Source organism: Glaciecola siphonariae, assembly GCF_042652645.1.
Lineage (GTDB): Bacteria > Pseudomonadota > Gammaproteobacteria > Enterobacterales > Alteromonadaceae > Glaciecola > Glaciecola siphonariae.
On sequence record NZ_JBHSGU010000002.1, the window covers coordinates 1 to 57671 of the forward strand.

The window sequence follows — 57671 nt, forward strand, 5'->3', positions numbered from 1 at the left end:
CTTCTGAATCTACGCTCGAATTTGGAAGGGTAATGCCGCCTTCAGGGGCTAAGGCTCCTAAGGACATTGCATTTCCACCTACATTTTCACCAGCAACATCAACTGTAAAATCAAACTCTGGAAGCGATGCAGATTTCACAGCAGTATTTACCGTACCCCCTAACTCTAACAGCTCTGTCTCTATACTTGTTAAATAGTTTGTCGCGCCATTGTCACTACTCTCTTTAGTCTGTGTAGCGTCGCTTGACCCTGAAGAAGTTCCCTGAACTTCAAAGCTTCTTGTTTGACAATATCCTGTAAGGTCGCCGTCGCATATTGAACCATCGTTATTTAGTGCCGAATACCCCGTCGGATCAGTAAAACTAAGCGGATTATTGAGTACATAGGAATAAGGATTGATGCCCTGACTGCCAGTACCTTGAATGAAGGGATCAACGCTTAAAAACCGGCCAATGTTATAATCGTAGATGCGCCCATTCATATGAATGGCTTACTGCTGTCTACTGTCTGATATCTTCGCGACTTAGGTTCAAAATCTGCTTCCTATTGCTTGATTTAATAGTAAGCGAATAGGAGCAAAAATGAATCAATTAAATAAAATTAGCGTCGATGTAGGTGCAGGGTCAAATATACGCGTTCTTGTATCATGCGTAGATTATAATCATGAAGTACTTTCCCTGTCTGATTTTCAAGACCAAGTTGTCGAGCAAGTTCTCGACTATTACCATGCTCGGCTTTTGAATAACACATCAGCGTTGCAAACCTTGTTATCTGATGGAATAAATAAAGCCGTTATAAAACAGCATCGCATTGGCCTCTGCGACAGGACTTTAAATCTGCATATTGCCAACGCACGAACTTACAATGGCGCTTGTGTACGCGGAATATTAGAAGTGCATGGCCTTATTAGGCCGAGTGGACATGAAACGCTACGAGGTTGCGTGATTGTGCCCTTAACCAATGAAAAAGGCATGGTATCAGGAATATTTGCAAAGCGAATGGCGCAGTATGTTCAACAAAGCAGTAAACGTTTTACGCTTTGGTTTGCGACGCAAAATGCAATTAATACGGCTATATTCCCGGATATCGTTGAGGTGCTGCGTCGTGCAAAATGAAACAAGCAGCTCTCAATTTCAAGCGTGTATCGAATATTACCTCAATGTTTTGATTATTAACGATTACAGTGTAAATACTATTACCCTTAAAAGGGAACACCTTACAGCTTTCGCAACGTGGTTAAACGGCCAGTGCATCGATGATTTCGCTGATGTGACTCTTGATGTTTTTGAGCAATATATGGGGTATCTGCGTTTTAAAAAATCTGAGAATCATCCCGATAAGTATCTTAGCGTTAGCACTGTGAGGTGTCGGCTAACTTCGGTTAGAGTATTTCTGCGTTTTCTTACTAAACGCTCATTTATATTGCATCGAGAGGTTGAAAAGTATGAGTTGCCTAGTGTTGGTCTTGTATTGCCGAAGCCAATATTGAGTTATAGAGATGTTTTACGGGTAATTAAGCAGATTCCTATTAATACAATCAAAGGCCTACGAGATAGAGCCATGCTGGAGTGTTTTTATGCAACGGGTATGCGAAGAGGTGAATTAGTTAATTTAGATATTGCGGACGTCGATTTTTCTCAATCTCAATTACGTATCATCCACGGCAAAGGAAAAAAAGATAGGTATGTCCCTTTTGGTAACATGGCAAACATATGGCTTATAAAATATTTAAGCGAAGCAAGACCAGTATTAGCCAGAACGCATACAGTTAATGCATTTTTTCTAGACTCAAACGGGCAAAGATGCAAACCACCTCAGTTGTCGAGTTTAATGTCTAAATACATAAAAAAAGCAAACATAAACAAAACAGGGGCCTGTCATCAATACAGGCACGCTGCCGCAACACACATGCTCGACAATGACGCGGATATTAGGCATGTTCAAGAGTTGTTGGGGCATGCCAGTATTTCCACTACTCAACTATATTTGCATGTTAGTAAAGCTAAATTGCGTGCCGTCTATGCGAAAACACATCCAAGAGCATAATAAGTGCCTTTTCCAATTTATGCCCCTACGCACGGCTCGTAAATTTAGCTTCTGCGGTGTTGACTTTAATGGTTTCACCGCTCGAAATGTACTCGGGCACTTGCACTGTTAAACCTGTGGAAAGTAAGGCCGGTTTGGTGCGGGCGGTGGCCGATGAGCCTTTAATCGATGGGTCGGTTTCAGTTATCACCAAATCTACGGAGGCAGGTAATTCAATGCCTACGGGCTTGTCGTCTACAATCAATACCTGTAGGCCGGTAGTTTGCTCGGTAATAAATAAAAGTTCGTCACTAATGGTTTCTTTGTCGAGCGAGTAGGGGGTGTAGTCTTCATTATCCATAAACACATATTCGGTGCCGTCTACATACGAGAACGTGACTTTTTTCTTACCAAACTCAGCAGTGTTAATCATTTCGTCGGCTTTAAAGCTTTCATCGGCTTTGGCGCCGGTGGCTACCTCGTACAATCGCATGCGATAGAGGCTGGCGCCGGCTCTTCCGCTGGGCGTTAGCTTGGCAATGTCTTTTACTAAATACACTTTGCCGTTGTGCTCAATGGCAGCATTCTTTTTTATTTCACTGGCTTTTGGCATGACGCCTCCGTTGTATATAAAAATAAATAGGTGTTTACGTGTTATTCGCGTGGGAGTCGCCGTTAAAAATATACAAAATTTAAAAGCGTGAGTACCACACTGCCATACAATATAGAAACGGGAATACCCATTTTCACAAAATCGGTAAACTTATACTCAGATGCACTAAACACCAGAAGATTTGTTTGATAACCGTATGGCGAAATAAAACTCGCGCTAGCAGCAAAGGCAACCGCAAGGGCAAATGGCATAATCGGCAGGTTCATCGATACGACCAAACCATAGGCAAAGGGAAACATGAGCGCAGCAGCAGCGTTGTTGGTCACAAACTCAGTCAACAGTACGGTCATTACGTATATGCATATCAGAGCGTATATGGGGGCCATGTTTTCAAGCACAGGGCCTGTATATCCGGTAATGGTGTTAATCACACCAGACGTTTCAAGCGATGTGGCAAGCGACAGTGCGCCAACAATAACAATTATTAAATTAAGCGGTAAATTGCGCTTAATATCAGACATTGACGATACTTTAGCCAGCACTAATGCGGCTGCAAAAAACAGTAAGCCAATAGCTAGGGGGACAATAGATAAGGCTGCCAGCGCGATAGTGCCCACAAAGCCCGCTAGCGTGAAATACTCCTGCCAAGGAAGGAGTTTGCGCGGCATTTTTTGTTCAGACACCATAAAAAAGTTTTTACTTATATTGTCGCGTCGATGAAAGTCATTACCTGTTGCCAAGAGCAAAAAATCACCGGCCTGCAGCTTAAGCTCGCCCATTTTGCCAGATATCGACTCGCCATCACGCCGAATGGCCACTACAGCGGCATCAAATAGCGCACGAAAGCCAACTTGCTTTAAGGTTTTATTGATAATGGGTGCACGGTTTGAAATGATCACTTCTGTGAGGTTTTCACTTAATAGTCCGTCGGCCTCTGCAAACATTGTTAAGCCTTTAATATGCTCGATATTCTCAAGTTTCTGTACATTGCCGGTAAAAATTAGTTTATCGTTTTCTTGAATCACAAAGTCGGGTGAAACCGGCGATATCACTCGATTGCGCCTAACTACTTCAATTAAAAATAGCTCCGGTAGATTACGCAAATGATTTTGTTCAACCGACTTGCCTATCAGCTCAGAATTGGCCGCTACATCAGCCTCCAATAAATAGCTATTAAACTGCGCACTGGCCGCTTTCACTTCTGGTAAAAGCGGTGTCATCAAAAACAGTAGCAAACCGCACATCAGGCCTGCGCTTAAACCAAAAAGAGTAAAGTCGAAAAAGGCAAAGCCAGGATGCCCGTGGTCTCTTAGAAAACTGTCAACAATAAGATTGGTAGATGTGCCTACTAAGGTAACCGTTCCGCCGAGTATCGCTGCATAAGAAAGCGGTATTAACAGCTTAGAGGGCGCATGCATCGTGTTTTGTTTAATTGGCCCGAGCAAACTTGCTACTACCGCCGTATTGTTCAGCAGTGCTGATGAGCCAAAGGTCACGGCAAACATTTTTGTAAAGCTGCGCTTATACGATTTACTCACAATAGCGCGGCCCAAGCGTTTAATAAAAGCGGTTTTGTCTATTGAATGACTTACTATCAGCAGTAGTACAAGGGTGATAAGACCGGTGTTTGTGGCATTGTCTAAGACTTTGTCAAAGCTAATTTGTTTAAATAAGATGAGTGCAAGGGTACAGCCGGCAAAAATACCAGAGGGCCGCGCATTCGTAAAAATTAACGATGCAATGGTCACCAAAAATATAGCAATAACGAGCAGTTGGTCTGATGGCATGTGGGGCGTTTTTTATTATTTGTAGCTAAGACTAAGACCTAATCAAACAATAGTCTAGCGTAAGCGTGACATTATTGGCTATGAGATAGAACAAAAGCGCAGGTGAGATGCAATCTCAATCTGCGCTTTTAGGTTTAATAAGCAGTGTTAATTAATGCTGCTTTCAGTTTGCTGTTAAAGTTGCGTGATATCAGCAGCACCCCAATGCGGGAAATGCTTTCTCACCAGCGCATTAAACTCTAGTTCAAACTCAGAGTACTGACCTGCCGAGGCGACTTGTTTATTTTCGCTAATAATCATGCCCGCCCCTACCGTTCCATTGGTTAAACGGTCGATTACGATAAACGCACCGGTGGCACGGTTTTCAGTGTAAGCATCGCATGCCACGGCCTGAGTTAAGCGAATATCCACCGTACCTATCTCATTTAAATTCAAATGCAGCGCCTTGCTTTCTTCAAGGGTGTTTACATCAATTTTATTGTGAATGTTGGCAACGCTGCCGCTCACCGACTTTGTGGCAAATTTAAAGCTGTATTGCTTATTAGGTATCATGGCTTCTTCGGCCATCCATACCATGTGGGTTTTATACTGATTGCCATGCAGCGGCAAACTGCCCGCCTTCACAATCATGTCGCCCCTAGAAATATCAATTTCATCTTCTAAAGTAAGGGTAACTGCGTTCGGTGCTGCGCTCGTTTCAAGATCGCCGTCAAAGGTCGTAATTGATTTTACTTTAGAGGTCTTGCCAGAGGGCAGTACCGTTATTTCCTCGCCCTTAGCGATAGAGCCCGATACGATAGTGCCGGCAAACCCTCTGAAATTCAGATTTGGGCGATTTACGTACTGAACTGGAAATCTAAAGTCTTCGTTGCTCTGCGGCGTAATAACGATATTTTCCAGTAGCTCCATCAATAGCTCGCCTTCAAACCACGGCGTATTCGCGCTGCGATTAACCACATTATCGCCCTCAAGGGCCGAAATAGGGACAAAACGAATGTCAGGAATGGTAAGTTGTTCAGAAAATGCTAAATAGTCTTTTTTGATTTGTTCGTAAACGTCTTCGCGATACTCCATGAGATCCATTTTGTTCACGGCAACAATCACATTCTTAATGCCTAACAACGAAACTAAAAACGAGTGACGTTTAGTTTGTGTTTTCACGCCGGCACGAGCATCGATTAATATAATCGCAAGATCGCACGTAGAAGCGCCTGTTACCATGTTGCGTGTGTACTGCTCATGTCCGGGGGTATCGGCAATAATAAACTTGCGTTTTTCAGTGCTAAAATATCGATATGCAACATCGATAGTAATACCCTGTTCACGCTCAGACTGAAGACCGTCAACGAGCAAGGCTAGGTCTACCTTTTCGCCGGTGGTACCTACTTTTTTACTGTCTTTGGTGATGGCAGCAAGTTGATCTTCATAAATCATTTTAGAGTCGTGCAGTAAACGTCCAATAAGGGTGCTTTTACCATCGTCAACGCTTCCGCATGTTAAAAACCTCATGAGGTCCTTTTTCTCGTGCTGCTCCAAGTATTCTAAAATGTCGGTTTTTAATAGTTCGTTCTCGTTGTTCATATCAACTAATTACCATAAAAAAGGGATTTAAAACGGATTCTTTTTGGTTATAGCGCAAAGGGCTTGCGTCTGGGTCTAGCGGCTTGTCTACGTTTAGCACCGTTACTTTTCCACCCGCTGCCAATACCACGGCATGCGCCGCTGCGGTGTCCCATTCGCTTGTGGGGCCTACTCGGGGGTAAACGTGGGCAGTGCCGTCGGCAACGCAGCAGAGCTTGAGCGAACTACCCATGGCGATGAGCTTATTTTCGCCGCCAAGCGCGCTTAATACCTTGTTAATTTCAGGGCTTTGATGGGAGCGGCTACCAACTACTTGCCATACATCTGAAGATTGATGCGGTTTAGTCGATATTGTCTCACGTGAACCTTTATGTAGTTTGTACGCTTCAACGCCTACCCAACCTACATAGGTCGTTTCCAATACAGGTGCATGAACTACGCCTAAAGTGGGCTCGCCATACTCAATTAAGGCGATATTCACGGTAAATTCGCCGTTCTTCTTAATAAATTCTTTTGTGCCATCTAGCGGGTCAACCAACCAGTAGCGATTCCAAGACTTGCGTGTTTCCCATGAAATATCCGACGACTCCTCAGACAGAACCGGAATATCAGAGATTCTGTTTAAGCTCTCTAGAATATGCAAATGGGCCGCTAAATCGGCTTCTGTTAATGGAGATGCGTCGTTTTTCTCGTATATATCAAAGTCTTTTGCGTAGATTTCCATGATGCGGTCGCCCGCTTCTTGGCTAATTTTTACAACGCTGTCAACGAGTGTTTGCGTAATTTCAAAACTGCTCATGACACATATCCTTTTTGCTTTAAAATTTCGTACAAGCGCTCAGCGGTCTGCTCGGGAGCTTCATCTTTATACTCCAAATGCACCTCAGGGGCTTCTGGCACTTCGTAGGCCGAATCAATACCGGTAAAGTGCTTGATGTCGCCTTGGCGCGCTTTTTTATAAAGCCCTTTAGGGTCTCGCGCTTCGCATACTTCAATTGGCGTATCTACGAATACTTCTATAAATTCTCCGTCGGCTAATAATGAGCGACAAAACCTGCGGTCGTCTTTAAACGGAGAGATGAACGCAGTTATTACAATTAAGCCCGAATCTACAAAGAGTTTAGCGACTTCACTGATACGGCGGATATTTTCAACACGCGCTTTATCGTCAAAGCCTAAATCGCCGCATAAACCATGGCGCACATTGTCACCGTCTAACAGGTAAGTGTGGTGAGACTTTTCGTAAAGTTTGCGCTCTAAAAGGTTTGCAAGGGTCGATTTTCCTGAGCCCGAAAGCCCCGTGAGCCATATAACACTTGGTTTTTGTGCAAGTGACTTAGCGCGCTCGCTCTTATCTATAGTGTGTTGATGCCATACAATATTTTGTGTCATTAAAAATAGCCCTCCATTTTCTTCTTCTCCATAGAGCCAGAAGAGTCATGATCAATTACTCGGCCTTGTCGTTCAGACGTTTTTGTTAACAGCATCTCTTGAATGACTTCAGGCAAGGTGCTGGCGGTAGATTCAACCGCGCCGGTGAGCGGATAGCAACCTAATGTACGAAAGCGTACCGACTTCATTTCTGGCTTTTCGCCTTCTTTAAGCGGCATGCGCTCGTCGTCTACCATTATCAACACGCCATCTCTGTCGACGACTGGACGTGGTTTAGACAAATACAATGAAGGAATTTCAATATTTTCGAGGTAAATGTACTGCCAAATATCGAGTTCAGTCCAATTAGACATTGGGAAAACGCGAATGCTCTCGCCTTTATTAATTTGCGAGTTATATATATTCCAAAGCTCTGGGCGCTGGTTTTTTGGGTCCCAGCGGTGATTCTCATCTCTAAACGAATATACTCTCTCTTTTGCTCTGGACTTTTCTTCGTCTCGGCGAGCGCCGCCAAAGGCTGCATCAAATTTATAGTGATTAAGTGCCTGTTTTAGCGCAGCGGTTTTCATGATGTCGGTATGCTTAGCACTGCCCACCGAAAAAGGATTGATCCCTTGCTCTACACCTTCTTGATTGGTGTGAACGAGTAGATTCAAATTATGTTTTTTGGCCATGCGATCACGAAATTCAATCATCTCGCGAAACTTCCACGTGGTATCAACATGCAGGAGAGGGAAGGGGATGGTGCCTGGCGCAAAAGCCTTACGTGCTAAATGTAGCAAAACAGATGAATCTTTCCCCACTGAATATAGCATTACTGGGTTGTCAAACTCAGCGGCAACCTCACGAAAAATATGAATGCTCTCAGCCTCTAACTGCTTAAGATGAGAAATAGTGTCTGGCGCAACGTTCATTTGGAAGGGGTTCCTTTTGATATATTAAAACTCTATATGAATAGAACATTAACATATTTAGCGCTGCGAATTTATGACAAATCGTTCTGGTTAATTACTAATTAATAACTAAATATATTGTTTTGTTATAAGCTTGTAAACGACAAGGGCAATATGCCCCAAAAGCCGTATACTTGAACTTTGTTTTGCTACGTCGCGTACTCGGTACTATTGAGTCGATACATGTCACCAAATACGTCACGACATGCTTCACACCATACTTCACAACTTAAGAATAAATACATTAAATAAGGATTGTACCACTATGATTAAACCTCTTATTCTCGGCGCAGCAAGTGCGCTGTTTTTATTTGGCGCTGGCGCCGCACATTCACATAACCATGGCTCAAAAGAGGATATGTCTGCCAAGGCAGCTATTGAAGCGGCGGTAAATAACACTGCAATCCGCTCTGAGTTAGATAGAGAGCGCGACCAATATCGCAATCCAGTTGAGACCTTAAGCTTTTTCGGTCTTACGCCAGATATGACGGTTGCGGAACTAGGCCCATCAAGTGGATGGTATACCCGCATTCTTGCGCCTGTAACTGCAGAAAAAGGTAAATATATTGCGCTCAACGGCAGTCCTAACCCTGAGTCAGAGCGTTACGAGCGACAAATGCAGTGGCGCGAGACATTTATTGACCGCGGCAATGCTATGTTTGGACCTCGCGCAACCGCTCGCTACATCGGTCAGACGGTGCCTTTTGCCGCCCCAAATAGCGTCGATATGGTGCTTATTTTCCGTGGTATGCATGGTCAAATTGGCAGAGGCGATGTAAACGGTTTACTTGCAGAAGTGCTCAGTGCGTTAAAGCCAGGTGGCGTACTTGGCATTGTTCAGCACAGAGAGCGTGAGGATTTTGATACCGACCCGGTGACTACAATGCGCGGTTACGTTAAACAAAGTTATATTATCGACTTGGTAAAAGCCGCTGGTTTTGAGCTTGCAGCGACCAGTGAAATTAACGCAAACCCGAAAGATACCGCAGATTGGGAGCGTGGAGTTTGGACCTTACAGGCGGGTAGGCCACTTGCTGAAAAAGACCCAAAGTTTCGTGAAATTGGTGAGTCAGACAGAATGACTTTAAAATTTGTGAAGCCTGCTCAGTAGAGGCAGTTACGTCTGCTTAAAGGCGAAGAGGGTCGTCATGAGCGGCCCTTTTTTATGCCGATTATTGGAGCATTGCTAAGCGTTTTTCAGACCATGCTATGGCCTCGTTGTATGCCTCTAGCATGCTTTCATAATCAACATCGTACATTGCACAGCCCTCTAACATGCCTTGCCAATCGGCCTGTTCAAACTGTTTACAAAGCTTAATGCAGTCAGCCAGCCAGCCTTGATGGCGCACTAGCGCAACCTTTATATCTGAAGACAATGGAAGTTGGCTAATAACGGTTGCCAGATTCGCATCGAGCATGGCGTCGAGCAAAGATAGCATCCCAACCAAAAAAGCCGATGAGAGCTTACTTTTAAACGTTGTGCGCTCGGCAAACACTTCGCAGAATTTGGCCCGCTGAAGTGATAGCCTGATCAGCTCATCAGGTTTGGCCTCGCCAAATGTGGCAGCAAACAACAGCGAAACGAAACGCTCCAATTCACTTTTACCTAGCATGATCACCGCTTGACGAATACTTTCGATTTTCTTTCTGCGCTGAAAGAAAGGCGATTGCGCGTATCGCAGAAGTTTGAATGACAAACCTGGGTCTAACTCAAACATATTAACGACTTCGTTTAAATTAGGCTCGAGCTTTGATATTTCGCTCAATAAACTGCTGAGCAAGGTTTGAGATGAATTTAAAGAAACGCTTTTTATGACTTCAGGTTTGCTGAAAAAATATCCTTGGAACAAACTAAAGCCGAGCGCTTTGTATTGTTCAAACACCTCAGTGTTTTCGACTTTTTCGGCGAGCAGTTTGAGATGGGGATGACGCGCCGCTACCGCGACGATATCGGCTAATTGCCTCTCGTCAATATTAAGGCAATCTATCTTAATGACCTGACAAAGAGGGTAAAAACGTTCCCAGTCTGGATTATGAATAAAGTCATCAAGCGCGAGTATGAAGCCTTTTGCATGAAGGCTTTTCAGGCGCGAATATACTTTATCACTAGGCTGGACGCTTTCTAATACTTCAATCACAACCTTATTCGCAGGCAACAAGCTCGGATGACCTTCCATGATTGAGCTTTTGGTAAAATTGATGAAGGCAAGCTTGTCGTCAGCAATGCGGTCTAAACCTAAATTTAGGTAAAGACCTTCAATCATTTTGGAGGTAGCTTTTTCTTCATCAACATTTGGAAAGGCATTTTCCATGCTGTTTCGAAACAATAGCTCATAGCCAAACAATGATTTGTTTGCATCTAAGATTGGCTGCCTAGCAGCAAAAAACGCCATTTACGTAGTTACTCGTTCCCAAAGTTCTTGTTGTTTAACTGTAGTTTATACTCATCGTACAGCTTGGATATTTCTTCGCTTTTCGGCGGAAAAATCGAACCTAATACGTATATAACGGCAGAAGAGGCTAAAAACCCAGGAATTATTGCATATAGCGTTTTAAAAATACTGTTTGGGTCGTCACTCAGCGGTGCATATATCCACACCAACACAACCGCTGCGCCAGATATAATACCGCCGATGGCAGCACATTGGGTCATGTTTCTCCAAAACAGTGTAAACAGGACAAGCGGACCAAAAGCGGCCCCAAAACCTGCCCATGCGTGACTTACCAATTCTAAGATTGTTTGATTTTCGCCAAATGCCAGCGTAATTGCGGCTATTGCCACCACTAAGACCGACGCACGGCCAACTAACACCTGTGTCTTTTCAGAGGCATCTTTATGCAAAAAACTCACGTAAATATCGCGGGTTAGTGAGCTTGAGGTAACCAACAGCTGTGATGAAATTGTACTCATAATTGCGGCAAGAATGGCTGCTAATAAAAAGCCACCAATAAGGGGGTGAAACAAAATTTGCGAGAGCACAATAAATATTGTTTCGCTGTCGTCAATCGATGCTGTGGTCTCGCTCATGTAGGCTAAACCAAACAGGCCGGTCATAGCAGCGCCAAACAAAGACACTATCATCCACGACATACCAATGCGTCTTGCGACGGGGATTTGCTTTAATGAGCCGATGGCCATAAAACGCACGATAATATGCGGTTGTCCAAAATACCCTAAGCCCCATGACATCAGCGATATTATTGCTAGAAAGCCTAGGCTTTGTCCGGTGCTTGCGTCGGTAAACATTTTGAGTAAATTAGGGTCGATATCACTTAATGCTGTGAGCGTTGCGTTTATGCCGCCAAGTTCTAGCATGACAACGGTAGGCACCAAAATCAAGGCAATAAACATAATGCAGCCTTGAATAAAGTCGGTTAACGACACCGCCATAAACCCACCCACAAGAGTGTAAGCCACAACAACACCGGCGGTAATTAATACGCCCCAGTGATAGGCTAAACCAAATGAAGACTCAAACAATTTGCCACCGGCCACCACACCCGATGAGGTATAAACGGTGAAAAATATAATGATCACCACCGACGCAACAATACGCAGAACGTGGGTATTGTCGAAAAAGCGATTTTCAAAAAAGTCGGGAAGTGTAATGGAGTCGTTAGCCACCTCTGTAAATACACGCAAACGCGGCGCTACTAGCATGTAATTAAGCCATGCTCCAAAGCACAGGCCAAATACTATCCAAAGAGAAGAAGCGCCAGATAAATACATTGCACCGGGTACACCCATTAGCATCCAACCACTCATATCTGATGCGCCAGCCGATAACGCCGTTACCGGGGCAGAGAGTTTGCGTCCTCCGAGTAAATATCCAGATGCGCTCTCTTCATTTGTGCGATAAGCGTATAACCCTATGCCCAGCATTGCGATAAAGTAAATTGCCAGTGAAATGTATGTACCAAATTCCATGTAGACCTCTTGTTTGCTTTTTGCATATGGTAACAGCTTGAGGATAAATCGAAAGGGAAGTGCTTGAATTGGGTCGCTTTGCCATACTCACAAAGCAATTATCGGCAAAGAACACATGTTTAAAAAATAGGCATAAAAAAACGCCCTGAGTGGGCGTTTTTTAGCGAAAGGTTTTTGTACTAAAATTTACGCGTATTAAATAGAAAACGACAATAACTGCTTAGCTTTCGATGTTAGCTCGTTAACCTGCGAGGTGTTTTCGCCCACCACAATCACTTTTGCTGATTCAAGCAAAAACGACGCGCCGCTATACTCATCATTACTAAAGGATTCGTCAACGCCTTTGCTGGCTTGTGAAGGAAGAACAAACACAGACGCCAAACCGTTTTCACCTTTAATAATCATATGCAGACTCTTTATGGAATCTAAATAGCAATAGTTTGCTGAGATTATCTCTCCAATGCCATCGCTGATTTGTCCGTTATAAGCAGCTAGTTTGTCGTTTACCATGGCAAGGTCAACATTTCCGCCTTTGTTCAATTCATATTCCATATGACTCATGTGAGCGAACACATCGGCCGCTAAATTCCCAGAAGGTTGGGTCATAATGCCTACCGTCAATACACTTGCTAAAACGACAGAAGCGGCAAGTGCCATATACCAAGGGCGTCGTTGTTTTGTTTGCTTATAGTCGCTTAGCGACTGTCTGAGAATAAGCTTGTCGGCTAAATCTTCAGGTACAGGAATATCCATTGCCTCTTGCAAAGCTGACTCCATGCTTCGAATTTCTTCCCAAAAAGCGTGTTTTTTAGGATCAGCTTTTGCCGCTTCAATGACTTCTGGGTCTTGGGTGAAGGGGTCGCTGTAAATGGTTCGTCTAAAGGTAATATCATCCATTTAACTGTACTCCAAAATCGTTGTCTTTCGTCATAATCTCTTTAATTTGGCTTCTAGCTCTAAATAAACGGGTCATTACCGTGTTTTTGTTCAAATTTAGTTGTTCGGCTATTTCGTCGCCGCTAAATCCCATAATGACTTGCATCACTAAAGGCTCTCTGTATTCGTCACTCAAGGAGGCGATTGCACGGCGTAAGTCTCGATTTTCAACGTTGCCATCGCTCGAAGCGACAGGGTCAGCCACCGAAACATCGTCTATATCTACCAAATCAAATTGTTTTCGTTCAAAGCGCCTTGCGTTTTCACGGCGCAATATTGTAATAAGCCATGATTTTGCTGCTCCTTCGTCTTGTAGTGAGTCTAATGATTTCCATGCGCGAAGGAAGGTTTCTTGAACCACATCTTCGGCAATGGACCGGTCTTTAATAAGCCATACAGCATAGCGAAACACATCAGCATGCAATGCTTTCACTAAGGCTTCATATCTTCGTTGTTTTGTCATCATATCTGTAGAGACCGAGGACACCGTATTTTTATTTCCTAACATTAATAAATAAACTCACTTTTAAACAATTTACGCTCATCCTTTGATGATTGACTCAACTAGGAACCCTCCACATATGAGAGCTCTGCAGCAAAGAACCACATTTACTCACTTTTACTCTGCAGTTATACAAACCCTGCAGCCACTCACACCCTACAGTATAGAACTTGCTGTTAAAAGTGCACTGCCATGTACATGTAAACATGCGACACTGATTTATCATGCTGCAAATTTGCCCATAAAGAGCAAGTTTTCAGTGCAATGTAAATAGAATTGCTTCACGAAATACTGTAACAAGGCCACAGATAAAGTTGTCGATAGTTGCCCAAAAGTAGAAAAAACCTGTGATTTAGCTTGAATGAGCGCTACTAAAAATATGAATGGCCTAGATTGTTTTAATAAACAAGCGCCGAAATAATTATATATTTCTCCGAATATTTTATAGCCAGCTCAAGCGGTAAAGCCTACAATTTTTTAACATTTATTTTACGAATGCTGTTTTACCTAGTTTAGGGTTGTAACGAAGGATAAATGCTGCCAAGACATGCTGAATTGCTCTTAAGCACAAAGCGTGACTATTGAGATAGCACTACATGGAAAATCTATGATTACTCTAGCAAATATTTTCAAAAAAAGTTTGATGCTGCTTTTACTTGCCTGCGTATGCATGCAGGTCTCAGCTTCTAATCGTGGTCCCGTAGTTTGGGATGAAGAACTTAAACAAGTGTACACCGACAATAATGAGGCCTTTGTTGGGGTCGATTTTTACATCGACATATACGATATCGCCCACATGCGAGCGAATGAAGCTGAGTATGAAGGGTATTTAAAGAAGCTAATTAGCGATAATAACGCGAATGTTGTGCGCATTGCACCATGGGTTGGCTACTGGGAAGACATCACGCCTGATTCATACTGGTATCAGGCGCATCTAGACGATTTGACCTACGCCATCGATAAGGCTGTGCAGTGGGCAGATGAGGCAAATGCATATGCGCTTATTTCATATGGTCCAACCGCCGACTACACCCGCACAAATGCGTTTTTTGATGCAATAGGCGCTGTGTATAAAGATGATGCGCACGTGATGTTTCAGGTTACCTCCGACCCAACAGTCAGTTTTTTACGCTTGAAGCTCGACGAAGTAAACGCGCACCTAGCATCGATTGCGCCCAATACTCATCGGATTTTTGAACCTACCAAACTATGGGAGCGCCGCCGAGGAGCCCAAGAGTTCACGCAATACGGAAACATTAGCTTTCCTGTTCGAGTGGAAACGGCACCTGCGGTTGAAGACTTCATTATTGATAGTCAGCCCAAGGTTGACTACGTAATTAAAACCACCTTACCTGCAACTACCAGCAACCGCTGGGAAAGTGTCTCGGGCATGAGCTTTGCAGAGACGGTAGACGCTTCAGCATTTACCCAGATTTCGTTTGAAATCAAAGCTAAATATGCTCAAAGCTACTGGGTATACTTACGTGATGCGTCAAACAATGATTTAGGTGCCTATTACAACACCTATACAGGTGATGAATGGAATACCGTTACGCTTACCTCAAGCGACTTCGGCTCTATCGCAGCAGGCAGCATCGCCAGTGTTCAGTTTTTCATTGGAAACGATGCTAACTACGACTCAAATTCTGGTAATGATTTTTATTTTGATAACGTAGTGGTTAGTGACGCACAGCGCGATTATAACGTTGCTCGCGGCAGTGTAGACGAGCAGGGTACTGGCTGGACAAGTGTAGGATACAATCAAACGTCGGTAAGTATTACGCGAGAAGAGGCAGACACGCCAGTGATTGCGGGCTATGCGATGAAGTTAGAGCTTTCGGTAGATAATCCGCAAAACCGCTGGGATAGCGTAGCCGGCATGGTACTTGAAAATAGCTTTAGCATCAGTGATTTTGATAACTTGAGCTTTGATGTGAGAGCTGATGTAGGGCAAAGCTTCTGGGTGTATTTGCGAGATGCAGACGGCCAAGATATCGGTGCTCATTACAATACATATGCGCCACAAGAGTGGACAACGGTCACTCTGCGTCCTTCTGACTTCACTAACGCAAGCGTTAATGATGTTGTATCGGTTCAGTTTTTCATTGGCTACGACGCTAACTATGATAGTTCATCTACCAATGCTTTCTATTTTGATAACTTAGTGGTCAACAGTACAAATGGTCCTCAACAAGGTGCTAGGGGTAAGACAGATGCAAACGGCACCGGCTGGTACGATGTAGGCTATGGCATCATTCGTTCGGTAGTAGACCGTATAGAAGAAGGGGAAGTTACTCCGCCGCCAAGTGAAGTTGCTTATAATATTGCCTATGCGCGCACCGGCGGAACTGATTACTATGTATCGCCTGAGGGAGATGATAGCAACGACGGTTTGAGCCAAGCGACTGCTGTTAAAACGCCTCAAGTTGGCGCTGACAAATTAGGTCCAGGCGACCGCCTAATAGTGATGCCTGGTGACTATGACACTCCTGGTTACGGCACCATGATTGACCTATCGACTTCTGGCACCGCGGATAACTGGATAAGCATAGAAGCTTATGAAACAGGTACTGCTAACTTTAAAGTGAGAGGTCAATACGGTGTGGTCTTTAGAGGGGCGTCTTACGTTCAGGTAAAAGGACTCAATATCAGCGGGCTTGCCGATACGCTGACACCAGAAGAAGCAGAAGCGAAACGCTTGCTTAACTGGTATAGCGAAGGCTTAGTGGGCGTAGGTATTGGTACAGAGCCGCTTAAAATTGGTGAAGATTACACATACCCACACCACGTGATAATAGAAGATAACCACGTTTACAATATGTCTGCAGGCGGCATCGCCATGAAGCGCGCTGACTATATGCTGATTAAAAATAACCTTGTGCATAACAACGCGTACTACAATGTCTGGGCGCCAAGCGGTATTTCAGTGTGGGAAAGCTTTAACCACGACGACAATACCGAGACTTATCGCACTGTTATTACCGGCAATACATCTTACGGTAACTACAACTACTTTAAGTTTTTTGCTAGCAGCAACCCAGACATCGCTAATCAGTTCACCGACGGTAATGGGATTATCATCGACGCTCTCGCGATTGATCAAGGCTACACCAGCGACGGTCTAGACGGGATTTATTCGGGTCGTACTCTGATTGAAAACAACATCACTTATAACAACGGTGGTAAAGGCATAAACCTTTATGCCAGTGATAATATCGATGTTATTCATAATGTTAGCTACAACAACGGTACTCATCCTGAGATTGATGGTGAAATCGCGCTTGGTAACGTAAAGAACGTGCGCATGTACAACAACATCATTCAGGTTGCCGCAGGCGAAGCTGCATTTATTGAATATCAAAGCCAAAACCTTGATATTAGCCACAACATTATTGTGAAAGATGGTGCATTTGTCGAAAAAGATAACTTGAACCTAACTACGAACAGCATTTATGAAGTGCCGCAGTTTGTAGATAAGCTTAACTTTGACTTTAATGTTATGCCATCTTCCCCGGCTATTGATGCAGGTACCGACAAGCTCAAATCGTTTGTTGATATTACCGGAGGTGCAAGACCTCAGGGCGGTGCAGTTGATATTGGTGCTTACGAGTACTAAGCGCTCGATATAAAGTAAGAAATAAAAAAAGGACTTAATGTGAATTAAGTCCTTTTTTGTTTGTAACGCTTTTTTGTCTGCGTTTTTTGTATATGTATTTTTTGCAGGTAAAGAGCAAGTATAAAGCGCTTTTAGCTTGAGTTATTGCGCCAATGTCGCCTCTATATATTGGTTAATTTTTTCTTCAAGTATGTTTAGCGGAATGGGGCCATACATTAAGACCTGATCATGGAAATCAGCATAGCTGAATTTGTCTCCAAGTCTCTCTTTTGCATTTGCCCTAAGCTCCATGATTTTCAGTTTGCCAATCATATAGGCTGTGGCCTGACCGGGCAGTGCGATGTATCGTTCAATGGCTTTAACAGCATCATTTGCTGGGTTTGGCGTATTCTCAATTAAATAATCGATGGCGTCTTGACGAGACCATTTCATTGTATGAATGCCGGTGTCTACCACTAAGCGGCACGCACGCCAAAGCTCCATTGCTAAACGCCCAAAGTCTGAATAGGGGTCTTCATAAAAACCCATGTCTTTGGCCAGTTCTTCAGTGTACAAGCCCCAACCTTCGGTATAGGCGGTAAACGATACGTACTTTTGAAACTCTGGAATGCCATCGAGCTCTTGCGCAATTGAGCGTTGCATGTGGTGACCGGGTATGCCCTCATGGTAAGCCAGTGCTTCCATCTGATATGTTGGCATGCTTCGCATATCATAAAGGTTTGCGTAATAGGTACCTGGTCGAGAGCCATCTTTTGAAGGTGATTGGTAAAACGCTTTGCCGGCAGATTGTTCTCGAAAAGCTTCCACGCGTTTGACTATCATGTCGGCTTTAGGTACTAAACCAAAATACTCCGGAATTTTAGCCTCCATCACATCGATGTATTGTTTTGCTTCACTTAAATAACGAGCGCGACCCTCTTCACTGTCTTCGTAATAAAACTGCTCATCATCCCTCATAAAGTTGAAAAACGCGTTTAAGTCGCCCTCAAAATTGACCTTTTTCATAATGGCCTTCATCTCATTATGAATGCGTTCAACGTTGTCCAAACCTATCTGATGAACTTCTTCAGCAGTGAGGTCGGTGGTGGTAAACCAAGCGAGGCGATTTTCATACCATTTTTGTCCATCAGGTAAGCGCCACACGCCGTCGCCTTCAGGGCTATAGGCCAGCTGCTTTGTTAGCTCTGAAATAAGCGCTGAATAAGCTGGGCGCACCGATTCTTGCAAGGCTTGCTCTGCATCTGCAATCAAACCCGCTTTTTCAGCATTGCTTATTCCGAGGGCGTCAAGTTTGCTTATGAAATCTGTGTATAGTGTAGAGTCCTCGCTGCTTTCTCTAAATGGATTACCTTGAATCACGTTTGATGAGGCTTGAATCATTTGCTCATACGCCCATTGCGGAGGAAATACGCCTGCTTCTTGGCGCAGTTGCAGCTGCGTGATTAATTGGTCGAACAAGGGTTTTACACCGCGCAAACGCTCTATGTAGGCTTGTGCATCTTCAATTGAAGAGATGCGATGGATGTTAATAAGAAAGCTAGGTACATTGGTGTGCCAAGCGCTAAATTGATTCATGATGTATGAATTGAGCCTAAATTCGTCGTTGGCAATTTGGCGGCTCAAATTAGTGCGATACAGTTGTAAGCTTAAACGCTCTTGTTCGGTCAATTGAGCTTCATCAAATTGTTGTGCCGCGACCAATCTAGACTCCATAAGCTCTCGTCTTTCTTGATCAGCCGCTGGCGATATGTCGTCCCATTTTCCGTAGTCCCATTTGTATCCTAAGCGGCTTTGCATCGTGGGCGAACGCTTTAAGTCTTGCTCAAATGAATCCGCAAAAAAACGTGATAAGCGCTCAGACTCAGTTAAATTCTCTTCACTGACTGTTTGTGCTGACTCTGCTTGTTTTGCGGCTGATTGTGCGTCTTGCGCGGCTTGCGGGCTTTGAGCGTTTTCTGGCGCTGGGCTACATGCAGCAAGGCTCAATGCTGCGCAAATTGCTGAGAGAGCAAAAAGCGGTCGTTTGTTCATGCTAGTGTCCTTTTATTTTTTATTTTTAATGTATATTTAGAGCGTATTTTCTGCGTAAAACGTGCACAATTGTACGTGTATACGGCGTTAGCTGTATGAACGATAACCACTAAACTAAAATTTCTCAAATATAACTTTGTAAAGAGAAGCGCCTACACAATCGGATACATATTTGTCGCGCTGCCACCATTGTATTTATTTTGCTCTCTCGCCCTTAATGCTACTAAAGGTTGTTTAAGGGCTTGAGCGTCGTAGGCCGAAGAGGTATCGGCATACTGACTTTGCAAGGCTTGATTGAACGCCTCGGCAGCATCTTTTGCATCCAGCTTGAGAAGCGCATTGTTAACCGACTGTATCGTAGTGCCGGTTAGCACGCCGAGCCAATGTCGAAGGTTGCTTTGAATAGCGCGAACATTATTCGCCGTTATACTGTTGACAAGCGCATCCCACGCATCGGCCTCGTTGCTGGCAAAACCCGAGGGCTCTGAGGCTTGAGTATACTCGCTACCGTTCGCTAAAAGCGCATTCAGGCGCGAGACTTTGGCCCTTAATACAAAGGTGATGACTGCGAAAACTAACACTGCTCCGGCCAAAACAAAATGCAGTAGGTCAAGGCCCCATACAACTAAAGGGAAGGGGCTGGACGGTAATGACAATAACTCGTCATTGTTTGCAAGGTCTGTGCGGTCATCAGAGGATTGCACCTTGTTTTGTGTTGTTTCGCTATTTGCTTGGCCTTGATCCAGACCTTGATTTTGACCTTGCGCTTGCGCAGGCGCAACAACCTCGACGGTTTTAGCGGGTAGCACGGCAAAGCGCGTTTCGCCTGTGGTAACGTCAAACCATGGCACTTGAATTTCTGGCAAAACAAACCGTCCTGTTTCGCCCGGAATTATCGCAGTGCGCTGGACTAATTGCGCAATCAGGCGCTCATTTTGCTGAACCGTTGCCCTTTCGGCCTGCTCAGGATAGGTTTTAAAGCTAGGATGATAATTTGCCTCAATTAGAGGCAGTTGCTCTTCAATTAAACCGAGTGCTGTTAACGTCACGGTGCGCGTAATCGGTTCACCCTGCACGAATGAAGCGGCATCATCATTTGACCACTGTTCGTCGAGCTGTACGCGCTCACTGGGTAGCCATGTATATTGATAGTCTTGCGGGATTGGCAGCACATTAATGGTTTTTTGGGGTGCCATTCTGCTAATTGTTTTACTCCGGTTGAAGTATGCAAAGCTCTGCCTAGTACTGGTTAGTACTTCTGCTTGAAATACAGGACCGTCTATAGTGAAGCTGCCGCTTGCCTGAGGCAATACCGCAAAGTTACGCTCAATCACTCGATAACGCACGCCATTTACCAGCTCTTGATACTCTTTGTCTTCACCTAGCTGTTCGATTACCGCCCCATCAAGTACAGGCTCCGACAAACTGCCTCGCTGTATATCGCCTGCCAAGTAAATCTTTACCGTGTATCTTACCTGCTGCTGCAGGTAAACAGTGTCATTACTCACCTCGGCGGTCACATAAAAGTCGCGGGGTTGTGCGCGTGTGCCTTGGCCTGCCGGGAGGACAGTTAACGTAATCGGGTCGCTGCTTTTTCCGTCAATGGTAAAACTAGGGATGGTAATCTGGCCGGTTTTTTTGGGGAGTAGCTGCAAAGTCCAAGTGGTACTCGTCGTGCGATCAAAGTTTATAATCTGCGTCGATTGACTCACCGACGGTTGACTCACCCGAAAGTCTTTTGTTAACACGAGAAAGTCGATGGCATCGCTATCTGCGCCGCCTATGGCAGTAACCTGCAGCGTAACCGATTCATCTATCAGCATTGGATTTTTATCAATCGTAGCGCTTAACTGGCTTACATCTGCGTTTGCCGGCATGCTTATACTTGCCATCATCAATACATGCAGAGCACAAAAGGCCCAATAAAACACTTTCATTACCACTCCTGCTCGTTTTTGGTCGGCGGCGCAAATTGTTTGCGGCGCTGGGCTTCAATCAACATTTTTCGCTGTAATAAATATGCAGGGTCGTCGGGCACCTTATTCATAAGCGTCTGAAGTCGCTGCATCTGCTCACGCTCTTCTGGCGTAAGCTCACTTTGGTCGATAGCCTGAACGCTGCCTACGTTTTCTTGTTCATCAACATTCTCTTGTTCCTGTGGAAGGGCTGATGATTGTTCGGTACCGTTGTATTGCTGTTCGCCTTGTGCATCACGCATCTCATCTAGCGGGCCTTGCTCAGATTCACCGCTCCCTTGAGAGTCTTGCTGGCTTTGCTCAGACTGACCTGAGTTCTCCGGACTTTGCTCCTCATCGGGTTTATTTTCGCCCTCACTTTGCTCACCGTCGCTGTTTTGCTCTTCGCCGCCTTCTCCTTGTGTATCGCCCTGTTGGCCGCTATTGCTTTGTTGACTATTATCTTGCCCGTTTTGTGAATCAGCTTGATCAGATGACTCGGAGTTATCTCCCTGGTCACCTTGTTGCTGGTCTTGTTGCTGCTGCTGTTGTTGCTCAAGAAGTTCCTCAAGCACGGTTTTATTTTTTGCGGCTTCTTTGTGTTCAGGGTCAAGTTTTAACACTCTAGCGTAAGTATCAATAGCCTCTTCTAACTGACCTAATTGAGCAAGCGCATTAGCGCTATTGTAAATGCTGTTTAAGCCATCTGACTGTTGATACAAAGACAGGGCGGTTTCATAATCACCCGCCTTATAGGCGGCGGCCGCACGCCAATTTATGTCCTTAAATAACTCTGCCGCGTCTTGATAATTTTCATTATTAAATGCCTCGGCGCCTTTTTGATTGCTGTTTAAAAACCAACACTTAGCACGCTCTGTGAGGGAAGTATTCTTCGACTCGTCTTGTACCGGTTTGTTTGTGGGTTGTTGCGCATAGGCCGTGTCTGGCCAAAGTGGTGTAAAAGCGGTAAGCACGAGGCAAAATAGCACGCCTTTTCTGAACATAAACAGTGCAATGGGTAAAATCAGCAGAACAAGATAAGCGCCCATGTCGCGCCAAGCATCTCCTGTGTTTTGTTCATTATTCTCTTGTTTTACAGCGTCTAACTGACGACTTGTCAAGAGCATCGATTTGATATCGGTATCGTCAATCGACATGCGCGTCTGCCGGCCGTTACTGGGGCTAAGTGCGTCGTCTAGAAAAGCAGAGTTAACTTTGGGGATCACTATGGCACCGCTGTAATCTTTCAATAAACTACCATCATTCATGCTAATAGGTGCGCCCTCATCTGTGCCAATTGTCAGTGCAGAAAATTGATACTGCGTATCGTTTAGCAAATCACGAATAGGTTTAACGTCCTCATACTCAATACCATCGGTGATCCAATAAATGTGACCGGTTTGGTAGCCGGCATTGTCTAAAAGCTCAATTGCTTGTAATAAGCCTGCGCTGGGGTTGCTGCCAGAGTTAGGCATAATTTCTGGGCTTAGGCTTGGAATCAAGTTTTCAAGATTGCTGATGTCGTCGGTTAAGGGGCTAATAATAAAGGCATCGCCTGCGTAGGCCACAAGCCCTACCTCACCATCATTTATTTCGTTGACTAAATCAATGGCTTTAAATTTTGCTCGAGCAAGCCGACTGGGGGTAACGTCGGTCGCGCGCATCGACAGCGACATGTCCATAACCACTACGCGCCCAGAATTGCTCTGATAAACCGGCTGTGGCAGTTTTTCCCAGGCGGGGCCTGCCGCTGCAATGCTGGCAATGCTCAATGCGAGCATCAACCATATAAACGCCTGACGGCTTTGTTTATTGCTCTTATTGCTAACCAGTCGTTGATGCAGGTGCTGCGGCAATATCGACTGCCACTCGCTACTCGATAAGCGAAGGCGCATCCAAAGCCAAATAATGGCTATTAGAGCAGGCACGCATAACAGTAATTCAGGTCTTAAAAAGTGAAAGTCGCTGAGCATCAACTTTCTCCTGTCTTTGCTGGAGCAAAATTCGCCACTTTCGCTCTCAGTAAATTAAACACTAAAGCTAACGCGACAAGAGCAATCGCTGCCCCTAAAGGATAATAAAACAAAGCACTTTGCGGACGCATTTTTTGAGAGTTGCCCTCTATGGGCTCTAAGGTGTCAAGCAACTGATATATATTACTCAGCTCTTCAGTATCGCGGGCTCTAAAATACTGACCACCTGTTTGCCTAGCGATATCGCTTAGTAGTCGTTCATCTAGGTCTTGGGATGGATTAATTGTGCGCTGACCAAAAAAACTGCTGACGACCTGCTCATCTGCGCCAACACCGATTGTATAGATAGTCACTTTATTCGCCACAGCAAGCGACAGCGCTTGTTCAGGGGATATATTGCCTGCGGTATTTTGTCCGTCGGTGAGCAGCACCAGCACGCGGTTAGATTCTTGCTTGTCTGAAAAGCGCTTCACCGCTAGGCCAATGGCATCTCCAATCGCGGTTCGCTCGCCAACGAGTCCAATCACAGATTCATCGAGTAAGGTCTTTACAGTTTCGCGGTCAAAGGTCAAGGGCGCTTGTAAATACGCAGTGTCGGCGAACAGTATAAGTCCGAGTCGGTCGCCTACACGTCTTTCAATAAAATCACTGAGCACGTATTTAATCATTGAAAGGCGGTTTACCTCGCGGCCTTGAATTTTCATATCGGCTTGTTTCATGCTGCCCGATAAGTCTACCGCCACCATAAGATCGCGTCCTTCGCTAGGAATCGATATCGCTTCACCGAGCCATTGTGGTCTTGCCGCTGCGCTGACGAGCAAAACCCATATCAAAAAAGCCAAGCAAGCACCGAGTCTTGATGTTCCTTTCTTTGTTGTGTGCACACCATCAAAACGCTGTAGGCTTGGCACACGAAGAGCGGCAGATTGAGGCGCTGGTTTTGCCGGCATAAACCGCCGCACTAAATAGGGGAGCGGCAGCAAAATAAATACATAAGGCCATACAAATTCAAACATCAAGCGCTCCTTTTTTAGGAGGGAGCGCACGCTTTATCCACGTTCTTGCGGCAGTGCGCGTTTGCTCGAAGTTCTCAAGTTCAGTGCGTTCATCATATTGCCATGCCGCAAGCGCTTGCAGTGTTGCGCAAATTTGTTTTTGATCGCCATGCGTATACAAACCAGTAAGCACTGATTGCCAGCCACTGCCGTGTAAATGAAGTACCTTATGTTGGGGCAGGTAGGCATGTGCGGCTTGTTTAAGCACGTGATGGATTTGCGCGTAGGCTTTTGTATCGCTAGGTTTTATGCTTTCAAGCGCTTTTAGACTCTCATTACGCGGTTTCAGCCTGTTCTTGCGCGTTCTATTCCACAAATATAGCGTGATAAATGCTCCTAGCAACAGAGCAAGTACAATCCAGTAACCCACTGCTGGAGGCCATATACTGACAGCCTGCGGCAAGTGGATGTCGGCAAGTTGGTCTAGCGGACTAGCCGCGTTTGGATTGAGATTATTAGCTTGCGCCTGCGTCCACTTAAACGCTGACAATGGAGGCAAAGTACTCATATTGCTTCCCCAAGTTCGTAGGCACGTTTGTTGCCGCTCAACTGCTTTTCTAAGGCTATCCCTGCGGTTACCACTCTTGGAAATATGCCATTGGCATTCAGCGCGTTTTTAAGTGTGGTGAGTCTGTCTCGCTGTTGGCGCTGATAGCGCTGTGCTTGTGCACTTTCACCGAGTATTACCGTACCGCGCTGACTGCCGTCGGTAACGCTTAATATTTGCGTGTTTGGTGTGGGCGGTAACGCTAGTTCAAACGGGTCTCTGATCACGCTGACTTGCACCTCACAATGACGGCTCAAGTCGCCTAGCAACGCTAAATGTTCATCAGACAGATGCTCACAGTCTGAAATCAAATGAATTAAACTGCCCGGCTTTGCGAGGTAGTGCATGCGCTGCAATGCGTTTAAAAAAGCAGCGCCGCCGGTGTGTGCATTTGACCCACGCTCAACTGTGGCTGCATTGCTCAAGGCCTCGGTTACCGAACGGTTTTGCAAGCTAACGACCGATTGCAGAAAATGCAGAGCATTTTTGGTCTGTGCTCGAGGTTTGCACTCAATGTCTTGGGTGTCATTAAATACAATCCCACCCAGCTTATCGCCTCGAGCCACACCCGCCCAACATATAAGTGCCGCAACATGCGCCGCCTGCACCGATTTGAATAAGAGCTGGGTGCCAAAATGCATACTTGCACTTACGTCTAGAAAAACAAATATGGGTCGTTCACGCTCTTCTCTAAAAATCTTTGTATGTGTTTTGCCAGTGCGAGCGGTCACCCGCCAGTCAATGCTGCGAATGTCATCGCCCGGCTGGTAATGACGCGCTTCGTCAAATTCCATTCCTCTGCCTTTAAAAAGCGAGCGCTCTGCACCGGCCATTTGACTGGCCGCCTTGTGTTTTGGCGCTAAAGACAGCATGTCTGACAAGTTTTTTACCTGAACGAGCTCTGCCATCGACAGTTCAATGCCGTTGCTCTTGAGCTTATCGAGTTCGTAACTGACCGTATTTACTTGCATCTGTTTGTAACCATTGCTACCTATGGACGCGTTTGCTTAAGGAACCGGCACTAATTGCATAATTTGAGTGATAACCTTGTTGCTATCAATCCCTTGTGCCTGCGCTTGATATGTCAGTATGAGGCGGTGGCGCAAAACATTATGCAACACCGCTTGTACGTCTTCAGGGCTAACAAAGTCACGCTCATGGAGCCACGCGTGAGCGCGGGCGCAGCGTTCTAATGCAATGGTTGCGCGCGGACTGGCGCCGATTTCTATCCATTGGCGCAGTTCGTCTGAGTAAGCCTGCGGCTGGCGAGTGGCCATAATCAATTGCACAATGTATTGCTCTATTGCATCAGCCATATGAAGTTCTAACAGCGACTTCCGCGCAGAGGTAATGTCTAGCTGAGATAGCTTGGCGACATCTTTTGGCAGCGCGTGATTTATCTCATCGAGGGTCTCACCTCGGTTCAACTTTAAAATCTTAAGCTCGGTATCTGCGTTGGGATAGTCAATCTCAATGTGCATTAAAAAACGGTCTAGCTGAGCCTCAGGCAGAGGGTAGGTTCCTTCTTGCTCTAATGGATTTTGCGTTGCCATGACTAAAAACAAGTCGGGAAGGGTGTACGTTTTACTGCCCACAGTAATTTGTCGTTCTGCCATCGCCTCTAGCAATGCTGATTGCACTTTAGCCGGCGCACGGTTAATTTCGTCTGCGAGTACAAGGTTGTGAAACAGAGGACCTTGTTGAAAGATAAACTCGCCAGTTTCAGGGCGATATATATCGGTACCCGTTAGGTCTGCAGGCAGTAAGTCGGGGGTAAATTGCACGCGATGAAAGTTTGCTTCGATACCGTCAGAAAGCGCATTGATTGCGCGTGTTTTTGCAAGCCCTGGAGGACCTTCTACCAGAATGTGACCGTCGGCAAGAAGCGCAATGACGATGGACTGAGTCAGTTCAGTCTGGCCGATGACCTGAGAATCTAAATGGGATAATAGTTGTTGTATTTGCTTTACTGCCATGTAGCGACCTGTTTAGATATCAATAAATGATTAATATTCAATACGATGGATATAGGGGCGAAGGTACAAAACTCAAGCATAGAGCCATTAATTATATGCTGATTGGTGCATATGCTGATCACCGCGTAAATCGTTACCGTAAATGCTCCTAGTCTAGTAACAGCTTTTTGAGACCATGAAAATCTCCTTGAGTTCTCGCATGATTATTAATAGCGCTGATAGCGCTGAAAAACTGCCTATATTTTGTTCAAGCTTAGGCGAACACGCATTTTTGCCCAATACGCTCGAGTGCATACCTGCAGCAGATGACTCAGCACACGAATCAGCAGGTGCGCAATTAAAATAAGACAGCGCCTTGTTTATTATTTGAGCTATGCTAAAACTCTATACCAGCATTAGCTATGTTTGATAAATTTGCGTTTGGCGCTGTAGTTTGTCACAATCGCGTCACAATCATGTGGTCAGACCAGATTAGAGGCTCGCTTCACAGTTGAGGAAACACAATGTCGAATAAACAGAATTTGAAAACGCAGGCGGGAGACCGAATTGCGATAGTCGCAGGTTTACGCACGCCATTTGCAAAAATGGCCACCTATTTCCATGGTGTCCCTGCAGTGGATTTAGCCAAAATGGTAGTGAATGAGTTAATGATCCGCAATGATGTGGACCCGGCCATTATTGAACAGGTTGTTTATGGGCAAGTTGTACAGATGCCAGAAGCTCCGAACATTGCTCGAGAAGTTGTGTTAGGCACGGGCATGGGCGTGCATACCGATGCATACAGTGTGTCAAGAGCTTGCGCTACGAGCTTCCAGTCTACAGTTAACGTATTAGAATCGATGATGGTGGGCAATATTGAAGTGGGTATTGCTGGTGGCGCCGACTCAACATCTGTGTCGCCAATTGGCGTGTCTAAAAACCTTGCGCGAGCCTTGGTAGACCTACAGAAAGCAAAAACAGCGGGTCAAAAATTCAATATCTTTAAGAAATTGGGTGTGAAAGACCTTATGCCAGTCCCTCCTGCCGTTGCAGAGTATTCTACCGGTTTGTCGATGGGACAAACGGCGGAGCAAATGGCAAAAAGTCATGGTATTAGCCGACAGGAACAAGATGCCTTAGCACATCGCTCACATTCTCTCGCGGCACAAAATTGGGAGGCAGGCCATTTAAGTCATGAAGTGATGACCGCTTATGCCGAGCCCTACAAAGGGGCATTGTCAAAGGACAACAATGTACGCTTTGACTCAACGCTTGAAGGCTATGCCAAGCTAAAACCTGTATTTGATAAGAAGTATGGCTCGGTCACGGCCGCAAACGCAACGCCGCTCACAGACGGTGCGTCAGCGGTGTTGATGATGACCGAAAGTAAAGCGAAAGCAATGGGTTATAAACCCCTTGGATATATCAAAAGCTACGCGTTTGCGGCGATTGGCGTGCTCGAAGATATGCTTATGGGACCGTCATACGCAACGCCTATAGCGCTCGATAGAGCGGGCATGAGTTTGTCTGACCTTACGCTGATTGAAATGCATGAGGCGTTTGCCGCTCAAACGCTTGCCAACGTAAAAATGTTTGCCAGTGACAAATTTGCACAAGAGAAACTCGGTAGGAAAAAAGCCACCGGTGAAATTGACATGGACAAGTTCAACCAAATGGGTAGCTCGATTGCTTATGGACATCCTTTTGCTGCCACGGGCACGCGCATGATCACGCAGATGCTCAATGACCTCAACCGTAAGGGCGGTGGAACAGGATTGCTGACAGCATGTGCAGCAGGCGGACTTGGTGCAGCTATGATTGTGGAGACAGAATAATGAGTGCTTTTAGCCTTGAGAAACGAGACGACGGTATTGCGATTTTAACCATGGATGTACCGGGTGAATCCATGAATACCTTAAAAGCCGATTTTGGCGATGAGATTTCAGCCATATTAGACGACATAGAGAACGATGCAGATATCAAAGGTGTCGTTGTAGCAAGCGGTAAAAAAGACTCTTTTGTTGCAGGGGCCGATGTGTCGATGCTTGCTGCTTGCCAGTCGAGCGAAGATGCCGAGGCCTTATCGGTCGCTGGACAACAGATATTCGACCGCATTGAAGCGATGAGCAAAACTTTTGTTGCTGCAATTCACGGTCCTGCTCTAGGCGGCGGTTTAGAGCTAGCTTTGGCGTGTAACTATCGCATATGCAGCGACAGTTCAAAGACACAGCTTGGCTTACCTGAAGTGCAGTTAGGCTTACTCCCGGGCAGTGGCGGCACACAGAGACTACCAGTGCTGATTGGCGTGCAGCAAGCCATGAAGATGATGCTAACGGGTGCTCCGGCACGCGCAAAACAAGCTAAAAAATACGGTATTGTAGATGATATGGTGCCGCAAACCATATTGATGGATGTCGCGATTAAATATGCAGCGACGCCAAAGTCTAAGCACGAAGCCAATAAATCGATGGCCGACAAAATGCTAGAGAATACTAGCTTGGGTCGTAAAATCATGTTTCGTAAGGCCAGAGAAGCTACGCTTGCCAAAACCAAAGGCAACTACCCAGCGCCGATGTACATCATAGACAGCATCGAGGCAGGCTTAGATAATCCCAAAAAAGGATACGCGACAGAAGCGCGCTTATTTGGCAAGTTGGTTATGACAAAAGAGTCAAAACAGCTTCGTGAAATATTTTTTGCCACCACCGAAATGAAAAAAGAAAATGGGGTAGAGGGTGTTTCTCCCAAGCCGATTAAAAAGGCGGGTGTTTTAGGCGGCGGCCTGATGGGCGGCGGTATTGCCTTTGTTACCGCAACAAAAGCAAAAGTGCCAGTGCGCATTAAAGATATCAACGAGAATGGCATAGCCGGTGCACTCAAATACAGCTACGACATCTTAAATGCTAAAGTGAAAAAACGCTTCATGCGCGCATCTGAGATGCAGCAGCAACTCGCTATGATCACTGGCTGCTTGGACTATAGCGGTTATAAAAACAACGATATTGTAGTTGAAGCAGTGTTCGAAGACTTAGGCCTGAAGCAGGATATGGTCGCGCAGATAGAGGAGCATTGCGGTAAAGACGTTATTTTTGCGTCTAATACATCGTCTATACCCATCGCTGATATTGCTGCTAAGGCTGCACGTCCTGAAAATGTTGTAGGTTTGCACTATTTCTCACCGGTAGACAAAATGCCGCTTGCTGAGGTTATTCCTCACGCATCGACGTCTGACCAAGTCATTTCAAGCACGGTAGAGTTTGCCAAACGTCAAGGCAAAACTCCGATTGTGGTGAAAGACGGCGCTGGATTTTATGTAAATAGGATTTTAGCTCCTTACATGAGTGAGGCCGGCTATTTGGCTATGGAAGGACAACCCGTTGATGCGATAGACAAGGCCTTGGTTAAGTTCGGGTTTCCTGTGGGTGCGTTTAAGCTGTTAGACGAAGTAGGGATAGATGTAGGCACTAAAATCATACCTATTTTAAAAGGACAGTTTGGTGAGCGTTTCTCTGCACCAGATGCTTTTGACAAGCTCCTAGAAAACGACCGTAAAGGAAAGAAAAACCAAGCGGGTTTTTACGATTACAAGGGTAAAAACAACGGTAAAGAGGTAGATGAGTCTGTATATGAGTTATTAGGCATATCGCCGGTCACAAAGTATACAGATGCGACCGTCGTTGAGCGCTGTGTTTTGCTTATGCTGAATGAAGCCGCGCGCTGTTTGGAAGAGGGCGTTATTCGCAATGCTCGCGATGGTGACATTGGTGCGATTTTTGGCATTGGCTTTCCGCCGTTCTTGGGCGGACCATTTCGCTACATGGATGAGCTAGGTCTTGCTCACTTGGTAGGGCGTTTAGAGCATTACAGTGCCAGTTACAGTGATAAATATACACCAGCTGATATTTTAGTGCGCATGAACAAAAATCAAGAAACCTTTTATAAATAAGTCATTTTTTGGTTAATTAAGTGTTAAAAATCCGGCTTAAGCCGGATTTTTCATGTTAAAGCTGTGAAATTGATGCTCTAATGCTCTTGCGCGATGCCCTTCGTCCCCACAGTTGTCATCTGCGCAGTCGCCCAAAGGGTAGATTTTCGATTTTGCGTAAGGGGCATTCACTTCAATGTATGGAGTTGCTAGATGTTTACAATTTTATTAGTACTTAGCTTTGCCCTGTCGATGGTATACATGTATATCGAAGCGGTGATTTACGGACTTGAAAAGCGAAAGTGGGCACTTGCGGCCATCGTGTTAGGTCCAATGCTCTTACCCATGTTCCAAATCACAAAACGTATGGCTTTACGCAAGGTTGCTGGCTTCGATAGCGTTTACTTAGACGCATAAGCAAAACGCATAAGCAAAACGCATAACCAAAACAGCTATTGCACGTTGGGCCGGTGAGTAAAATGTGCAAAGTCTTCGTGGGACGCGGCTTGAGTATCATTTGTCAACAATGCTTGACCCGCGCCTGGGTGCATGAGTTTAGCAAGCGTGTGCTTTAAATCTTCACCGCTCACGTTTGCGATTGACGCCTGCAGGCGTTTGTAATCATAAAACCCGTTACTGCTGTCGAAGTTTGCCCAAAGTCGCCGTGCAGTACTTGCGATGTCTTTGTCTAAGGGCTTGCACTGCTCTATCACTCGAGGGCGCGCCTGTTCAATTTCTTCTTCGGTTTCCTCCCAGTTATCTAGCATCTGCTCAATGACGCTCATAATGCCTCTGTATAATTGGCTCGCGCCTGCTTCAGAAGACTGCAGGTAAATGGCGATACCTGCTTGCGCATTAATGGGTTTATAGCCAGCGCCTACAAGATAGGCTAACTGCTGCTCATTACGCAGACGCAGAAATACATGGGGGCTTAATATATGCTCTAGCATCAAACAAATTGCGGTGGCATGTTCTTTCAAATAATACACGCCGTCGTCTATTTCTTTTAGCTGTTGATAAAGCACCAAGGCAGTTTGTGTACTGTCAATCGCGTGCAACTTTGGCAGGCACCCCTGCTCAATATAATTTGCCGTAATCTTTGGTTTTTGCCATAGACTTTTGGCCGTTAAGCGCCCCTGTAACTGCTGATGCATGCGCTGCGCTGCAAATAAACGCCAGTTACCCACCATCAGAGCCTCTACGCATACTTTTTGAAAAAACTCGCCTTGATGTGCATTCAGCGTTTCAAAAGCCAATGATTTTACTGCGTTTACCTGCTGCTTAATGGAAAATGTATCCCCTTGAATAAGCGTATTTAGGTTCGCGAACATTTGGTTTATGGGTTTTTGCACCAAGCTATTGCTTAATCGCTTATTGATAACTTCTTTTCCGTGGTCAAATTCGTCACGATTAAGCCTAAATGCAATCATGCAGTTCACGATTTCGATGCACAGCATCAGTTGTTTGTCGCTAAAGCCTGTGGTGTGTATCGTTAGCCCATGCTGATGACCGTACACGCGAAACGCGATACCTGCGTCAGTCGCCTGATAAAAGCGTCGCTGCAAATATTTTTCGAGCGCTTCTACCCATATTTTTTTGCTGACTGTGTGCTCTAAAGTGGCACACATCGCGGGGCTATTAACAGAGATAAAACAATCTCCGCAGGGCTGAGAGTCTTTGATTACTTGCGCAAATTTGAGCTTCACACCGTGGTTATCAAATACTTTAACAGTGCCTGACGGAAGTTCTGGCGTTACCATAAGCAGCTGTGCACTGACATACGCATTTTGTGGTGCTAGCATGAATGGTGTTTGTGTATCTGCTGAAATACTTGGTAAAGATTGAACGCTATACGGCACATCATAGAACTCGGTTGTTTTATCAACTGCAGCGTGTTCATCTATAAAGTAGACATGATGTATTGATTCCGCCATTTGCCTAACGATTTCTTGGATGCGAGTTTTGGCTTGATGAAAGCTGTGCTGAGGCAGTGAACTATTGTCGCTTTTGTTGTTTCCCTCATGCAGAGATTGAGCCGTCTCAATACAGGCCTCGATAGGGTCGCGTTTGTTGCCATATTTAGCAAATAGATTCTCTTGCTTCTCTAATTCATTAAATCGCCAGTTTGCCAACTGACTTTGGCCTAAGAAACGGATGTAGCCAGTTACCAAGGCTATAATATTTTCTTTGTTCTTTGCACCGCTAGGAGAGAGCGTAAGATGCAGTTGTAATTCTTCGCACTTGTCTTGTTCGATACCGCCGGTAAAGGTAATTGCTCTTATCCATTTTTTCATAGCAAAGATATCGAAGACGCCTTGCTTGTGTTTACTTTCAAACTGTTTGCGCAGCATTTTTAGTGCGTAAGCATCAACGACTTCATCCTGCTTATCAACTAACCAACATAATACCAATTGGCAATAGGAATGTTTGACTCTCAGGTTTACCCAAATATTCTGCATGTCTTGTGTATATAATGCAGGGAGTTGCAGTGCATGGTTCGCTGGTTTTTCAGCAATCCCAGCTGATAATATATGCTTTGCTTGGCCTAATAAGTCGTTAAATGGCAAGTCATCAAAAGGCAAGTCGTTATAAGCGTCATGGCGCGGTAGTTTTATACAGACAGCAATATTGCCTGAATGGAAGTAGTTTTCATGGTGCTCGATAAGCGAGCTTTGTAATTCATCTAAGCTTTGTTTAGAGAATGTTTGCGCATTCCCTACGGTAAAGCGATGAAACGGATGCGCTTGATTGGCAATCGCTTTTTTGACCGAGAATAAGCCCCTGACAGGGTCTTGCTGCTTGAGCCTAAATTCTTGCTCAATTGCAGCAATCTCACTTTTTATCCCATCAATTGAAAAAGATGGATGGGTGATTTTATTCCAAAGCATTTTAAGCGCTGAAATAAAACCACTTTGATGGCAGCTAAGATGAAAATTAGTATGACACGCATGGGTCCAACCGTTAATATAGCCACCTTGGCTGGCGACATGCTTTTCGAGTGCATCCTCATGTTCGCCGCGCTTGCTGCGATGAAAAATCATATGCTCTAAAAGATGAGAAAAACCGTAGCACTGAGTAGTCTCGTGATATTGTCCTGCAGCTACCGATACCGAAACAATGGGCACAGGCGTTGCGTCACTTCGGATAATAGCCAGCTTTAAGCCGTTAGGAAGTGTTTCGACAACTAGGTTTTGGTCTGTACTTTTTAATAAATACACAGATATCTCTAGATGTAACGCCTAAGTAAGCATAGCGCGTTGTAAAGGAAGTGTGCAAACTGTCGTTAACAATAAACAGGTTTGCTGTTGTATCTAATAGCGTCTATAGGTCAGATTACTTTAATATGATATTGATAATAATGCGTCATGGTGAGGCAACGCCTTACCAAGCCAATGATAAATCCAGAGCGTTAACACGCTTCGGGCTTACTCAATCTGCGAACGCGGGAAAGCGCCTATCTGACTATTTTACTGGGCGAGGGTTAGCTGCAAGTATCGACCAAGTATGGGTGAGTCCTTATTTGCGCACGCAGCAAACCTATGATGCGGTGAGTGAACATATGCACTTTAACCAAAAACACGACACCGATTTAATCACGCCTATGGGAAGGGCAAATGATGTGCATGATTTTATTGATGGCATTTTGCATCAACAAAACGGCGGCACAGAGACTGCAGATAGCAAAACGCCTGAACATTTGATGCTGATAAGTCATATGCCTCTGGTCAGTCTGCTTGCCGACAAAGTGTGTACAGGTTTTAATGGAAAAATCTTTGATACTGCCGATATTCTTATCATCGACTACGACCCGACCACTCATATTGGTCAGCAAATCGCCTTATATCAAAGTATTTAGTAGAGGAGGGCGCTATTACTATGCAAAAAGTTATGCACAAATTGTCATTGCCAAGCGCCCTTAGACTGTCGTTAAAGCAGCATGCTATGTCAGCAGATATTCCCGACGACGACGAGCTCAACAAGCTCGTTCATAAATTAGATGACCTCAATGTAAAGATTGAAGCTATCAAAGCTAAAGCGCTTGCTAACAGAGCCAAGCGCGACTACTGACGCTCTGCTTCTTCACGGGTCTGGTTTGGGTCTCGATAGTATTCAGGCTGTACCCGCACTGTTTTAATCATGTTACCGCTTATATCCACAATCTCAACAGGGTAGCCAGCTAGCCGCAGGCTAATATTGTTCTCGGGTATTTCTTCTAGGTATTCAATAATGAGCCCGTTCAGGGTTTTTGGCCCATCAATCGGAAACTTCCAATCAAGCTCTTTGTTAAGCTCGCGAATGTTGGTGCTGCCGTCGACTAAGAAGCTACCGTCTTGTTGCAACATGGCCTCTTTATGGTAGTCAGGAAGCATGCTGGTAGTGAAATCACCGATAATTTCCTCGAGTATATCCTCTAAGGTAACGAGGCCTTGAATATCACCGTATTCATCTACCACTAACCCGATTCGTTCGCGCTCAGCTTGAAACTTATACATCAAAGTATGCAGGGGCGTTGAATCGGGTGTGTAGTAAATTTCGCGCACTGCTCTGAGCATAGACGCCTTAGTAAATTGGTCTTTTGACAACAAACGAAGGGCATCGCGCACATGCACAAAACCCACTGCATCATCGATGCTGTCGCGATACAAGAGAACACGAGTGTGCTGAGAATGAGTAAGCTTTTTCTGGAGTAACTTCCAATCATCGTTAATGTCGAGCGCAAAGATTTCGCTGCGCGGTACCATAATGTCTTCGGCGGTGACTTTTTCTAGATCGAGAATGCTTACCAGCATGTCTTGGTGTTTCTGTGGGATCATGGCGCCGGCTTCATGCACGACGGTACGCAGCTCTTCTCGGCTAAGTGAGTCGCCGCTGCCACCGGTGGTGTTTATCCGTAGCAACATCAACACACCGTTTGTGATGGCGTTGACAAATTTTACCAGTGGCGTAAGTAAATACGACAGCGGAAGCAGAAAAAATGAGCTTGGGAAGGCAATCTTTTCTGGATATAAGGCAGCAAAGGTCTTTGGCGTGACTTCTGCAAATACCAAGATAATTAGCGTCAAACCAATCATCGTTACAATCGGTCCGTAGATAGGACCAAACAATCGGTCAAAAAGGGCAGTGGCAACAACGGTAGCGGCAATGTTGACCAAATTATTGCCTATTAAAATTAAGCCAATTAGGCGGTCTGGGCGTTCAAGCAGTTTTTGCGAGCGTATAGCGCCGGCCTTACCCTCATTTGCAAGGTGCTTAAGGCGATAACGGTTGATGGTCATTAGCCCGGTTTCAGAGCTTGAGAAATAGGCTGACATTAATATCAGTACACCTAAAGCAATAGTTAGGGTCGTAGTGTCTATTTGGTCCAAGGTGAAGTTCCTTTAGGGAATGTAAAACGAGATAAAAACATAATCGGTCTAGTGGATTAACCATTCTTTTACGATGCGACTGCCAAAATATCCCAAGCCAAGGAGAATGATGCCAGTGAGATTGAAAATGACCGCGCTGCGCGCTTTAAGGCCAATGCTTTTATGTAGCACTAAAGCAACAATAAATGTCAATAAGGCGAGACTGCTAAGCAGTGTTTTGTGTGCGTAGCCGTCGGCAAACATATTAGGCACAAAAATAAATCCTGAGGCTAGTGCAACGGCCAGAAGTACAGCGCCGAGTGTCATTAGTTTATAGAGTATATTTTCAACCGACATGAGAGGAGGCAAGCCAGAGTGCAACATCATCTTACTTTTTTGCTTGAGTTGATAATTGATAAAACTGAGCTGGCACGCGTACAGCGTGCTAATACCCAATACGCCAAAGGCAACAAGGGACAAAAGAATATGACTGACCAAGCCCATGCTCATATTTAAACTAATGCCGGTAGTCGCCGGAAAAACGTGATGCAAGAGAACAAACAGGGCAGAGAAAAAACAGACAATGGGCAAAAATACTAAATTTCGGATATACCTATTTGCAACAAGCATGGTCAAAGTAATAAGCAGCGCTAGCAGCGCTGCGACAAAGGTGAGGCTGAGCTGTTCGTTCTGATGTCCGCGCGTGGCCATAATCAACACTATTAAATGCGCAAACGCCGCCGCCATGAGCAAAATGCTGGCGTATTTAGTCCGGTTGATGCGTTGTTCAAAGAACTCGCGCGCAAACAGCGTGCCTGCAATGGCATATAGCAGGATACTAATGACGGAGACTGTGGTGGCTAAACTCATTTAAAGACCCTGATGCTAACTGTCTACAGAAGGTGTATGGGTAAAAAGATAAAGTTACCGCAAAGATTCCGAATACGACTAGGTTTATTGTATACTCATTCTAACGTTAGCGAAAAATTATTTATAAATATATGTTTGAGAATTTAACAGATAGATTAGGCCAGTCCCTTAAGAATATCAGCGGCAAAGGTCGCCTCACCGAAGACAATATTAAAGATACCCTGCGCGAAGTCCGTATGGCGCTGCTTGAGGCTGACGTAGCGCTTCCTGTAGTAAAAGACTTTATCGGTAAAGTCAAAGAGCGCGCATTAGGCGTAGAAGTCTCTAAAAGCCTTAAACCCGGTCAAATGTTCATTAAGATCGTTCAAAGCGAACTTGAGCAGGCCATGGGAGATACTAACCAAGGCTTGAATCTTGCCGCCACCCCGCCTGCGGTCATTATGATGGCCGGTTTACAGGGTGCGGGTAAAACCACCAGTGTGGGTAAGTTAGCGAAGCACCTCAAAGAGCGTGAGAAGAAAAAAGTGCTCGTGGTTAGTGCCGATGTATATCGTCCAGCGGCTATCAAGCAGCTTGAAACACTTGCCAGTGAAGTAGAGGTAGAGTTTTACCCCTCAAACATCATGCAAAAGCCTGTTGATATTGTAAACGCGGCTATTGCTCATGCCAAAATGAAGTTTATTGAGGTATTGATTGTTGATACTGCGGGTCGTTTAGCCGTTGACGAGGCTATGATGGCCGAAATCAAAGCATTACATGAGGCGGTAAACCCAGTTGAGACGCTCTTTGTAGTAGATGCCATGACGGGCCAAGACGCAGCCAACACCGCACTGGCTTTTAATCAGGCGCTACCGCTGACGGGTGTGATATTGACTAAAGCCGATGGTGATGCCAGAGGCGGTGCTGCGCTATCAGTAAAACACATTACCGGCAAGCCGATTAAATTCTTAGGTATGGGCGAAAAACTAGACGCCCTCGAACCGTTTCATCCGCAGCGTATCGCTTCACGCATTCTGGGCATGGGTGACGTATTGAGCCTGATTGAAGATGTTGAGCGCAAGGTAGACCGTAAAAAAGCAGAGCAGCTTGCCCGAAAAGTGCAAAAGGGCAAGGGCTTTGATTTGCAAGACTTTAAAGAACAACTTGAGCAAATGCGCAACATGGGCGGCATGATGTCCTTGATTGACAAAATGCCCGGTATGGGCGGGATGTCTGCCAAAATTAAGGACCAAGCTAACGATAAGCAATTCACTCAAATGGAAGCGATTATAAATTCTATGACGCCCGGTGAACGCCAGCGCCCAGATGTGATAAAAGGCTCACGTAAAAAGCGAATCGCGGCAGGCTCTGGCACACAAATACAAGACGTTAACCGCTTGTTGAAGCAGTTCACTCAGATGCAAAAAATGATGAAAAAAATGGGCGGCGGCAACATGAAAAAAATGATGCGAGGCATGGGCGGTATGATGCCACCAGGTGGTATGGGCGGTGGTTTCCCTCCCCGATAGTCATAGGTAAAAATACCAACATCAGGAACGTTAAATGACGCTTGAAAATCAGACGCCTGCTCGCAAACAGTCAAGACATGTCACGTTTAGCCCTGTTTTACTGCTTGCGTTTGTATTCATAACGCTCATGGGGTGTGCATCATCGGGCTCGGCTTATGTGCCAAAGCAAGCAGATGGCGCCCTAGCGGTAGTGAATAAGTCAGACAATAGCGTGAGCGTGATTGACCTTAACTCCAAGCGTATTGTAAACACCCTGCCTACTGGCCAAGGTCCCCATGAATTAGTGTTGTCGCCAGACCTACGCTGGGCAGTGAGTACTGATTTTGTGGGTGGAAATAGCTTGAGCGTGTTTGATATGCAAGCACAAACGCTGGCTCGAACCATAGAATTATCAGCGTTGCCGGGGCTTCACGGTATTCGGTTTTTGAAAGACAATGAACACGTAATATTTACCTCGGGTAAAGCGCAAAAAGTTGGTATCGCCAATGTAATAAGCGGTGAAGTCGTTACGTCGATTAACACTGACCAAGCCACCACACACATGCTCGCTCTGAGCGCCGATGAGGCGACCGCTTACGCCACTAATATAAGAGCAAATTCTATATCGGTTATTGATGTGGCAAAGCGAACTAAAACGAAAGATATCGCCACCGAGGCAATGCCTGAGGCGATTAATTATAGAAAAAGTGCTCACGAGCTTTGGTACGGAGCTAATCAAGACGGAAAGCTAGTGGTGATTGACCCTGACACAGAAGAAGTACTTGCCTCTTGGGATGGGTTCACATTCCCGTATAGAGTGCTGTTTAATCACGACGAAACAGTTGCCATAGTGCCCGACTTCAGGGCACACAATGTACGGTTTTTTGATACCAACACAAAACAAGAGTTGGCTACATTAGCACTAGAAACACAAGCAGGCCCGCAGGGGATAGTGCTGCATCCGAGCAAAGACATTGCCTATCTGTCACTTAATTTAAAAAACAAAGTGGTGGCGATAGATATAGCCAAACAAGTCATAATTGAGGAGTACCCAACGGGCAATAATCCCGACGGTCTCGTATTTATTCAGGCTAAGTAGTTTAAGGTCTGTTGATCTTTGCGCAAAGATCAACAGACCCTAGTCTAAACGCTTTTATTTGGGCTCTTTACAAAGCAGTTCTCATTCAAAAGCTTTTGCTTTTCACGGCTCATGTCTAAGTCGTCTTGCATACTATGAAACTGCTTTTTGTAATCGAGCTTGTACTGCTTACGAAATTTGCCCCAAATAAATCGCTCTATTTCTTTATCATTTTCTAATATTAAGCCCGGAACAGGAATTGATTCGCGGGTGGTCTCGTCAATTGCAACCATGGTGAAGTAGGAAGTGTTGGTGTGCTTTTCAATACCGCGCTTAAAATCTTGCGATACTACTTTTATGCCAACTTCCATAGAAGAGCGCCCTACATAGTTTACCGATGCCATTAAGGTCACCAGTTCACCTACATTGACCGAATTAACAAAGTTAACCGAATCAACCGAGGCGGTAACGCAGTAACCTCGACTGTGCGTCGCTGCCGCGGTGTATGCGATTTTATCCATTAACGATAAAATAATACCGCCGTGGACCTTTCCGCCGAAGTTGGCATAGCTTGGGATCATGAGCTCTTTTAAGACAACTTGCGAGGATTTTACGGAACGAAAATTGTGGGGGGCTTCAGCCGATTGGCTTGATGATGTCATAGTAACGCTGAATTAAATTAACCAGACGGTCAGCATAATCAACATAGCGCGTTGGCGCAAACATCTAATAAAACCACATGAAATAAAAAACGTCAGGTATTAGCCGCGATATCCTTTATGCGCATGAATACCTTTTCAATCGTTTTACTTGGTAATGTTTGTTTCTCAGCAGACTAGAACTTATTTTCCAGAGATAAAATGACGTCATCGAATGAAGTAACATCAAACGCCCCAGCAAAGAGCAATCGCCCTTGCACGGATGGTGTTTTAACTGTCACAGCGTCAGTGGTCGTATTTACGATGGCCTTATTAATCTTAGCTTCGCCGGTCAAAGCTAGCATACCAATCGATAATATTGAGCAATCTCCAGCGATTTCTAACTTTCTATTCGGCGCAAAACCACTTACACAAGCTGGATTGGGTATCACTTCCCGCAACCCGATAGACGCACATTTACACAGCGCTTCTATGGCGTTTGGTACGATGTTAAATGACACATTTAACGATAACAAAATCGGGTTCCGATGGGGCTTATCCAACGAGCAAATTCAGGGCGCTGATAACACATATAGCGTATTGTTTGGTTATGTACAGGCGAACAAAATCGAGTTAAACGTAGGTTTTTTGAGCTTAAGCGATGACCAGCGAATCATTGCACATGAGGTTTATGAAGGAACGTGGTACGCAGGGTTTAGCGCTAAGTTCTAGTAGCCTTGTGTTCAAATATCAGCTCGAAATGCTAGCCAAAATGCCGCTTGTACAAGCGTTTTATCGAAAAAGTGAGGGGCCTAGCAGTAATTAAAAGCATGCGCGCACATGGATGTGCGCGCCTGAGCGGCCAGGATGGCGAAAAGCGTCTTTTAATTACTGCTAGGCCCCTTACTAGATCAAGCGTTTGAACAAGCGGCATTACCCCTGCGCGTTACTCCTGTGCATTATTCACACGCAGTTCAATCAGCGATGGCCTTTTTGAGTGTCTATATATTTCGCCTATAGTGCTTTGTTATTTTCGAACTTTTCCCGCCAGCGCTTTTTCTAAAAAGTCTAAGCCCGCTTGGATATTTGCCTGAGCATCACAAATATTATTGCATCTTTTGAGTAAGGCCTGCATGTCTTCATAGTGCTCTGTTGCGCCTTCTGTATCTTCACGCAAGAGTTTCATTAACGCTAGGCGATACATTGCGTCATGAAGATGTTTATTGAGTCTTATGGCGCGCTCAAAACTTTCTTCGGCTTCTTCTGCTCGTCCCATTTGTAACTGCGACATACCCACCATATAAATCTGGTAGCCTCGGTCTGTGCACGTTAGCTCTCTAAGCGGTGCTTTTGTTTGCAAATTGGAGCCAGAATTCATAGACGATGAGCCAATGGCGTCTGTAGTGGGGCCACTGCTTGAAAAGCCGTTTGCCAGCGACTGATTTAACTGTGCGTTCCGTGCATCATCGGTGAATGCGCGTAGGTTTCTTTCAGCGCGCAAAGCGCATTCTGCATTTTTATTAAACTGAATTTCAGCAAGCTCAAAATTACCCATTTGAAACGCTTGCAAGGCTGCATCTCCAGCTCGGCCTTGCACTTCAATTTGCTCTACGTCGTCTCGCTGACTAGCCGGTACATCGGCATTCGATGAGTTTTGCTCGTTTGCCTGCTCCTGTTCTTGGGCTAAAGCATTTACAGACCCTATTGCCAAGCCCAAGCCTAAGCAAAGGCTCATATAAATTTGGGCTGGCAAACGTTTAGTCGTCTGTAGCCGACAGCAACGTCGCTTGTGCGAGATGAAGTTAAACCTTGAAAATAGAAAAGCTAAGCGCACGGTTTTTTCCTTTTACAGTTAAACGGCTTTATACAATACAAGAGGACACGTTACCTAAAAGTCCCATACTGCAAAAGGCTAATCGTTAATAGGCGCAGTGGCAATAGTATGAGGAAAAAACAACAGAGCATTTTGTAATATAACAAAACTTGCTTTGGGCTAGCCTTGCTAAATATGGTTTAATTAAAAAGTTAAGCGACGCTGTTGCAAACCCTGCCAATTATTTATTCTTTTATCACCGTATTTAGGCAGTTTACATACAAAAATTACTCGGTCTCATACAAACACAGGTTTACTAGTGCCTAAAACAAATCTTTCTACATTTGCTCTTATCGCTGTTTGCGCAGGCTATTTGATTGCGCCTATGGGCATGGCGGCAGTCAACGTTGCTATTCCCACCATGGCAGAAGACTTAAACGCCAACGCCATGAAGGTAGGATGGCTTCCGACCCTTTACATTTTAGCAAATGTTGCCTTTATGTTGCCTTTTGGCAAGCTTGCTGACAATTACGGTAGAAAGCGCGTTTACGTGCTCGGGCTTTTACTAAATGCAATTGCCGCAGCTATGTGTGCGGTTGGCACTAGCATCGACTGGATATTGTTTTGGCGGTTTATGCAAGGCGCGGCCGGTGCCATGATATTTGGTACGGGCGTAGCTATTGTTACTTCCGTTACGCCATCGCACAAGCGCGGTGCTGCATTAGGCATCATTGCTGCGTGCGTATATGTCGGTCTTACACTCGCGCCCGCCGTGGGCGGCTGGCTTACCGAATGGTTGGGCTGGCGTTCGGTGTTTTATTTTCAAATACCGCTTGTGTTAGGACTATTAATATTTATTAAGTTAAAACTGAGCGGTGAGTGGAAAAACAACGAGCACTCTCGCTTCGACTGGATTGGTTCTGGCATATTTATACTGTTCGCCTGCTCACTGGTATATGGTCTTAGTAAGTTACCAAGTGTAATAGGCATTCTGCTCGTTCTGCTTTCGGCGGCGAGTCTGGCGGCTTTTATTGTGCATCAAAGCCGCGATCGACAACCTTTAATACGCGTGCAAATGTTTAAAGAAAGTAGGGTGTTTAGCCTCTCACTTTCAACCTCGTTTTTGATGTATGGCAGTAATTTTGCGATTATTTTTTTGCTCAGCCTATATTTGCAGTATATCAAAGGCTTTAGTCCTTCTGAGGCAGGGCAAATACTGTTACTTCAGGCGCTTTGTATGGCAATTATTGCGCCTCTTGCAGGTAAGCTATCAGATAAATTTCAGCCTCGCATTGTGGCTACCACAGGCTGCGTGATTGTAGGTGTGGGGTTTTTGTTGCTCAACCAAATTGATACCCGCACCAGCGCGGCATTTATAAGCGCTGCTCTTGCACTGGTTGGTTTAGGCTTCGGTTTGTTTTCTACCCCTAATAACAACGCAATTATGGGGGCGGTAAAAGAGCAAGAGGTAGGTGTTGCCTCTGCGTCTATGAATTTATCACGGACTATTGGAAATTTAGTGGGCATGAGTATTGTGAATTTAATGATTCACTATTACTTAGGTGACGCAACGTTTACGGAACAAACCAATCCTGAACTAATGAGCACCATTTCACTTGCACTTAAGATGTCATTAAGCTTTGTTATCGCGGCTAGCTTCATTTCAGCACTGCGCGGCAGACAGTGAATTGAAAGTTATTGCGGGCGGCGCTGCTGGCTTATCTAAGTAGCTATAATAAACCATTAACAGTTAGCTGATAAAGGAGACGAGACATGAACGATTTACACGTAGACATTAAACATGCAAGTAATGGCGCCTTTTTAAACACTGCAAAACGCGTCATTCCCTTGTGCTGTATGAGCTTGACTAAACTGAGTAAGGTCAATTAAGCCTTGCAATAGTGGCTAGTGTGCGTATAATTCGCGCACCTTTTTGCCGTTGGTGGTAAAAAGGCTTTGTTAACGGTAACGCTACAACGAGTTTGAGGCATATATGGTTACTATTCGTTTACAGCGTGGTGGTGCGAAAAAGCGCCCATTTTATCAAGTGGTTGTTGCTGACAGCCGTCGTGCTCGCAATGGCAAGTTCATTGAGAACATCGGCTTCTTCAATCCGACTGCACAAGGTCAAGCTGAAAAGCTTCGTTTAGACCTTGAGCGTGTTGAGTATTGGGTAGGTCACGGCGCCGGTCTTTCAGACCGTGTTGCACGCTTGGTAAAAGATGCAAAAGCGGCTGCGTAAGCGGTCATTTTTGTTTGCACAATGGAGTAAAGATGAGCGTAGCGTCTGACACATTAATTGTTGGCAAAATCGGAGCGCCCTATGGCGTGAAAGGTTGGGTTAAAATTAATAGCTTTACTCAAAATGCAGAAAGTATTTTTGATTATGAGCCTTGGAAACTTGGCACAAATCAATCTGTTCAGGTTGACCAATGGCGTTTTCATAGCAAGGCTCTAGTAGCTAAGTTAGTTGGCGTCGAGACCCGCGAGGATGCAGAGCTGATAAAGAATCTCGATATCAGCATTTCGTCATCGCAACTGCCTGAGCTTGAGAATGACTTTTACTGGAAAGACTTAATTGGGATGAAGGTAATAACCGATAAGGGTTATGACTTAGGAACGGTTAAGGAGTTGTTCGAAACAGGCTCTAATGATGTGATGATGGTTAAAGCAAATCCGAACGATGGTTTTGGTCAAAAAGAACGTTTATTGCCTTTTATATTCGACCAAGTCGTAGTAGAAGTTGATAAACAAGGTAACACCATCAAGGTGGACTGGGATCCGGCTTTTTAAATGAGGCGAAACCTTGCAGCGGTTTAGCGTTGTTACTCTTTTTCCCGAGATGTTTGCGTCTTTTATACAGCAAGGCGTATTCGGAAGAGCGGTTAAGAGAGGCTTGATAGAAGTGTCTTTGGTTAATCCAAGAGACTTTGCTCACGACAAACATCGTACCGTTGACGACCGACCCTACGGGGGAGGTCCGGGCATGCTAATGATGGTGCAACCGCTAGCAGACGCTATTGCCAGCGCTAAACAAGCGCTAGCAGAAAACAGTAAAGTGATTTATTTGTCTCCTCAGGGGCAGACACTTAATTACGAAGGTGTGCAATCGATAGGCCAAAGCAATGACTTAGTGTTAATTGCGGGCAGATATGAAGGCATTGATGAACGCGTAATACAGACTTTGGTTGATGAAGAATGGTCAATCGGAGACTACGTATTAAGCGGTGGGGAATTGCCCGCTATGGTTCTTATGGACGCAGTGGCGCGGTTGATACCCGACGTGTTAGGGCACAATTTGTCTGCCGAGGAAGATTCGTTTTCCAATGGTTTGCTAGATTGTCCGCACTATACGCGTCCAGAAAGCTTTAACGAGATGCATGTACCTTCGGTGTTATTAAGTGGGGATCACGAAAAAATTAGACAGTGGCGACTTAAAGCGTCTTTACAAAAGACCTTAGAGCGACGCCCTGATTTGTTAAATAACCTAGCTCTGACTGAGGAGCAACAGCGACTGCTTAACTCGCTCGTAAATGAGCAAAAGCAAGCTGATGCGGCAGACGACAGTTAATACTAGGAAGTGAGGATTCGATGGCTAAAGTCAATCAAGATATCATTAAAAAAATTGAGCAAGCACAGCTCAAGACTGATTTACCGGCGTTCGGCCCTGGTGATACAGTTATAGTAAAAGTAAAAGTGAAGGAAGGCGATAAAGAGCGTCTTCAGGCATATGAAGGTGTGGTTATTGCTAAGCGTAACCGTGGTTTACATTCTGCTTTTACAGTGCGCAAGATTTCAAGCGGTGAAGGTGTAGAGCGTGTGTTCCAAACTCATAGCCCTGCGATTGATTCCATTGAAGTGAAACGTCGCGGTGCAGTTCGCAGAGCTAAATTGTACTATCTTCGTGAGCGTTCAGGTAAATCTGCACGTATCAGAGAAAAACTTAACTAAATTTAATTTGCTGTTACCGTTAACAAATAAAAACCCGCTTAATCGCGGGTTTTTTCTTGGCTAATTCTTGAGTCTACACACTATTTTAATTTGACACTGATACTACCGCTTGTCCACGACGCTTGCTTTCATTCACAAAGCGAGGAAGAGGTTTACCATTGCAGCGAATGTAATCTTTATTGATTTTATACTTGGCCACGGTTTTATCCATGCCGCGAGTAAGTGCTTCGATACATATCTTGGACTCAACGTCGTTATTCGTCGCAACCAGTTCAAGCTTTACCTTATCTTTGTCATTTGCGTTGCGCTTAGCGTATTGTTTTGCAAACGCGGCTAAAGACAGACCGTTGCAGTTCACGCTCTTTTTGAAGGTTCTGAATGACAACCCCTTACTCTGTACAAGTGCTTCAGCACCGCTGAGGCCTTCAGTTGCCGCTGCGTAACAAATTTGAGTTTCAAAGTTATCATTGGTTTTTGCAAAGTCAGATGCATTGGACACGCCTGCAGCAGCGCTTAAACCAAGGGTAAGTGTTGTTAAAACAAGAAGTTTTTTCATGGTAGTTTCCGCGTAAGTAATCGTTATTAGGATGTTCAACTTCGCGAAGTCTACTCCTAAGTGGGACAGCTTTGGGATAGTATTACATACCTGAGTATTTTTTAAGCATATTTTGTTGAATGCTGTTTTGACCGTGGTTTTTAGCTTATTTCCAAAAAGCGCTAATTTATTACTATAAAAAGACGATATTGTAGTAAGTGAGTAAATTAGAGTAAGCATCTTATTCGCATACTGCACATTTTCTGGCTTTACGTGCTTAATATTTGAAAATTACCTAAGGAATGCCCGTTTTAATGAAATCCTTGAGCAAGCTGATTTTTACCGCACTATTAACAGGATTATTGACGCTGTCGATGCGCGTTGAGGGAGCAAACAGCGACAAAACTGTTGAGTTTTCAGGTTTTGCGCGATTGGTGGGTGGTTATCTAAACGCAGATGAAGGTGCGTTTAACAGCTATACCGACAGCTTTACCCTAAAGGAGGAAAGTTTACTCGGTTTAAGAGCAGACTGGACAGTGTCTGATGCTTTTCACATCGTAGGCCAAGCCGTAGTGCGTGCAAATGATGAAAAAGGCAGCGACATACAGTGGCTTTATGCTGATTATCGACCCAGCAATAACTTGAGTTTTAAATTGGGCAGGCAGCGCATTCCTATCTTTCAATTTAGTGAAGTCATTGATGTTGGCTTTGCTTATCCTTGGATTACCTTACCGTTAGAAATCTACAATCCGTTTATATTTAGCGAATACGACGGTTTGCTAGCGAGTTACGAGTTTTCACAACGCAAATTTTCAGGCAGCTTTGACGCTTATTACGGTGTATACGACGATGAAATCGTCTTTGGCAGGCGTAAAGTAGATGCCAAAGTAGACGATTTGATGGGGGTCGTTGGACAGGTTTATTACAAGCAGTTTAATTTTCGAGCGTCACACCACCGCGGACGAACTAAGGTCTTTATTGACGAATTAGCTCAATTCCAAAATGTGTTGAGAGCACTAGGGTTCGAAGACTCAGCCGCTACCTTAGATGTGAACAATGAGGTCCGCTATTTTCAATTTAGCGCGGGTTGGGAAAATTTAGACTACTTTGTCAAAGTAGAGCTTTCGCGCTTTGACTCTGCCGCTTACTTTGCACCTACAACCAACAGTTTTTACGTGACGGCCGGTTATAATTTTTATCCGTTTACGGTGCATGCCACCATTGCTCAAAGTGACACTGATTACGGGGATGCGCCAAATGAAATACCCGTGGGCTTCGATCCTCAGCTTGATTTTCTGGCCCAGCAATATGCTCTTGCACTCCAGTCAAATCCTCTAAGTGATATGCAAACGTTTACGCTAGGCCTTCGATATGATATTCGCAGCAACTTGGCTCTCAAAGCTGATATTACTCTTATCCAGGGGCAAGAGCAGCCTGATGACGATAGCATTAACACTCGGCCTTTTACCCTTGAGGAAAACGCTGAACTCTTGCAACTAGCTGTGGAGTGGGTGTTTTAATGAAAACTATCTTTTTGATACCCATCGTACTTTTAATTAGCTTTGCTAGCGATGCGTTGGCACGTGAGTCGGTGCTTGTGGTTGCCAATGTTGACGATGAACTATCGCTTTCCAAGCAAGAGGTTCGCAACTTGTTTATGGGAGGAACGGTGGACTATGACTTAACTGCCATCGAACTGCCCCCCGAGAACGAAGTGCGCATTTTGTTCAATACCAAAGTGGTGGGCTTAACAGAAGCACGTATTCAGTCTTATTGGGCGCAGATGCGTTTTGCCGGCAGAAAGAAACCACCGCAGCAATTAGACAGTGTTGAGTCTGTCGTTAGCTTTCTAAGGGATAACAAGGGCGCGATTGCGTATGTACCCGCCGGCACCGATGTACCACCCGACCTAAAAGTAGTTTATCAGGTTGAGTAGTCTAAATAGCAAGAACGACAAGAACGGACATGAACGACTTCTGTGTTTACATGGTTAGAGCATGCATAAAGCAGTGATGCTTACGCTGCGTGCTTTGGCAAAAGTTCGCTTAGTGGTTTGGGTTTAGCGAACAAATAGCCTTGCATTTGTTCGCATTGAATATCCACCAAAAAGTCTTTTTGTGCTTCAGTTTCAACGCCTTCAGCGCATACTTTTAAATTCAGGTTTTTCGCCATTTCAACAATCGTCTTGGTAATCAGGGTGGTCCGCTCAGACACGCCAATGCCATCTATAAACTGTTTGTCTATTTTAAGGGTGTTGAGCCTGATTTTTGTTAAATAACTTAGTGACGAATAGCCTGTGCCGAAGTCATCAAGGGCAATTGAACATCCCAAGTGCGTAAGTTGGTCAAAAAACTGATTGGCATAATCAAAGTTTTCTAAAAATGCAGATTCAGTGACCTCAAACTCAACGGCTTCAGGAGTCACACCGTGGCGCGTAAATGCATCATGAATAATTGCAAATAAGCCGGGTTCCTTTAAATCATTTGCCGAGAGGTTAAGTGCCACAACAATATCGCTGCCGTATGCCTCTTGTAACGATGCCAAATCTTCGCTTACCTTATTGATGACCCAGTGGGTAATCAAGCCGATACGCCCCGACTGCTCAGCGATGGAAATGAACTCTAGCGGCGATATAAAACCTAACTCTTGGCTGTGCCAGCGGATTAAGGCTTCAAAGCCTATCACTTCTTCATTCGTATTTACCTTTGCCTGATAATGTAGCGAAAATTCATCAAGCTTCAATGCAGATACTATAGCATTCGCAATATCGAGGCGGCGTTTATTGGCGCTCATCATGCCCTGTTCAAACACAGCAAAGGTATTTTTACCGTTTAATTTACTGCGATACATGGCTATGTCTGCATTGGCAATAAGGCGGTCAACATCAAAGTCAGATTGCTCTGCGCATGAAATGCCGATACTAATGCTTATTTGCACTTCCCAGCCATTAATGTTGAACGGCTCGCTGATGGCATCAACCACGTCTTTAGCAAATTCGTTCAGTGTTGTTTTTTCTAGGGGGTTAACCAATAAAATAAGGAATTCATCGCCGCCAAGACGCGAAACATAGTCATTGGCTCTGACTTTTTGTTTGAGTCGTTGGCTAACTTCAATAAGAAGTTTGTCTCCAACTTCATGACCGTGTATGTCGTTGACGCCTTTAAAACCGTCCAAATCGCAATATAGTAGTAAGGAATTGCTTTTAGTTAGCTTGGCATTTTGTAATGTAGCGCGGGCGATACTCAAAAAATTAGGCCGGTTCGGCAGACCTGTCAATGAGTCATAGTTCGCCATGTGCTCCATCAGTTGACGCTGCTCTGTGAGCTGCTCGGTATAAGCTTTATTGCGGTTCGCTTCGCTGTCGATAGTGCTCATCATGCTGCTGATTTCGTCCGAAAGGTCTTTGACCTCACGTTTTCCATCAATCTCAAGTTTGATGGAGTAGTCATTTGTTTGTTTAATTCTACGAGCTAACTCGGCCAGCTTTTTAAGGGGGGAAAGCATTTTGTAGTTTTGCCAAGCCGACACAAAGATGCCAATTGCTATAATAAGCACCGCAAGCGGAAGCACACGTTGTAGCAAAGTAAGTTTGCTTTGCATAAGCGGCGTGCCAGCGTCATTAACCACCAGCAGATAACCTTGAGGGAGTGATGCTTCGCCAATATGCTTAAACGCGATAAGTTCGGCATTTTTTACCTGCACGCCCGGCGTGAGTTGCGTGACGTTTGAAGCAAGTAACTTGTTGTCCATCTCTTCACGAGAAGTAAGGGCTTTTCCGCCGTAAAGCTGCAAAGCTTGCAATTTGTCATCTAAGATTGCGGCAAATTTTACATTGTCGTACCGGTCTAGGCGAAGAAGGGCAGTTGTCATGCTAATGCTGTCTGGCTCGTCAATCGATATGATTGGCAACAAATCATTAGCGAGATTTGAGCTTAGTCCGTCTAGGTCCCGTTTTACCGAGTCTAGATAAAGCTCCTCATACACCGATACCGAAACCGCAATGACTGCAGCGCAAGCTAATGTAATAGCGATGCTTGTTAGGGCTGCAATTGAGGAACGTATCGATTTAAAAATCATTTAATAACATGACCTGATTGGTTAGCGCTATAGCTTACTTGAAAGCAAATGCAATCACTTATCTGATGTTAAAACTCGGTATCGCATGACATACCGTTCATATCGAACGCGAAAGCGAAAACATCACGAGTCAGCGCAGCCGTTAGTATGTTTCGCAAAATTCTATAGGCATACGGCCTGTGACCATCGCTTACTGGTTTTGTTTCAGCAAGTCATCAGCCTCTTGTGCTGAAACAGGCTTTCCAAGCAAGTATCCTTGTGCCTTATCGATGTGGTGTTTTCGGCACAGCAACAGTTGCTTCTCGGTTTCTACCCCTTCTGCAACAATCCTAAATTCGAGCTTTTTGAGCATAAGCGCCAAGGCTTCAAACATTGCGTCGTTGGAATGATGATCACCTTCATTTGCTTGCAAGCTTTTGTCAATTTTTACCACGTCAATAGGGTACGACATAAGGTGTGATATTGAAGAGTAACCCATGCCAAAATCATCTAATGCAATATTGAGCCCGAGAGCTGATAGCGCATTAAGACTGGCCGCTATTTTGTCTTTTTCTTTAAAAAATGCCGTCTCTGTAATTTCTAAAGTCACGGTTCTAGCGTCAATCTTTTGTTCTGCTAATTGATGCTTTACATATTCTATAAAGCCATCATCACGCAACTGCACCGGAGATACATTTATTGAGATCCCCAAATCATGTCCATAAGATGACTGCCAAACATGCAGTTGTTGCAGCGCTTCTTTTAACACACGCTGTCCTATTTCTACGATTTGATGTGTCTCTTCTGAAATCGGAATAAACTCGTCTGGGTTATAAAAGCTTGGGCCCGACAGCGGCCATCTGATAAGCGCTTCGAAGCTCTTTATCTTGTTAGACTGCAGGTCAAAAAGAGGCTGGTAATGTAAGCTAAACGTTTTCTTTCTTAGCACACTGTTTATATCTACCTGTATCGCATAGCGCCGGTTAAAGTCCTCTTGATATTGACTTTCGTAAAAACAAACGCGATTTTTTCCGCTTTGTTTGGCGCGATACATCGCAATATCGGCAGATTTAACGAGATCAGCAGCCTTGACCGCGTCGGCTGGAAATATCGCAACGCCGATGCTCATGCCACATGTAATCTCTTTGCCGTTTATCGTAAAAGGTGTTTTGAAGGTATCGAGTATTCTGTCTGCAATAGTACTAACGTCACCTATTTGTGAAATACCGCCGAGGATAATGGCAAATTCATCGCCACCTAAACGCGCAAAGCCCTCATTTTGTCGCAGACAATCGTTTATTCTATTTACCATCTGCACTAGCAGGCTATCACCAGCGTCGTGGCCTAGGGTATCGTTGACGTGTTTAAAGTTATCAAGGTCCAATGCGAGTAGGGCGATACTGTGTTCAGTGCGTTTGTTGTTCGCAATCATCACCTTTAAGGTTTCTTCAAAATGATAGCGATTAGACAAACCGGTTAGCGGGTCGCGCTCGGCCATGTGTTTCACGTTTACATAGCTATCGTGCATTTTTTTCTCAAGCTCAAAGCGCTTTTTGGCATGCAAAATAGCTTTGCTGAGTTTCCCTTGAGATATTTCATTTTTTACCACAAAGTCTTGTGCACCCGCTTCGATGCAGCTTAGCGCTAGCTCGGTGTCTTCCGAGGCGCTTACCATAACCACAGCAGTTTTGCCCAAATCGGGTTGCGAGCGAAGATGGTAGAGCATTTCGATGCCGTCGGCTTCAGGCATCTTGTAGTCTAATAAAATAACGTCAAAATGCTCTTTATCCATAGCCGCCAAACCTTCAGAAACCGATGAGGTTTGCGTAATATCGCGGTGAATATCGATGCCGCCGAGCGCTTTCATAATTATTTTGCGGTCTACTACATCGTCATCAACAATCAAGATTTTCATGCTGTATCCTTTACTTATTCCGGTAGCATTACGATTTGAAAATAACCACCGAGTACATCTACTACGCGTTCTATGCTCTCATTTGCATCGTCTTTCAGAAAATATCCGGCTGCATGTTTTTCATAGCTTTCTCGAATATCGTTAAGGTCTGATGAGGTAGAGAGAATAAATACGACAGTTTCTTCATAGTCTTTATTTTTGCGCAACTCGCTTAGAAATTCCATACCGCCCATGCGCGGCATATTAAGGTCAAGTAGCACAATAAACGGCTTTTGGATTTCGCCAGAAGCTAGTTTTTCGAGTGCGTCAACACCGTCGACGGCTCGAACTAGGGGATTTATTATTTTGCGTTTTGAAAACTCATATTTGAGCAATTTAAAGTCGACGTCGTCGTCATCAATCACAAATAGAGTAGGGGGTGTAGCTTTTATCATTATAATTTCCCATGTTGTTTGTGCTCATTCCCGTGAGTAGTGTCTTTCTTGCAAAGCGCATACCAACACCGGAGCATAAACTTGTCTGTTTTCGCAATGAATCTGTTTGTTTGCACAATGAATCTAACGAGGGGCATACGCCAATTAAAAAGACGCTATTCGCCATCCTGGCCGCTCAGGCGCGCACATCCATGTGCGCGCATGCTTTTTAATTGACGTATGCCCCTCGCTTTGTCGATTCATCGTGCAAACAAACAACTGTGCCTCGTCTCATGCTCAAAGGGTTTGCATTTAGCTGCTCAAAGCGATGAGACTGCATGCGCCCTATGCAATTCAGCGTGAAGACCTCATCATTCAGGTTTGCCAACTGGCCAATAAATGGTGAAAGTAGCGCCGTTTTTACCGTCTGAGCTTAGCGTTATTTTACCCTGATAATAGTCTATATATTTTTTTACTACCGATAAACCCATGCCGCTTCCCTCTACTTCATCTCTTGGTTTAAGAGTTTGAAACAGTTTGAAAATACGCTCATGATATTTTGGCTCAATGCCTGGCCCGTTATCTTTTATGTTAATAATATAATAATGCTTAGATACCGAAGCGCTAATGTGAACGCTGGGCAATTCCTTATCATTGTGTTTAAACGCGTTCGCAATTAGGTTTAACAAAATTGTGTTCAACGGGACCGCAGGCACGGTCATCAATAGCTCATCGGATTCGAGAATATAGTGCTCAGGAATATCGAGAAGCTGGCGCATATCACAAACCGATTTTTGCAAAGATATTTGTGCCACTTTTACTTCGTCTCTGCCAATTTTTGCGAATTTGAGCAAATCGTTGAGTAGGGCGTGCATTCTCTGCGCTCGACTGACCACTAATTGGAGATTTTCTTGCGCGTTTTCAGGCAATATGCCCTTTGTTTCATCTTCTATCCACGCCAGTAAGCGGCGGATTGCGTTTAAGGGCGATTTTAAATCGTGGGAAGCAATGCTGGTAAAATCGTCTAACTCCTGGTTGGCCATTTGTAGGCTGCGGATAAGATTTTCTTTTTCAGTGATATCGCGACAGACGCACAATATGTAAGTATCACCATATTTATCTTCAAAACGTCGTTTTATTGTAGACACAATTACGTGCGACCCATCGGGTAGATGAAGGTCTTCTGTTGTTTCGCTTACACCTTCTTTAAATGCTATTCGGTCGTGCAGTAAAAACTTCTCTGCCTCTTGCTCGTCGTATTCTTCAACCGTTGTGTAGCCAATAATTTTGTCACGCATATGCTCGGGGTAGATATTTAAAAATGCATCGTTGGCATAAACGATTTTGTATTCATCGTTTTTAACAAATATCCAATCTTGATTGTTTTGCAACATCAAACGCTGCAACTCATACGACTGTTCGATTTTTAGCCGCTCGCGTCGCTGAATAAAAAAGTTTTGAATGTCTCTGGCGATGACTTTAAGAATGCGCTGTTCTTGTTGAGATAGCAGCTCTAAATGCTGACCGTTCTGTTCGGTGGCTTCGGCCACTGAGCGAGTGGGGCGCGAAAAAACGAGCGCGCCAAACTTTAAACCCTTCAGCAATACTAGGGGGACTGAAATTATATCAAGGGATGTACAAGAGGACGCGCCCGCTTTGGCACCGGGCTCAGAGTCAACGGTGTAGGCTTGCACGCGCTCAAATTGATGCTTATGGACCAATGAAAATACTTTGTCAAACTGTTGGCTCAAAAGAGCTGAATCCGAAATGGCTTTGTTTCGCATATCAAGGCTGAGCAGCGCAATATTTTCATTTTTATATTGAACAACAACCTCGCACTGATGCGCGTCAAACACTTCCCCAACAAGGTCGCATATGTCTGTTAGGTTTTCTTGCAGATGAGACGAGAGTGTAAAAACAAAAGTATTATCGTGTGCAGTGGGAGAACCTAAGTATTCTTCTTTTTCAGTGTTTGACATTTTCAGTGCTCGACAAATTCAGTGCTACCCGCATTGTATACTTAAAACAAGTAAGCATGCGGTCATTTCTATTTGAACGATTCTTACGGCTGTTTAATTCTATACGGTCTATCACGACTTTTTTACCGTTAGTTTTTCGCAAACAAACACTGCTGTAAACGTAAAAAAGCTCCTTTACGCTTAGTCACTTAGATGTGAGAGCGTCAAGGAGCTTTTTGCAGTTTCCTGTTTGACAATCAATATCCGAAGCTCAGTGGTGCATTTTGCATAAACGCAACACTGAACTTGGCCTTAGAAAACGTAGTTTACGCTTACGTTCAATAAGGTCGTGTCTTCGGCCGGATTGATATCTGCTGGGTTATCGTCACGTTTGTTATCGTAGCGACTAACTTCGCCTTTTATTGCGATGTTGGTGCTCCAGTCATAACGCAGACCTACCGTTAGCATAGAGAAATCTTCCATAAAAAAGCTTTGCAGACCAGCGGTAGCTTGCAGCAATGCAGGCTGAAACTGTTCTGGGAAGGCTGCTACTTGGTCTAAGAACTTAAAGTCATGGTCGCCATCACGTGCTTCATACGTAATATGCGGTGTCCAGCTCCCAATGCGTTTACCAGCGGTCACATACCAAGCAATGTCTTTCGGTGAAAACGAATCTTTCGTTTCAACACTGGTGTATTCTGCCGACACAAACCAGTCGAAGTTGTCAAACTCAAATCCAGCACCTAAAAATAGACCTGAATCGTCTATCATGGCGAGATCATCAGCCAACTCAGGCGCAATCGGACTAAGTTGAGCCAAAGTGCCATCAACCGCGTCAATGCTCAAGGTGTTTGAACCGCGACCCGCAACAAAACGTGCTTTAAATGAGTTGTATGTGAACTCAGTTGTAATGCCGAATACTTTGTCAGCTTCTAAGTCTCCGCCACTCACCTCATTGCTATACTCACCGCCAAATAGCGAAACATTGTACTCGAGGTCGCCTTTGTAGCCATTTAGGTCATAACGCAGCCCGTTGTAGTTATTGAACGGAACGCTATAAACAGAGCGTGGCGCTGTAATCCAGTGGTAAGAGTATCCCACATCTAAAGACGATGAATACCTGAACAATGGCAAACGCAATCGACCGCCGCTTATAGAGCTGCTGTCGTCTATTGCATAGGTTAGATATGCCCATTCAAATTCCGCGTTGTAATCTTCGTTACCGCGTGCCAAAAGCTGCGCTGTTGCGGTCACGTTTTCATTAACACTGCCTGATATTTGAATCGCAAACAAAGAACCATTGCTGAAATCTACTTTATCTTCGTAACCATAAAGCCCTGTGTCTTCAGTGGTATAACCGGCAGTGAAATTTGCAAAACCGTTAATTCGGACGTCAGCGTTTACCGCTGTTGAAACTGATAGCGCCAATAATGAAACTGGCAATAATAAACCTTTTTTCATGATGGGCTTCCTTATAGGTTAATGACTTTAACGGCGTCGGTAACTGACGATGAGTCGATGTATCCGATAACGCTGGGGTTTTTTGAGACTAAGTCGATGACTTCTGCATCAGTCATTACTTCTTTAGGAGGAATGCCCTTGCCGGTAAATACCAGTTTTGACCAGTAAGCCGACACTTGCGACGAACTGCGGCCAAGAATTTCTTGGTCAAAGGTTTGTCTGATAGCGTTGTCTGCGCCCTGATTGACGGGTAAAGACTCGGTGCCGTCTGCGAATTTTTTCTCTTTGCCGAGAAAGATTCTTTGCACAGACTTAGCGTCTAAAGCACTGGTGTTGGCAGGATTGACAACGACAGTGAGCTCAGCGCTAGCGAACGAGGAGAACGCAAGTACTATGCAAGTTGCGATTAATTTTTTCAACATGTGTGGTGTTCCTAGTGATTAAACCGAGGAGAAAGTACCACGACATTTGCGACATAAAGGTATGTGTTTTAATACATAATTATATTAGTTGAACAAACAACCAATCATGCTGGTTTTCATAAGTGTTGTATTTAGATGGAAGTTATAGAAGATGAAAGTAAGAGATGACTAATATAGTCAAATAAAACGTCATAAATGCTGTCATTAAAAACAAAGCTGCGTTAGGCCGTGAGTATCCGATTAGAGGCCTTACCTGCGAAGAAAACGCTTAATCATGACAAATATCCTGCAGCATCTCTTCTATGTCCTCGTAGCGTAGTTGTTTAATATTCAGCACGAATATGATTTGTAAAAGCAAATCAGCGCCCATAATGCCTTTGTTGACTTTGTTCCTAAGATTATCAGCGCTTTGATGAATGCCTATGGCGGCGAGTTTGTCACTGAGGTCTTGGTACTTAACCCCTTTTTTCGACAACTCTGTTTTTAATAAACGCTGTACCAAACTGCGCCAATCACGTGTTTTGGGTTGCATGTATTGCTCCGTTTAAGCTTTGACTGCCTAATATATCATGTTTTATTTGTGACGTATAATTTACATTTAAACATTATTTTAATCAAATGTGATAAAAATATTTGACAATTCTTTTTTAGTACTACTATACTCAACTTCAAATACGTTGACCTGATTTCTTTCGTGCTTGCTTTATCGACTACTACCAAGTTGCTGATAGCACATAGCACTTAGCTCATAACAAATAGCTCGGAGCATATTGACAAAAGAAAGCGCACTACCGAGCAGCCCAAAAAAATCAAGCGGGTGTATGCGGCTATAGCATTATCTTTAATAAGAGCTAATATAGAAAGCGACATGGTTAATACATACTTTTAGGAGAAAAAGAATGACGTGGGAACTATCACAGCTGGCTGAACTTATTTCAGGCGAACAGGGATATGT

The 57671-nt window shown here is 44.6% G+C and carries 51 protein-coding genes and 1 pseudogene (1 of these 52 running past the window's edge); 21 read left to right on the forward strand and 31 right to left on the reverse strand.

The window, feature by feature from the left end:
* Positions 1-334 precede the first annotated feature (334 nt).
* A pseudogene (locus ACFO4O_RS01420) lies at positions 335-487 on the reverse strand (RHS repeat-associated core domain-containing protein); the annotation flags it as partial.
* 94 nt (positions 488-581) lie between these two features.
* Here ACFO4O_RS01420 and ACFO4O_RS01425 point away from each other — a divergent pair.
* Entirely contained in the window at positions 582-1115 is a 534-nt protein-coding gene (locus ACFO4O_RS01425) for a hypothetical protein (protein WP_382405493.1), read from the forward strand.
* Entirely contained in the window at positions 1105-2046 is a 942-nt protein-coding gene (locus tag ACFO4O_RS01430; protein WP_382405495.1) for a tyrosine-type recombinase/integrase, read from the forward strand. Before ACFO4O_RS01425 ends, ACFO4O_RS01430 begins: the two co-directional genes overlap by 11 nt.
* 25 nt (positions 2047-2071) lie before the next feature.
* Here ACFO4O_RS01430 and efpL read toward each other — a convergent pair whose 3' ends face one another.
* From efpL to cysD, 6 genes are all read right to left on the reverse strand, one after another.
* Positions 2072-2638 carry an elongation factor P-like protein EfpL gene (efpL, locus tag ACFO4O_RS01435; protein ID WP_382405496.1) on the reverse strand — a complete coding sequence of 189 codons (567 nt, stop codon included), beginning with the start codon at positions 2636-2638 and terminating at the stop codon, positions 2072-2074.
* Positions 2639-2700: 62 nt separating this feature from the next.
* A complete protein-coding gene (locus ACFO4O_RS01440; RefSeq protein WP_382405498.1) occupies positions 2701-4425 on the reverse strand; it encodes an SLC13 family permease in 1725 nt (574 codons plus the stop codon).
* A 174-nt stretch (positions 4426-4599) separates the two neighbouring features.
* Positions 4600-6006: a sulfate adenylyltransferase subunit CysN gene (cysN, locus tag ACFO4O_RS01445; protein WP_382405499.1), complete on the reverse strand. Its 1407-nt coding sequence runs from the start codon at positions 6004-6006 to the stop codon at positions 4600-4602.
* 1 nt (position 6007) lies between these two features.
* Entirely contained in the window at positions 6008-6805 is a 798-nt protein-coding gene (cysQ, locus tag ACFO4O_RS01450) for a 3'(2'),5'-bisphosphate nucleotidase CysQ (RefSeq protein ID WP_382405501.1), read from the reverse strand.
* The gene (cysC, locus tag ACFO4O_RS01455; RefSeq protein ID WP_382405502.1) at positions 6802-7398 is read right to left on the reverse strand and encodes an adenylyl-sulfate kinase; all 597 of its coding nucleotides are present in this window, start codon (positions 7396-7398) and stop codon (positions 6802-6804) included. Before cysC ends, cysQ begins: the two co-directional genes overlap by 4 nt.
* Positions 7398-8312: a sulfate adenylyltransferase subunit CysD gene (gene cysD, locus ACFO4O_RS01460; RefSeq protein WP_382405504.1), complete on the reverse strand. Its 915-nt coding sequence runs from the start codon at positions 8310-8312 to the stop codon at positions 7398-7400. Before cysD ends, cysC begins: the two co-directional genes overlap by 1 nt.
* Before the next feature lie 304 nt (positions 8313-8616).
* Here cysD and ACFO4O_RS01465 point away from each other — a divergent pair, with 304 nt between their 5' ends.
* Complete coding sequence (locus ACFO4O_RS01465) at positions 8617-9462, forward strand: class I SAM-dependent methyltransferase (RefSeq protein ID WP_382405505.1); 846 nt, start codon at positions 8617-8619, stop codon at positions 9460-9462.
* Positions 9463-9523: 61 nt separating this feature from the next.
* On the opposite strand, the gene ACFO4O_RS01470 is transcribed toward ACFO4O_RS01465, so the two are convergent.
* The 4 genes from ACFO4O_RS01470 to ACFO4O_RS01485 all read right to left on the reverse strand — a co-directional run bounded on the left by ACFO4O_RS01470 (position 9524) and on the right by ACFO4O_RS01485 (position 13723).
* Positions 9524-10744, reverse strand: a complete 1221-nt coding sequence (locus tag ACFO4O_RS01470; protein ID WP_382405507.1) for an EAL and HDOD domain-containing protein — start codon at positions 10742-10744, stop codon at positions 9524-9526.
* An 8-nt stretch (positions 10745-10752) separates the two neighbouring features.
* Positions 10753-12279 carry a sodium/proline symporter PutP gene (gene putP, locus ACFO4O_RS01475; protein ID WP_382405509.1) on the reverse strand — a complete coding sequence of 509 codons (1527 nt, stop codon included), beginning with the start codon at positions 12277-12279 and terminating at the stop codon, positions 10753-10755.
* A gap of 195 nt (positions 12280-12474) precedes the next feature.
* Positions 12475-13176, reverse strand: coding sequence for a DUF3379 family protein (locus tag ACFO4O_RS01480; RefSeq protein ID WP_382405510.1), 702 nt, complete (start codon positions 13174-13176; stop codon positions 12475-12477).
* Positions 13169-13723 carry a sigma-70 family RNA polymerase sigma factor gene (locus ACFO4O_RS01485; RefSeq protein ID WP_382405511.1) on the reverse strand — a complete coding sequence of 185 codons (555 nt, stop codon included), beginning with the start codon at positions 13721-13723 and terminating at the stop codon, positions 13169-13171. Before ACFO4O_RS01485 ends, ACFO4O_RS01480 begins: the two co-directional genes overlap by 8 nt.
* Positions 13724-14324: 601 nt before the next feature.
* Between ACFO4O_RS01485 and ACFO4O_RS01490 the strand changes: the two genes are divergently transcribed.
* Positions 14325-17333 (forward strand): right-handed parallel beta-helix repeat-containing protein, encoded by a 3009-nt coding sequence (locus ACFO4O_RS01490; RefSeq protein WP_382405512.1) that lies wholly within the window; start codon positions 14325-14327, stop codon positions 17331-17333.
* A gap of 141 nt (positions 17334-17474) precedes the next feature.
* Here the strand turns inward: ACFO4O_RS01490 and ACFO4O_RS01495 are convergent, their stop codons facing one another.
* From ACFO4O_RS01495 to ACFO4O_RS01525, 7 genes are all read right to left on the reverse strand, one after another.
* Positions 17475-19364 (reverse strand): DUF885 domain-containing protein, encoded by a 1890-nt coding sequence (locus ACFO4O_RS01495; protein WP_382405513.1) that lies wholly within the window; start codon positions 19362-19364, stop codon positions 17475-17477.
* Positions 19365-19516: 152 nt separating this feature from the next.
* Complete coding sequence (locus ACFO4O_RS01500; protein ID WP_382405514.1) at positions 19517-21301, reverse strand: BatD family protein; 1785 nt, start codon at positions 21299-21301, stop codon at positions 19517-19519.
* A complete protein-coding gene (locus ACFO4O_RS01505; protein ID WP_382405516.1) occupies positions 21301-23292 on the reverse strand; it encodes a vWA domain-containing protein in 1992 nt (663 codons plus the stop codon). The genes ACFO4O_RS01500 and ACFO4O_RS01505 overlap by 1 nt, the downstream gene beginning before the upstream one ends.
* On the reverse strand, positions 23292-24308 hold the full coding sequence (locus ACFO4O_RS01510) for a vWA domain-containing protein (protein WP_382405517.1): 1017 nt from the start codon (positions 24306-24308) through the stop codon (positions 23292-23294). The genes ACFO4O_RS01505 and ACFO4O_RS01510 overlap by 1 nt, the downstream gene beginning before the upstream one ends.
* Positions 24301-24855 (reverse strand): DUF4381 domain-containing protein, encoded by a 555-nt coding sequence (locus ACFO4O_RS01515; protein ID WP_382405518.1) that lies wholly within the window; start codon positions 24853-24855, stop codon positions 24301-24303. The genes ACFO4O_RS01510 and ACFO4O_RS01515 overlap by 8 nt, the downstream gene beginning before the upstream one ends.
* Complete coding sequence (locus ACFO4O_RS01520; protein ID WP_382405519.1) at positions 24852-25865, reverse strand: DUF58 domain-containing protein; 1014 nt, start codon at positions 25863-25865, stop codon at positions 24852-24854. Before ACFO4O_RS01520 ends, ACFO4O_RS01515 begins: the two co-directional genes overlap by 4 nt.
* A 36-nt stretch (positions 25866-25901) precedes the next feature.
* Positions 25902-26870 carry an AAA family ATPase gene (locus tag ACFO4O_RS01525; protein ID WP_382405520.1) on the reverse strand — a complete coding sequence of 323 codons (969 nt, stop codon included), beginning with the start codon at positions 26868-26870 and terminating at the stop codon, positions 25902-25904.
* Positions 26871-27069: 199 nt separating this feature from the next.
* On the opposite strand from ACFO4O_RS01525, the gene ACFO4O_RS01530 reads away from it, so the two are divergent.
* The 4 genes from ACFO4O_RS01530 (at position 27070) to ACFO4O_RS01545 (ending at position 31191) form a co-directional block, all read left to right on the forward strand.
* Positions 27070-27216, forward strand: coding sequence for a hypothetical protein (locus ACFO4O_RS01530; protein WP_382405522.1), 147 nt, complete (start codon positions 27070-27072; stop codon positions 27214-27216).
* 157 nt (positions 27217-27373) lie between these two features.
* Entirely contained in the window at positions 27374-28684 is a 1311-nt protein-coding gene (gene fadI / locus ACFO4O_RS01535) for an acetyl-CoA C-acyltransferase FadI (RefSeq protein WP_382405523.1), read from the forward strand.
* Positions 28684-30795 carry a fatty acid oxidation complex subunit alpha FadJ gene (gene fadJ, locus ACFO4O_RS01540; protein ID WP_382405525.1) on the forward strand — a complete coding sequence of 704 codons (2112 nt, stop codon included), beginning with the start codon at positions 28684-28686 and terminating at the stop codon, positions 30793-30795. Before fadI ends, fadJ begins: the two co-directional genes overlap by 1 nt.
* 192 nt (positions 30796-30987) lie before the next feature.
* Positions 30988-31191, forward strand: coding sequence for a hypothetical protein (locus tag ACFO4O_RS01545; protein ID WP_382405526.1), 204 nt, complete (start codon positions 30988-30990; stop codon positions 31189-31191).
* A gap of 35 nt (positions 31192-31226) precedes the next feature.
* Here ACFO4O_RS01545 and ACFO4O_RS01550 read toward each other — a convergent pair whose 3' ends face one another.
* Complete coding sequence (locus ACFO4O_RS01550; protein ID WP_382405527.1) at positions 31227-33992, reverse strand: insulinase family protein; 2766 nt, start codon at positions 33990-33992, stop codon at positions 31227-31229.
* A gap of 125 nt (positions 33993-34117) precedes the next feature.
* Between ACFO4O_RS01550 and ACFO4O_RS01555 the strand changes: the two genes are divergently transcribed.
* Both ACFO4O_RS01555 and ACFO4O_RS01560 read left to right on the forward strand, forming a co-directional pair.
* Complete coding sequence (locus ACFO4O_RS01555) at positions 34118-34630, forward strand: SixA phosphatase family protein (protein WP_382405528.1); 513 nt, start codon at positions 34118-34120, stop codon at positions 34628-34630.
* A gap of 20 nt (positions 34631-34650) precedes the next feature.
* Entirely contained in the window at positions 34651-34842 is a 192-nt protein-coding gene (locus ACFO4O_RS01560; RefSeq protein WP_382405529.1) for a hypothetical protein, read from the forward strand.
* Here ACFO4O_RS01560 and ACFO4O_RS01565 read toward each other — a convergent pair.
* Together ACFO4O_RS01565 and ACFO4O_RS01570 are read right to left on the reverse strand one after the other, a co-directional pair.
* Positions 34836-36140, reverse strand: coding sequence for an HlyC/CorC family transporter (locus ACFO4O_RS01565; RefSeq protein ID WP_382405530.1), 1305 nt, complete (start codon positions 36138-36140; stop codon positions 34836-34838). The two genes, ACFO4O_RS01560 and ACFO4O_RS01565, sit on opposite strands and share 7 nt — an antisense overlap.
* A 48-nt stretch (positions 36141-36188) precedes the next feature.
* Complete coding sequence (locus ACFO4O_RS01570; protein WP_382405531.1) at positions 36189-36989, reverse strand: cytochrome C assembly family protein; 801 nt, start codon at positions 36987-36989, stop codon at positions 36189-36191.
* Positions 36990-37120: 131 nt separating this feature from the next.
* On the opposite strand from ACFO4O_RS01570, the gene ffh reads away from it, so the two are divergent.
* Positions 37121-38497, forward strand: a complete 1377-nt coding sequence (gene ffh / locus ACFO4O_RS01575; protein ID WP_382405532.1) for a signal recognition particle protein — start codon at positions 37121-37123, stop codon at positions 38495-38497.
* A gap of 34 nt (positions 38498-38531) precedes the next feature.
* The gene (locus tag ACFO4O_RS01580) at positions 38532-39575 is read left to right on the forward strand and encodes a YncE family protein (RefSeq protein WP_382405534.1); all 1044 of its coding nucleotides are present in this window, start codon (positions 38532-38534) and stop codon (positions 39573-39575) included.
* Positions 39576-39619: 44 nt separating this feature from the next.
* Here ACFO4O_RS01580 and ACFO4O_RS01585 read toward each other — a convergent pair whose 3' ends face one another.
* Positions 39620-40216: an acyl-CoA thioesterase gene (locus ACFO4O_RS01585; RefSeq protein WP_382405535.1), complete on the reverse strand. Its 597-nt coding sequence runs from the start codon at positions 40214-40216 to the stop codon at positions 39620-39622.
* Positions 40217-40414: 198 nt separating this feature from the next.
* Here ACFO4O_RS01585 and ACFO4O_RS01590 point away from each other — a divergent pair, with 198 nt between their 5' ends.
* The gene (locus ACFO4O_RS01590) at positions 40415-40924 is read left to right on the forward strand and encodes a hypothetical protein (protein WP_382405536.1); all 510 of its coding nucleotides are present in this window, start codon (positions 40415-40417) and stop codon (positions 40922-40924) included.
* A 295-nt stretch (positions 40925-41219) separates the two neighbouring features.
* Here ACFO4O_RS01590 and ACFO4O_RS01595 read toward each other — a convergent pair whose 3' ends face one another.
* Positions 41220-41927 carry a tetratricopeptide repeat protein gene (locus ACFO4O_RS01595; protein ID WP_382405537.1) on the reverse strand — a complete coding sequence of 236 codons (708 nt, stop codon included), beginning with the start codon at positions 41925-41927 and terminating at the stop codon, positions 41220-41222.
* Positions 41928-42291: 364 nt separating this feature from the next.
* On the opposite strand from ACFO4O_RS01595, the gene ACFO4O_RS01600 reads away from it, so the two are divergent.
* The 5 genes from ACFO4O_RS01600 (at position 42292) to rplS (ending at position 45956) form a co-directional block, all read left to right on the forward strand.
* A complete protein-coding gene (locus ACFO4O_RS01600; RefSeq protein ID WP_382408179.1) occupies positions 42292-43692 on the forward strand; it encodes an MFS transporter in 1401 nt (466 codons plus the stop codon).
* A 306-nt stretch (positions 43693-43998) separates the two neighbouring features.
* On the forward strand, positions 43999-44247 hold the full coding sequence (rpsP, locus tag ACFO4O_RS01605) for a 30S ribosomal protein S16 (RefSeq protein WP_371195510.1): 249 nt from the start codon (positions 43999-44001) through the stop codon (positions 44245-44247).
* Between the two features lie 32 nt (positions 44248-44279).
* Entirely contained in the window at positions 44280-44798 is a 519-nt protein-coding gene (gene rimM / locus ACFO4O_RS01610; protein ID WP_382405538.1) for a ribosome maturation factor RimM, read from the forward strand.
* Between the two features lie 13 nt (positions 44799-44811).
* Positions 44812-45576, forward strand: coding sequence for a tRNA (guanosine(37)-N1)-methyltransferase TrmD (gene trmD, locus ACFO4O_RS01615; RefSeq protein WP_382405540.1), 765 nt, complete (start codon positions 44812-44814; stop codon positions 45574-45576).
* A 20-nt stretch (positions 45577-45596) separates the two neighbouring features.
* Positions 45597-45956, forward strand: a complete 360-nt coding sequence (gene rplS, locus ACFO4O_RS01620) for a 50S ribosomal protein L19 (RefSeq protein ID WP_382405541.1) — start codon at positions 45597-45599, stop codon at positions 45954-45956.
* Positions 45957-46041: 85 nt separating this feature from the next.
* On the opposite strand, the gene ACFO4O_RS01625 is transcribed toward rplS, so the two are convergent.
* Positions 46042-46512 (reverse strand): DUF3718 domain-containing protein, encoded by a 471-nt coding sequence (locus ACFO4O_RS01625; RefSeq protein WP_382405542.1) that lies wholly within the window; start codon positions 46510-46512, stop codon positions 46042-46044.
* A 293-nt stretch (positions 46513-46805) separates the two neighbouring features.
* Here ACFO4O_RS01625 and ACFO4O_RS01630 point away from each other — a divergent pair, with 293 nt between their 5' ends.
* Positions 46806-48011: a hypothetical protein gene (locus ACFO4O_RS01630; RefSeq protein WP_382405543.1), complete on the forward strand. Its 1206-nt coding sequence runs from the start codon at positions 46806-46808 to the stop codon at positions 48009-48011.
* Positions 48011-48427 (forward strand): hypothetical protein, encoded by a 417-nt coding sequence (locus ACFO4O_RS01635; protein WP_382405544.1) that lies wholly within the window; start codon positions 48011-48013, stop codon positions 48425-48427. The genes ACFO4O_RS01630 and ACFO4O_RS01635 overlap by 1 nt, the downstream gene beginning before the upstream one ends.
* An 80-nt stretch (positions 48428-48507) precedes the next feature.
* On the opposite strand, the gene ACFO4O_RS01640 is transcribed toward ACFO4O_RS01635, so the two are convergent.
* The 7 genes from ACFO4O_RS01640 to ACFO4O_RS01670 form a co-directional block, all read right to left on the reverse strand.
* A complete protein-coding gene (locus ACFO4O_RS01640) occupies positions 48508-50568 on the reverse strand; it encodes an EAL domain-containing protein (RefSeq protein ID WP_382405545.1) in 2061 nt (686 codons plus the stop codon).
* 190 nt (positions 50569-50758) lie between these two features.
* Complete coding sequence (locus ACFO4O_RS01645) at positions 50759-52462, reverse strand: GGDEF/EAL domain-containing response regulator (RefSeq protein ID WP_382405546.1); 1704 nt, start codon at positions 52460-52462, stop codon at positions 50759-50761.
* Positions 52463-52476: 14 nt separating this feature from the next.
* Positions 52477-52896, reverse strand: coding sequence for a response regulator (locus tag ACFO4O_RS01650; RefSeq protein WP_382405548.1), 420 nt, complete (start codon positions 52894-52896; stop codon positions 52477-52479).
* 350 nt (positions 52897-53246) lie between these two features.
* Entirely contained in the window at positions 53247-54854 is a 1608-nt protein-coding gene (locus ACFO4O_RS01655) for a sensor histidine kinase (protein ID WP_382405549.1), read from the reverse strand.
* 291 nt (positions 54855-55145) lie between these two features.
* On the reverse strand, positions 55146-56294 hold the full coding sequence (locus ACFO4O_RS01660) for a porin (RefSeq protein ID WP_382405550.1): 1149 nt from the start codon (positions 56292-56294) through the stop codon (positions 55146-55148).
* An 11-nt stretch (positions 56295-56305) separates the two neighbouring features.
* A complete protein-coding gene (locus ACFO4O_RS01665; protein ID WP_382405551.1) occupies positions 56306-56716 on the reverse strand; it encodes a phosphate ABC transporter substrate-binding protein in 411 nt (136 codons plus the stop codon).
* Between the two features lie 268 nt (positions 56717-56984).
* The gene (locus tag ACFO4O_RS01670; protein ID WP_382405552.1) at positions 56985-57248 is read right to left on the reverse strand and encodes a DUF6471 domain-containing protein; all 264 of its coding nucleotides are present in this window, start codon (positions 57246-57248) and stop codon (positions 56985-56987) included.
* Positions 57249-57615: 367 nt separating this feature from the next.
* On the opposite strand from ACFO4O_RS01670, the gene ACFO4O_RS01675 reads away from it, so the two are divergent.
* Positions 57616-57671: the 5' portion of a DUF2170 family protein gene (locus tag ACFO4O_RS01675; RefSeq protein ID WP_382405553.1), read on the forward strand. 340 nt of this gene lie beyond the right edge of the window; the window shows 56 of its 396 coding nt (coding positions 1-56); the start codon lies at positions 57616-57618; its stop codon lies off the right edge, out of view.

Excerpts from the sequence above, each read along its gene's own strand:
- efpL (WP_382405496.1), bottom strand. The coding sequence starts at position 2,638 with ATGCCAAAAGCCAGTGAAATAAAAAAGAATGCTGCCATTGAGCACAAC.
- cysN (WP_382405499.1), bottom strand. The coding sequence starts at position 6,006 with ATGAACAACGAGAACGAACTATTAAAAACCGACATTTTAGAATACTTG.
- fadI (WP_382405523.1), top strand. The coding sequence starts at position 27,374 with ATGTCGAATAAACAGAATTTGAAAACGCAGGCGGGAGACCGAATTGCG.
- ACFO4O_RS01590 (WP_382405536.1), top strand. The coding sequence starts at position 40,415 with ATGACGTCATCGAATGAAGTAACATCAAACGCCCCAGCAAAGAGCAAT.
- ACFO4O_RS01580 (WP_382405534.1), top strand. The coding sequence starts at position 38,532 with ATGACGCTTGAAAATCAGACGCCTGCTCGCAAACAGTCAAGACATGTC.
- ACFO4O_RS01495 (WP_382405513.1), bottom strand. The coding sequence starts at position 19,364 with ATGAACAAACGACCGCTTTTTGCTCTCTCAGCAATTTGCGCAGCATTG.
- fadJ (WP_382405525.1), top strand. The coding sequence starts at position 28,684 with ATGAGTGCTTTTAGCCTTGAGAAACGAGACGACGGTATTGCGATTTTA.
- cysC (WP_382405502.1), bottom strand. The coding sequence starts at position 7,398 with ATGACACAAAATATTGTATGGCATCAACACACTATAGATAAGAGCGAG.
- ACFO4O_RS01440 (WP_382405498.1), bottom strand. The coding sequence starts at position 4,425 with ATGCCATCAGACCAACTGCTCGTTATTGCTATATTTTTGGTGACCATT.
- ACFO4O_RS01585 (WP_382405535.1), bottom strand. The coding sequence starts at position 40,216 with ATGACATCATCAAGCCAATCGGCTGAAGCCCCCCACAATTTTCGTTCC.
- ACFO4O_RS01480 (WP_382405510.1), bottom strand. The coding sequence starts at position 13,176 with ATGGATGATATTACCTTTAGACGAACCATTTACAGCGACCCCTTCACC.
- ACFO4O_RS01645 (WP_382405546.1), bottom strand. The coding sequence starts at position 52,462 with ATGAAAATCTTGATTGTTGATGACGATGTAGTAGACCGCAAAATAATT.
- ACFO4O_RS01660 (WP_382405550.1), bottom strand. The coding sequence starts at position 56,294 with ATGAAAAAAGGTTTATTATTGCCAGTTTCATTATTGGCGCTATCAGTT.
- ACFO4O_RS01500 (WP_382405514.1), bottom strand. The coding sequence starts at position 21,301 with ATGAAAGTGTTTTATTGGGCCTTTTGTGCTCTGCATGTATTGATGATG.
- cysQ (WP_382405501.1), bottom strand. The coding sequence starts at position 6,805 with ATGAGCAGTTTTGAAATTACGCAAACACTCGTTGACAGCGTTGTAAAA.
- ACFO4O_RS01485 (WP_382405511.1), bottom strand. The coding sequence starts at position 13,723 with ATGTTAGGAAATAAAAATACGGTGTCCTCGGTCTCTACAGATATGATG.
- ACFO4O_RS01635 (WP_382405544.1), top strand. The coding sequence starts at position 48,011 with ATGAAAACTATCTTTTTGATACCCATCGTACTTTTAATTAGCTTTGCT.
- ACFO4O_RS01515 (WP_382405518.1), bottom strand. The coding sequence starts at position 24,855 with ATGAGTACTTTGCCTCCATTGTCAGCGTTTAAGTGGACGCAGGCGCAA.
- ACFO4O_RS01520 (WP_382405519.1), bottom strand. The coding sequence starts at position 25,865 with ATGCAAGTAAATACGGTCAGTTACGAACTCGATAAGCTCAAGAGCAAC.
- ACFO4O_RS01560 (WP_382405529.1), top strand. The coding sequence starts at position 34,651 with ATGCAAAAAGTTATGCACAAATTGTCATTGCCAAGCGCCCTTAGACTG.
- ACFO4O_RS01625 (WP_382405542.1), bottom strand. The coding sequence starts at position 46,512 with ATGAAAAAACTTCTTGTTTTAACAACACTTACCCTTGGTTTAAGCGCT.
- ACFO4O_RS01510 (WP_382405517.1), bottom strand. The coding sequence starts at position 24,308 with ATGTTTGAATTTGTATGGCCTTATGTATTTATTTTGCTGCCGCTCCCC.
- ACFO4O_RS01525 (WP_382405520.1), bottom strand. The coding sequence starts at position 26,870 with ATGGCAGTAAAGCAAATACAACAACTATTATCCCATTTAGATTCTCAG.
- ACFO4O_RS01505 (WP_382405516.1), bottom strand. The coding sequence starts at position 23,292 with ATGCTCAGCGACTTTCACTTTTTAAGACCTGAATTACTGTTATGCGTG.
- ACFO4O_RS01465 (WP_382405505.1), top strand. The coding sequence starts at position 8,617 with ATGATTAAACCTCTTATTCTCGGCGCAGCAAGTGCGCTGTTTTTATTT.
- ACFO4O_RS01490 (WP_382405512.1), top strand. The coding sequence starts at position 14,325 with ATGATTACTCTAGCAAATATTTTCAAAAAAAGTTTGATGCTGCTTTTA.
- ACFO4O_RS01650 (WP_382405548.1), bottom strand. The coding sequence starts at position 52,896 with ATGATAAAAGCTACACCCCCTACTCTATTTGTGATTGATGACGACGAC.
- ACFO4O_RS01530 (WP_382405522.1), top strand. The coding sequence starts at position 27,070 with ATGATTATTAATAGCGCTGATAGCGCTGAAAAACTGCCTATATTTTGT.
- ffh (WP_382405532.1), top strand. The coding sequence starts at position 37,121 with ATGTTTGAGAATTTAACAGATAGATTAGGCCAGTCCCTTAAGAATATC.
- ACFO4O_RS01425 (WP_382405493.1), top strand. The coding sequence starts at position 582 with ATGAATCAATTAAATAAAATTAGCGTCGATGTAGGTGCAGGGTCAAAT.
- ACFO4O_RS01595 (WP_382405537.1), bottom strand. The coding sequence starts at position 41,927 with ATGAGCCTTTGCTTAGGCTTGGGCTTGGCAATAGGGTCTGTAAATGCT.
- ACFO4O_RS01555 (WP_382405528.1), top strand. The coding sequence starts at position 34,118 with ATGATATTGATAATAATGCGTCATGGTGAGGCAACGCCTTACCAAGCC.
- ACFO4O_RS01655 (WP_382405549.1), bottom strand. The coding sequence starts at position 54,854 with ATGTCAAACACTGAAAAAGAAGAATACTTAGGTTCTCCCACTGCACAC.
- ACFO4O_RS01640 (WP_382405545.1), bottom strand. The coding sequence starts at position 50,568 with ATGATTTTTAAATCGATACGTTCCTCAATTGCAGCCCTAACAAGCATC.
- ACFO4O_RS01570 (WP_382405531.1), bottom strand. The coding sequence starts at position 36,989 with ATGAGTTTAGCCACCACAGTCTCCGTCATTAGTATCCTGCTATATGCC.
- ACFO4O_RS01545 (WP_382405526.1), top strand. The coding sequence starts at position 30,988 with ATGTTTACAATTTTATTAGTACTTAGCTTTGCCCTGTCGATGGTATAC.
- putP (WP_382405509.1), bottom strand. The coding sequence starts at position 12,279 with ATGGAATTTGGTACATACATTTCACTGGCAATTTACTTTATCGCAATG.
- ACFO4O_RS01670 (WP_382405552.1), bottom strand. The coding sequence starts at position 57,248 with ATGCAACCCAAAACACGTGATTGGCGCAGTTTGGTACAGCGTTTATTA.
- rplS (WP_382405541.1), top strand. The coding sequence starts at position 45,597 with ATGGCTAAAGTCAATCAAGATATCATTAAAAAAATTGAGCAAGCACAG.
- ACFO4O_RS01470 (WP_382405507.1), bottom strand. The coding sequence starts at position 10,744 with ATGGCGTTTTTTGCTGCTAGGCAGCCAATCTTAGATGCAAACAAATCA.
- cysD (WP_382405504.1), bottom strand. The coding sequence starts at position 8,312 with ATGAACGTTGCGCCAGACACTATTTCTCATCTTAAGCAGTTAGAGGCT.
- ACFO4O_RS01630 (WP_382405543.1), top strand. The coding sequence starts at position 46,806 with ATGAAATCCTTGAGCAAGCTGATTTTTACCGCACTATTAACAGGATTA.
- rpsP (WP_371195510.1), top strand. The coding sequence starts at position 43,999 with ATGGTTACTATTCGTTTACAGCGTGGTGGTGCGAAAAAGCGCCCATTT.
- rimM (WP_382405538.1), top strand. The coding sequence starts at position 44,280 with ATGAGCGTAGCGTCTGACACATTAATTGTTGGCAAAATCGGAGCGCCC.
- ACFO4O_RS01665 (WP_382405551.1), bottom strand. The coding sequence starts at position 56,716 with ATGTTGAAAAAATTAATCGCAACTTGCATAGTACTTGCGTTCTCCTCG.